Here is a 55,445-nt window from a genome sequence, read left to right on the forward strand (position 1 = left end):
GGCGGGTGAATCGCTGACCCGCATCCTGGAGGCCTCGCAGAAGGTCTCGACCACCATCGCCGACATCTCGACGGCGTCTGGCGAGCAGGCCAACGGCATCGACGAGATGAGCCAGGCTGTCGCCCATCTCGACGAGATGACCCAGCAGAACGCGGCGCTGGCCGAGCAGAGCGCCGCCTCCGCGGGCTCGCTGTCGGGCCGCATCGGCCAGCTCAACGACCTCGTCGCGACCTTCCGCACGAGGCGCGATGGCACGAGCGGACGCAGTGTCGCCGCGCCGATGGCGGCCTACGCCGCCCCGGCTCAGCGCTCGCCCGTCGCTCCCGCCCCGCGCGCATCGGCCGCTCCGGCATCCGCCCCGGCCCGGCCGCGGACCAGCACGCCGACCTGGCCGGCCGCCGGCAAGACCGCCGCTCCGGCTGCGGGCGCCTCCGAGCCCGAACGTCTGCGTCAGTTGGCCGAGGCCGCCTTCGTCCAGTCCAAGGCCGCCCCCGCTCCGCGCAAGGTCGCCAACGCCCGCGCCCATGACGCGGGCTGGGAAGAGTTCTGAGAACCAGGCCGGGAGCCACCCAGGCCCGGCGCTCTCCCTACCCCACGATACCGACGGCGCCCGAAAGGGCGCCGTTCTCGTCCCGAGATGGCCGAATAGACTGTGGGGCTCGCCTCCACTCGCGAGATAGTTTAGGCCTGATCCTTCACAAGCGAGGAAGCGCGATGTCCGCACCGAAGCCTGTGCCGCAAGCTCAGGCGGAGCCGGACCGGGTCTGGTTCCGCTTCATGCGGCTGCACCAGCGCATGCTGACGCAGATGTCGGCACGCATCCGCACGCTCGGCCTCTCCATCCCGCAATTCGACCTGCTCTCGACCCTGACGGAGCAGGAGGGCATCAGCCAGAGCGAGCTCGCTCAACGTCTCTACGTCACCAAGGGCAACGTCTCGGGCCTGGTCGACAGGCTGGTGCAGGCCGGGCTGGTCGAGCGCCGTGCTATCGCAGGAGACAGGCGCTCCTACGCCATGCACCTGACGCCCGAGGGCCGGCGGCTGGCCGAAGCCGGCATCGCCGCACAGCGCGACTTTGTCGCGAGCACGCTCGGCAAGCTGCAGCAGGAGGATCTCACCGAGCTCGACCGGCTCGTCGTGCTCTGGCGGGATTTGGCGCGGGCCGTCGATACCGAGTGAGGCCGACGCCGTCCAGCCCGCGATGGCGGCGGGTTCACCATGCTGGCCGGGGCGATCATCGGCCCTTCTGTCCCAAGGTAATCCCGGCCGGACATTGCCCGGCACGCCTATTGCCCGCAAGCGCCTCCAGAAACCGCCGTCAGCGGGCCGTCCTGCAGCAAACTATGCCGTACCCTGCGTGAAAATCGCTCAGAGCTTGCACGCAAGCCGGCTTATGCTGGCAGAACCGAATTCGAAAGCGCCGGGAGCCGCCACCATGTTGTCCAATCTTGCCGTCAGGGACGTCGAGACACTCGTCCATCCCTATACGAACCTCGCCACGCATCGGGAGACCGGTCCGCTGGTGCTGGAGAGCGGCAAAGGCGTCTTCGTCTACGACTCCACCGGCAAGGAATATATCGAGGGCATGGCGGGCCTCTGGTGTACCGCGCTCGGCTACTCCAACCAGGAGCTGATCGAGACCGCCTACGAGCAGATGAAGAAGCTGCCCTTCACCCACATCTTCGGCGGCCGCAGCCATGATCCGGCGATTGAACTTGCGGAGAAGCTCAAGGAAATCTCCCCGGTCCCGATCTCCAAGGTGTTCTATGGCGCCTCCGGCTCCGACGCCAACGACACCCAGGTCAAGATCGTCTGGTACATGAACAATGCGCTCGGCCGGCCGCAGAAGAAGAAGATCATCTCGCGGCTGAAGGGCTACCACGGCGTCACCGTAGCCTCCGCTTCGCTGACCGGCCTGCCGAACAATCATATCGACTTCGACCTGCCGCTGCCGGGCATCCTGCACACCTCCTGCCCGCATCACTACCGCTTCGCCGAGCCGGGCGAGACCGAGCAGGACTTCTCGACGCGCCTTGCCGCCGAACTGGAAGAGATGATCCTGCGCGAGGGGCCGGACACCGTCGCCGCCTTCATCGCCGAGCCGGTGATGGGCGCCGGCGGCGCGATCATCCCGCCGGAGGGCTATTTCGAGAAGGTCAACGCCGTCCTCGCCAAATACGACATCCTCTTCATCTCGGACGAGGTCATCACCGGCTTCGGCCGCACCGGCAAGATGTTCGGCACCGAGACCTACGGCCTGAACGCCGACTCGATCTCGCTCGCCAAGCAGATCACCTCGGCCTATTTCCCGCTCAGCGCCGTGTTGATGAACGACAAGATCTATGACGTGCTCGTCGACCAGAGCCGCAAGATCGGCGTCTTCGGCCACGGCAACACCTATGCCGGCCACCCCGTCGGCTGCGCCATCGCGGTGAAGACGCTGGAGATCTACCAGCGCGACAAGATCGTGGATCATGTCGCCAAGGTCGCGCCGACCTTCCTGCGTCGCCTCGACAAGCTCAACGAGCACCCGCTCGTCGGCGAAGCGCGCGGCATCGGCCTGATCGGCGGCGCCGAACTCGTCAAGGACAAGACGACCAAAGCCGCCTTCGAGGGCAAGAAGGGTGTCGGCGCCAAGGCCGTGGCCTTCTCCCTGCAGGAAGGCCTGATCACCCGCGCCATGGGCGACCGCCTCGCCTTCTGCCCGCCGCTCGTCATCACCGAGGCCGAGATCGAGGAGATGTTCAATCGCTTCGAGCGCGCCCTCGACAAGACTCTGAATTGGGCCAAGGGCGAAGGCCTCCTGGCTGCGTGATCTCGCAGTGGCGACTCCGGCTCCGATCTTCCGGGGCTGGAGTTGACCCGCGATCGCGCTGTAGCCGCCAGAGCCGTTCGGCCAGTCTCTTGAGGCGGCAGCAGCGCCCCCCTTTATCGAAGGCTGGAAAAGGTCATGAGAATTTCATGAACACGCCTCCGGCTCGGCCAGATCGGCTGCGATATTGCCTGGCGTCGAGGAACCTTCCGGCCGATGGCTGGTTGTCCTCGCGACGGTTTCGACGTTTGAAACCTCCCCTTCGAGACCCTTTTACTGACCGGCGCGGAGTTCCTCTCCCGCCGGTCTTTTTATTAGGGCTTGCGAAGCCGACGCTTGAACGCAAACGGGCGGCCCGAAGGCCGCCCGTTCATCCCTGCAAGACGCTAAGAGAAATCTCAGACGACGACGACCTTCGCGCCGGCCGGCACGCGATTGAAGAGGTCGATCACGTCGATGTTGCGCATCCGGATGCAGCCCGAGGAAGCGCCACGGCCGATCGTCTCCGGCTCGTTGGTGCCGTGGATGCGATAGAGCGTGTCCTGGCCGTTCTGGTAGAGATAGAGCGCACGCGCGCCGAGCGGATTTTCCGGGCCGCCATTCATGCCGCCGGCAACCGGCTTCAGATGCGGCCAGCGCTTGACCATCTCGGCCGGTGGCGTCCAGCGCGGCCACTCGGCCTTGCGCTGGACCACGGCCTCGCCTGTCCAGCCGAAGGCCTCGTCGCCGGTGGCGACGCCGTAGCGGATCGCCTTCTTGTTCGGCAGCACAAGGTAGAGAAACTTCTCCTTCGTATCGACATAGATCGTGCCGGGCGGTTGGCCCGTCGGATCGTTGATCTCATAGGGGAGATACGGAAGGTAGGTGTCGAACTTGGGGACGAGCGCGATATATTCGGCATCGCGGGCTGACAGCTCCGGTGCGTTCACGCTCTTGTATTGACAGGCTCCGAGAGACGCAGCGAGCGCCAGAGCAACGAAAACCTTCTTCTTCATAGCTTCCACCAGAGCGTCCCGCAGGCAGGCATTTATGATGAATCAAGAGTTAACGCTTCGTATCGCCTGGGCCTTGCCGATCTGGCGACGGACTGGCGAAGCACTAGGGTCCAAACCTGCAGTGCGCAATCAAGTTCCTGCCATCACGCGTGCAATGCAGCGAAGCGTGGCAAAGCAGCCACGCTTTGCCCTCCCGCGCCCTCCTTTCGCCAGGTAAGCGCCCCTTGACGACCCTGCTGATCACCCATCCGGCCGGCCTCGCCCATGCGATGCCACCAGGCCACCCCGAGCGGCCGGAGCGGCTGAAGGCCGTCGAACGGGTGCTCGAGGCCGAGCGATTCGCGGCACTGATTCGGGTCGAGGCGCCGCTCGGCACGCTCGAGCAGGTCGCGCTCTGTCACCCGCTTGCCCATGCGCAGGCGCTGATGGCCTCGGCGCCCGACGAAGGCTTCGTCCAGATCGATGGTGACACGCTGATGTCGCCGGGCACGATCGAGGCCGCGCTGCGCGCCGTCGGCGGCGCGACCTTCGCGGTCGACGAGGTGATGACGGCCACGGCCCGCAACGCTTTCGTTGCCATGCGCCCGCCCGGACACCATGCCGAACGCGAGCGTGCCATGGGCTTCTGCATCTTCAACCATGCCGCCATCGCGGCGCGCCATGCGCAGAAAGTTCACGGCATCGAGCGCGTCGCTATCGTCGACTGGGACGTGCATCACGGCAACGGCACGCAGGACATCTTCTGGGACGATGCCAGCGTGCTTTATGCATCAAGCCACGAGATGCCGCTCTATCCGGGCACCGGTTCAGCCTCCGAGCGCGGTATCCACGGCACCATCGTCAATGCCCCGCTACGCGCCGGAGACGGCTCCGACGAGTTCCGCGACGCCTTCGAGATCGCGATCCTGCCCCGGCTTGAGGATTTCCAGCCGGGCCTCGTCATCGTCTCGGCCGGCTTCGATGCGCATTGGCGAGACCCGCTCGCCGGCATCAATCTGCGTGAATCCGATTTCGCCTGGGTGACGCAGAAGGTCATGGAAGTGGCAGACCGGCATGCGGGAGGCCGCCTCGTCTCAATCCTGGAGGGCGGCTACGACCTCGAAGGACTAGCGAAATCGACGGCCGCCCATGTCGCGGCGCTGATGGAGGGCTGAAGCCCTCACTCCAGCGGCGCCGTCTCCACGATCTCGATGCCGAAGCCGCTGAGGCCCACGAAGGAGCGCGGCGAGGAGGCGAGGTTCACGATCGACGAGACGCCGAGATCGCGCAGGATTTGGGCGCCCAGCCCGACCTCGCGCCATTGCTGGCTGCGCAGGGCGTCGGCCCCCTCCTCCACGCTCTTGATCGGCACGCCGGCTGTGCCGTCGCGCAGATAGATCAGGACGCCGCGCCCCTCCTCCTGGAAGCGCCGCAGCGCGCACTGGATAGCGTTGGCGCCGCCAAGCACATCAGCGACGACATCGGCCCGATGCAGCCGCGCCGGCACCTTCTCGCCATCGCCGAGCTTGCCCATCACGAAGGCGAAGTGCTGTGTGTCCTCGAAGGGCGTAATGTAGACATGGCCGGTCATCTCGCCGAAGGCGGTCTTGACCGGGAAGCTGTGCACCCGCTCCACCAGCTTCTCGCGCAACTGGCGATAGGCGATCAGGTCTGCGACCGTGATCTGCTTCAGCCCGTGCTTCTCGGCGAAGGCCGTGATCTGCGCGCCCTTCATCACGGTGCCGTCGTCATTGGCGAGTTCGCAGATCACGCCCACCGGCGGCAGGCCCGCGAGCTTGCACAGGTCGACCGCCGCCTCCGTATGGCCGGAGCGCATCAGCACGCCGCCATCCTTGGCGATCAGCGGGAAGACATGGCCCGGCCGCACGAAATCCGCCGCGCCCATATTGCCGTTGGCGAGCGCTCGCACGGTATTGTTGCGTTGCTCGGCCGAGATGCCGGTGGTCAGCCCGTGTTTGACATCGACCGTGATGGTGAAGGCGGTGCCCAACGGTGCATCGTTGGACGACACCATCGGGTCGAGCCTGAGCCGTCGCGCCTCGCCCGACGTCAGCGGCGCGCAGACGATGCCGCAGGTATTGCGGATGATGAAGGCCATCTTCTCCGGCGTGCAGAGAGAGGCGGCAACGATCAGGTCGCCCTCGTTCTCGCGGTCGTCATCATCGGTGACGATGACGATCTCGCCGCGGGCGAACGCATCGATGGTCTCTGCGACTTTATTGGTCATGGTTGCCTCGCGCGGCCCTGACAGGCCGAGGAAATCATTGGGGGTGACCGAGCCATTGGTGGCGGCGGCGATGCGCTCGGCGCTCTCGCGGGAGATCCAGGCGGTCTGGTCGTTGCAGAGTGCCGTCACGCTCGCCGGCGACAGGCTGACCTGCCGTGCGAAGGCGCTGCGGGCGATCTTGTTCTGCTGGAGCCAGGCGTCGAGCTTCATGCCGGCAACTTAATACGCCGATCTTTCATTCGCAATGAAGCGGATCAAGAATTTCAGTGTCACTGAAATTCACTGATTGACGTTTGCCATGCTGCCTGTTGGCTCATTGACCCATGATCAGGTCGGAGAATTCCTTGTCCTCGGCAAAGACGCGCAGATCATCCTCACCGGCCTTCAGCTCTGCCGGCGAAGGATCGAACAAGGCCCTCAGGAGAACGCGCTCCGCAGCCAACGGCGATGGGAGCATCTGAACGAGCCTCCGAACGGACTCGAGCGCCTTCTCGCGGACCTCGTCAAGCTCCACTTGAGGGCTCTTCTGCCTCTTGAGCCAGCTGTAGTTCTGACCAAAAGCAGCCGCTCTCCACAGATAGACGGACGGCTCCGCGATTTTCACCTCGTTGAGGAGAGTATCGGACAGCTCGATGGCCTGCTGGAAACCGTCCGGTCGTGGCAGGTAAAGCGCCGTCAGGATCGCGCGGTGCAGAAGCTGCGCCTTGGCCTGAGCTGACCCGGCCTTGCCCACCCCCTCCTGGATGATCGCGACCGCACCAGCGTAATTGCGCTGCAGACGCCGGACATCCGCGATCCGCATGTAGATTTCGACATTGCCGGGATCTCCCTGCAGGGCGTCCCGGAGAGCGGCTTCCGCGACAGCGAAATTCCCAAGCCGGGCCTGAGCAGACGCCCAGCCTACGAGTTCCTTGGGGTCGGTAATCTCGGAGCGGCTGATCGCCGCGAGCTTTCGGTCGGCCTCCGTTGCCGGTGAAAGCTGCGGTTGGGCGCGCTGCTCTCTAGCATCGTCGCTCTCCGTGATCGACCGGCGCCCCGATTCCAGGAGCGCGCCCTGCTCTTCCGCACCGAACGTATTCTCGGCGCTGATGAAGATCAGCGTCAGCCGAACACGCGTTTCTAGATAGGAAAACAGGAACCCGCCAAGCACGCCGGTGACGATGAGCCCCATGAAGAAGGGCATGGGCGTCGTGCCGTCATAAATGTCAGGTGGAGATTTCGCCGCAACGAACGAGGCGGAATACACCGCAGAATCGCGAATATAATTCAAGACATTTTGAAATTGAACTAAGCTAATTCCAATGATGATCTTCGTAAGCCAATCCGAAATATCTTCCAGATTTGTATTTGTAATATAGCTCTGCGCAGACCTCTTGTGCGATGCGCCACCCTGCTGCGAGTCTGGCAATAGAGCGACACCGGCACCGCTCTGCATGCTCACCGTCGCAGCCCTCTGCACGGACCTCGGAATACCGAACAGAAACCCGAGAAAGAATCCAATCAGCATCGAGCAGATCAGGACAATCAGGCACACGCTCGACGTCAGGAGAAATGCGTGGAGATGAGATTCGGCAGAGCGATAAGAGATTGCCCAACTGAATCCGCCGACCACGAGGGTGAACACGACGCAAGCGGCCAGGAAACAATTTTCGATCGGCCGGATTCTCGAGATCAGTGTCTCCGCGTGAAACGGAGTTCTCCTAACCGAGCTATCCCCGCTAGCCATGATGCCCCCACATCACAGTGTGAAGGGCTCAGCCTAGAAACCCCAAGCGATAATTGCAACCACTGGTTGCAATTATCGGACTATCATTCCTGAAACGGCCAGCGCGCCTCGACCACTCCCACCTGCCCGCGATGGCGCAGGTATTGGTCAGCCAGCACACAGGCGACCATCGCCTCTCCCACCGGCACAGCCCGGATGCCGACGCAAGGATCGTGGCGGCCCTTGGTGAACATCTCGGCCTCGCCCCCGGTGCGAGTCACTGTCGCGCGCGTCGCCAGGATCGAGGAGGTCGGCTTCACCGCGAAACGCGCCACGATGGGCTGCCCCGTCGAGATGCCGCCGAGGATGCCGCCGGCGTGGTTCGACAGGAAAAGCGGGCGTCCGTCATTGCCGGCGCGCATCTCGTCGGCGTTTTCCTCGCCGGAAAGCTCGGCAGCGGCGAAGCCCTCGCCGATCTCGACGCCCTTCACCGCATTGATGCTCATCAGCGCCGCGGCGATCTCGGCGTCGAGCTTGCCGTAGATCGGCGCGCCCAACCCAGCCGGCACGCCCTCCGCGACGATCTCCAACACCGCGCCGATCGACGAACCGGATTTGCGCACCCCGTCGAGGTAGCCTTCGAAGAATTGTGCCGCCTTGGCGTCGGGGCAGAAGAACGGGTTGTTGCCAACCTCCTCCCAGTCCCAGTTGTTCCGATCGATCTTGTGCGGCCCCATCTGCACCAGTGCGCCGCGCACTGTCATGCCCGGCACGACCTTGCGGGCGATGGCGCCGGCGGCGACCCGCATTGCCGTCTCGCGCGCCGAGGAGCGCCCGCCCCCGCGATAGTCGCGGATGCCGTATTTCACGTCATAGGTGAAGTCGGCATGGCCCGGCCGGTACTTGTCCTTGATGTCCGAATAGTCCTTCGACCGCTGGTCGACATTGTCGATCAGGAGGCCGATCGAGGTGCCGGTCGTCACCTGCACGCCGTCGCTCTCTCGTGCGAAGACGCCGGAGACGATGCGGACCTCGTCCGGCTCCTGACGCTGAGTGGTGAAGCGCGACTGGCCCGGCCGGCGCCGGTCGAGATCGCCCTGGATATCGGCTTCCGTCAGCGGGATCAGCGGCGGGCAGCCATCCACGACGCAGCCAATGGCCGGCCCATGGCTCTCGCCGAAGGTGGTGACGCGGAAGAGATGGCCGAAGCTGTTATGCGACATGGGAGCCTGCGCGAAATCTGCGCAGGGTCTTAGTCCGTGGTGGGACCGGCGGTCAAACCGCCGCCAACCAGATCAATGGGTCGCAGCCTTCGCCGGCACCGCCGGAGCGCCCTCCCAGCGCGTATGCGCCGGCAGGTTCTCGCCCTTCATGATGACGGTCAGCAGGCCGATCTGGGCATAGTCGCCGACATGAGTGTCGTAGAGCACGGTCGCGCCCGCGCCTACGCAGACGCCCTTGCCGAGCCTGACACGGCCGACCTTCATCACCCGGTCCTCGTAAAGGTGGGTCTGCAGCGCCGAATGCGCGTTGACGGTGCAGAAATCGCCGACCCGGATGCAGTCGAACTCGGTGATGTCGGTCGAGTCGAGCCAGACGCCTTTGCCGTATTTCGCGCCGAACAGCATCAGGAACCAGGGCAGGAAAGGCGTGCCGCGCAGATAGTCGAACAGCACCTTGCCGCCGAGCCCCCAATACATCACGGCGACGGCCTCGGTGCGCATGGCCCACCAGGACCACATCGGCTTCATCACCGGCCTGTAGACGCCCATCATGATCCATTTGACGGCCGCGCAGATCAGCGCCTGCACCACGGCGATGGCGACGGCGACACCCATGAAGGCGAAGACGAGGCCGATCCAGTCGCCCTCGTTGATCTTCTGCTGCAGCACAAGATCGACGGCGAGCGTGCCGAAGGTGATGAACAACATCGCCGGGAAGGAAGTGTGCAGGGCCTCGAAGACACCCCGCCCGAACTGCTTGCCGAAGGAAGGCTTGTAGGTCCAGTCCGCGCCGAGATCGACCTTCTGCCGCGTCGGCAGCTGGATCGGCGGCGAGCCGAACCAGGTGTCGCCCGGCTGCATGCGGTCATTGGCCGGCGGCTTCGACTTGATGCCGATCAGCACCCGGTCGGGAATGGTCGCGCCCGGCGGCACCACAGCGTCGTTGCCGACGAAGACCTGCTCGCCCGTACGCGTCATGTCGAGACGCATATAGCCGCGGCGCATGTCCTCGTCGCCGAAGACCACCTCATCGGCGATGAAGTTGCCCGCGCCGATGCCGGTCAGGTCATAGCGGCCGGAGAGATTGGTCGAGATCTCGGCGCCCTTGCCGATGCTGGCGCCCATCAGCCGATACCAGAAGCGCATATAGATCGTCGCGAACAGCGAGGAGAGCGTCTCCAGCGTCACCTCGGTCGCCAGCGCTACGGTCCATTTGCGGGCATAGAACGCCGAGTGGATCGAGTAGGAGCCGGAGGTCACGCGCGGCAGGATCGCCCAGCGCAGGCCCGCCATCAGCAGCACGGTGAAGGCGATGAGGCCGATCGCGGTCGGCCAGGTCAGGATCGGCAGGAACCAGAGATAGCTGATCTCGGTCCATTCGGCGATGAAGTTGTCGATCTGGTCGAACAGCCAGAAGGCCGGGAAGATCGGCAGCAGGCTCACCGGCGGCAGCACGATCAGCATCAGGAGGTAGAAGAGCGTCATCGCCGCACGGCGCCCGGGGCTGGCTTGCGCCTGCTCCGGCAGGGAGGCGAGATCGACCATGCCGATCTTCCGGCCGGGCGTGCCGTCCCAGATCTCGCCCTCGCCAACCTGAAGGCCGGGTGGGATCGCGGTCAGGTCCCCGATCTCGGCATGATCGCCGATCACCGAGCCATGGCCGAGCACGACGGAGGCGCCGGCCGAGACGTCCTTGCCGATGGTGATGCGGCCGAGGATGAGCTTGTCACCGATCGCCTCGCCATTCGCGAAGGTGGTCTTGGAGCCGAAGCTCGTGCCCTCGCCGATCTCGATCAGGTCGATCGCGCCGGCCTCGTAGTCCGAGATGATGACGTCGCGCCCAACCTTCGCGCCGAGCAGGCGCCAGTAGAAGCGCATCACCGGCGTGCCCTGCAGCCATTTGATATGGACGAGCCCGGCGACGCGCGCCGCGAACCACCAGCGGAAATAATAGACGCCCCAGAGCGGGTAGACGCCGGGCCTGGTGCGCCCGAGCACCAGCCATTTCAGCGCGATTCCGATGAGCCCGGTGACGACGATGATCCCGACATAGACACCGAGCAGCGCAGCGATCTGGCCGAGAAGCGGCAGGTCCTCACCCGAGATAAGCATGTAGGTGACGAAGACGCCGAGCCACTGCGCCGTCGAGAGCCCGATGATGACCGGCAACGCAACGGCCTGCGCCAGTCCGCAGAGGAAGCGGCGCATGAAGGGCGGTGGCGTGAAGGAGAGGTCCTCGCTCACAGCTGCGCCGCGCGAGTCGAGCAGTTCCGCCATGGCGCGAAGCGTGCGGGCGCCATAGACGTCCTGCAGCGTGATACCGGCATGGGCCGGCGTCTCGCGCACAATCGAGATGAAGCGCGCCGCGAGCAGCGAATGCCCGCCGAGATCCATGAAGAAATCGGCTTCCAGCGGCAGGCTCGCCGCGCCGAGAACGCGCTTGGCCGCCTCCAGCAGCGCGGCCTCCGTGGCGTTGCGCGGCGGCTCCTGCTCGCCATCGGCGCTCGGCGCCGTCAGCGGCGCCGCCTTCAGCATCTTGCGGTCAACCTTGCCGGAGACCATGCGCGGCAGCGAGCCGACCGCCTCGAAATGTGCCGGGACCATGTAAGGCGGCAATTGATCGCGCAGCGAGGCCCGTAGCGCCGCCCCGTCCACTGCCACGCCGAGCTCAGCCACGACGAAGGCGACGAGCCGCTCGATGCCGTCGTCGCTGCGCAGCACGACCGCCGCCTGCGCCACACCCGGCTCATCCGTCAGCTTGGTTTCGATCTCACCGAGCTCGACGCGGAAGCCGCGGATCTTGATCTGGTCGTCGATGCGGCCGTGGAAGACGATGTTGCCATTAGCGTCGAGGCTGACCGCGTCGCCCGAGCGGTAGAGCACCGGGTCGTCACCGCCCGCGACCGCCGCGAAGGGGTTGGCGATGAACTTCTCGGCCGTGAGCTCCGGCCGGCCGTGATAGCCGCTGGCGACGCCCGGTCCGCCGATCAGCAATTCGCCCTGCTCGCCCGGCTGGACGAGATGAAGCTCCTCATTGACGACATAGGCCGTGTAGTTCGGGATCGGCCGGCCGATGGTGACCGTCTCGCCCGGAACCACCTCTGCGGCGGTGGCGACGACGGTGGCCTCAGTCGGCCCATAGGTGTTGAGGATGCGCCGGCCGGGCCGAGACCATTTCTGCACGATCGCAGGCGGCAAGGCCTCGCCGCCGAGCAGAATCAGCTTCAGCGAGGGCACGTCGGCCGGCAGGATGCCGAGCAGCGTCGGCACCGTGTCGATGACGGTGACGCCGGCTTCAGTCAGGATCTCCGGCAGCTTCTCGGCATCGCCCATCATCTCCGTCGAGGCGACGAACAGCGTCGCGCCGACGAGATAGGGCGTCCAAATCTCCTCCATCGACAGGTCAAAGGCGACGGAAGCGCCCTGGAACACGACATCGTCCGGCCCGATGCCGTAGAGCGCGTTACCCGAGCGCAGGAAATGGCAGATGTTACGATGGCTGATCACAATCGCCTTCGGCGTGCCCGTCGAGCCGGAGGTGTAGATCAGATAGGCCGGATGTCCCGTGGTCAGCCCGGCGGGACGAGCCGGCGGCTCGATCCCGTCCGCGCTCTCGGCGAGGGCCACCGGCGTCCAGACCGTCCGCTCGGTCGCCTCGGCCCGGCCGGTCCAGCAGGGGCAGGTGACGATGCCCTTGGCGGCGGCGTCGTCGAGGCAGGTCGCGATGCGCTCGACCGGCGCCTCGGCATCGAAGGGCACCCAGGCCGCGCCCGCGCGGGTGATCGCGATCTGCGCGATGAGGAGATCGACTCCCCGCGGCATCCACAGGCCGACCATGTCGCCAGGCCCGACACCTGCGAGCTGCAGTCCACGCGCCTGACGCCCGGCCGCGGCCCAGACCTCGGCATAGCTGAGCCGGCGCTCGCGATCGACGAGAGCAGCATGATCGGGGCGCGCGGAGACGCTCGCCGCGAAGAGTTCGGCCAGAACCTCGTCGCGGATCAGATCGGGCCGCTTCTCGCCCGCCAGCATGGCGAGCGGGTTGGCGGCCGATTCAGGCGCCGCCGACGGCTTCGTCATATCGTTCATCGCGCCCCGCTGCGCCCGGAAAGCCCGCCATCGCGGAGGTCATGGATGCCCCCGGCAACCGCGCGCTGTCTTACCGCGCACCTCATAAGAAAACTGGAATCGTCGCCTCTTCGTAGCGACTTTCACGTGAGCCCCCCGGCCGGGCAAGCCGCTGCTTCACGCCGTTTTGCTACCACATCCCTCCTGCAGAATCACGCGTGAACCCGCGATGAATGTCGGAAGCGTTCCAGCCTTCCATCCTCCATCCGCAGGAGACGCTCTTTGGCAGAAGACGCGCCGAAGGATTCCTCGGGCTCCGCCATAGCCCGGCAGACTCTCAGAGCCAGTCGGCCTTGCCGCCCGTGATGACGAGCAGCTTGCCCTGCCAGATGTCGACCATCGCGGCCTCGCGCGGAGAAACCGCCCCGATCAGTGCCAGCACGGCACGCGCCACACCGCCATGGCTAACGATCACGGTCTCGCCGTCCAGGTCTTCCAGGACCGGGCGCACCCGCTCGGCCAGCATGCGGTAGCTCTCGCCGCCCGGAGGCACGAAGCTCCATTTGTCGCGCTCACGCAGATTTGCCTGCTCACGCTCGGCCTTGCGGATGTCGCGCCAGGTGAAACCTTCCCATTCGCCAAAGGTCAGCTCCTTGAGCCGGTCCTCGACTCCGTAGCTGCCAGCCGGAAGGGCAAGTTCGGCACGCAGAATGTCCATCGTCTCGCGCGCCCGCTGCATCGGCGAGGCGATGTAGGCGAGCTCGGCATAGGTTGGCGCCAGCGCCTTGAGGCGCCCGGCCGCCTCTGCCGCCTGCCTGCGTCCGAGATCGTTGAGCGGGATGTCCTGCCCGCCCTGCAGCCTCCCTTCCCGATTCCAGTCGGTCTCGCCATGGCGAACGAGGATGAGCCGGTGCGGTAGCGAGAGCGGAAGCATGAAGGCGCTTCTGCACGCTGGCGCAGCCTCCGTCAAAAGCCCTGCGCAGCGAACCGCCATGCATCCCGACCATGGCGACAATCGGCCGCTTCCTGTGGCCCAAAATCCACGGCCTGTGTATAGCGGCCGCATGCCCTTCGCTCTCACCCTGCCGGACGGCCGCACGCTCACGCTCGACGCGCCGCTCGTCATGGGCATCGTCAACGTGACGCCGGACTCCTTCTCGGATGGCGGCCTGCTCGTCGACGCGGACTCCGCCCTGGCGCATGGCGAGCGCCTCGCGGCCGAGGGCGCGGCGATCCTCGACATCGGCGGGGAATCGACCCGCCCGGGCCACGCCACTGTCGATGCCGAAACAGAAAAGGCGCGCGTCGTCCCGGTCATCGCCGGGCTGAAGCGCCGGCTCGACACACCGATCTCGATCGACAGCTACAAGGCGGACGTCGCGGAGGCCGCGCTCGTGGCCGGCGCCTCCATCGTCAACGATGTCTGGGGCGCACAGCGCGAACCCCGCATCGCGGAAGTCGCAGCGCAGGCCGGCGCGCCGATCATCCTGATGCATAACCGCGACGGGGTGGATGCCTCGCTCGACATCTTCGACGAGGTCCTGCGCTTCCTGGAACGCTCCATCGCCACCGCAACGCGGGCCGGCGTGCCTCACAGCCAGATCGTCGTCGACCCCGGCATCGGCTTCGGCAAGACCCCGCGCCAGAACCTCGACCTCATCCGCCGTCTCGATCGGCTCGAAGCGCTCGGCTGCCCTGTGCTGCTCGGCGCCTCCCGCAAATCGACGCTGGGCCTCGTCACGGGCCGCAAGATTCCGGCGGAGAGGCTTGCCGCCAGCATCGCCGCCCATCTCTACGGTGCGAGCCGCGGCGCCGCCATCATCCGCGCCCATGACGTTGCACCCCATATCGATGCGCTCAAGACCTGGGCCGCCATCGAGGACAGCACGAAGGTGGATCCGTGAGCGAAACCGGCCGCATCCTGATCGAGAAGCTCGACATCTACGCCTATCACGGCGTCTTCACGGAGGAGGAACGGCTCGGCCAGCGCTTCATCCTCGACATGGTCCTGGACGTGGATTTGCGTCAGGCGGCGGAGAGCGACGCGCTCACCGACACGGTCGATTATGGCCGCGCCGTCGCCGTCGCGAGCGCGGCCTTCACAGCCCGCCGCTACCAGTTGCTCGAGGCCGCCGCACGTGCCGTGGCGCTTGCCCTGTTCGACGCCTTCCCGCCGATCGCCGGCATCGAGATCACCCTGCGCAAGCCGGGCCCGCCGATCCCGGCGGCGCTGGGTTCGGTCGGCATCCGGCTGGACTTCCAGCGTGAGGATTGAGGCTGCGCTCGCCTTAGGCGGGAATCTGGGAGACCCGGTCGCCGCCTTCGCCGCTGCGCTGCGCGGCCTTCGCGACCATCCCTCCATCATGCTGAGGGCGCTCTCCTCGGTCTACCGCACGCCACCTTGGGGCAAGACCGACCAGCCGGAATTCCTCAACATGGCGGCGCTGGTCGAGACGACGCTTGCGCCGGAGGACCTGCTCGCTCTCTGCCTGGAGCTGGAGCGCGCCGGTGGCCGGGAACGTGGCGAGCGCTGGGGCCCCCGCACGCTCGACATCGACATCCTGACCTATGGCGAGCAGGCCATAGACCGTCCCGGTCTCCAGCTCCCACACCCGCGCATCGCCGAGCGCGCCTTCGTGCTGGCCCCGCTGGCGGAGATCATGACCGAAAGGCTGATCGGCGGACGGGCAGTGAAGGATTTGCTCGAAGCGGTCCAGAACGAAACGATCCGCCGCGACAGCGCCGCGACGGATCGGTTGAAAGCCCTCGTCGCGAGCTAGCTCACTCGCCCTTGTCGAGCGAGATATCCGGCGCGGTCGGCACCTTCATGCCGACGACATGATAACCGGCGTCGACATGCATGATCTCGCCGGTGATGCCGCGCGACATGTCGGAAACGAGGAACACCGCCGTCTCACCGACTTCTTCGATGGTAACCGTGCGGCGCAGCGGCGAGTTGTATTCGTTCCAGCGCAGGATGTAGCGGAAATCGCCGATGCCCGAGGCCGCCAGCGTCTTGATCGGGCCGGCCGAGATCGCATTGACGCGGATCTTGGAGGGACCGAGATCGGCGGCGAGATACTGCACGCTCGACTCGAGCGCGGCCTTGGCGACACCCATGACGTTGTAGTGCGGCATCCATTTTTCGGCGCCGTAATAGGTCAGCGTCAGCATGGAGCCGCCATCGGTCATCAGCTTCTCTGCGCGCTGGGTGACGGCGGTGAAGGAGTAGCAGGAGATCAGCAGCGACTTGGTGAAGTTCGCCTCGCTGGTCTCGACATAGCGGCCGGTCAGCTCGTCCTTGTCGGAGAAGGCGATGCAGTGGACGACGAAGTCGAGCTTGCCCCAGAGCTTCTCGATCTCGGCGAAAACAGCGTCGATCGTGGCGCCGTCGGTGACGTCGCAATGTCCGACGACATGGCCGCCGAGTTCCTTCGCCAGCGGCTCCACCCGCTTCTTCAGCGCATCGCCCTGATAGGTGAAGGCCAGCTCAGCGCCGGCATCGGCAGCAGCCTTGGCGATGCCCCAGGCGATGGAGCGGTTGTTCGCGACGCCCATCACGAGCCCGCGCTTACCCTTGAGAAGGTTGGCGGTCGGCAAAACGGCGCTGGAATCAGGCATGGGGAACCCGCGGACTGAACGAGGAGGACGGTCTCTTAGGGCATCGGCCCGAAAAGGGGAACCCGGTTTTCGGGCAGCGTCCACCCCCGATCAACGCGCCATGGCGCGCAGGCGGCCTATTCCGTGCGGGCCTTCATCAGTGCCGTGAGCTCTGCGTCGCTTGCCGGCATCTCGATATCGATGGCGACGAAGAGATCGCCGACCACGCCCTTCTCGCCCTTCAGCCCCTTGCCGCGCAGGCGGAACTGCTTGGCCGTGCCGGTCATCGGCGGGATCGTCATCTCGACCGCGCCGGTCAGCGTCGGCACATGCAGCGGCCCGCCCAGCACCGCCTTCGACAGCGGCACGGAAACACGCGTGCGAAGATCGTTGCCATCCACGGTGAAACGCGGATCGGGCTTGATCTTGATGGTCATCAGCACGTCGCCGGTTTCGCCGGAGAACGGGTCCGTCTGGCCGAGCCCGCGCAGACGCATCACCTTGCCGTCGCCGACGCCCTCGGGAATCGTGATCTCGACCTCGCGCCCGTTCGGCAGCTTGACCCGCCGGGCGCCGCCGTTGACGACCTGCGCCAATGGCACCTCGATGATGAAGGCCTGCTCCGGCGGCTTCTGCGGCTCGGCCTTGCCGCGCGCGCGCCGGCTCGCCTCGCCGAAGAGCGAGGAAAAAATGTCGGAGGGATCAAAGCCCGCTTCGGCACTACCCCCGCCGCCCGCGCCCGCGCCGCCACGGCCGAAGGGCGAGCCGCCCTGGCCGAAATGGAACTCGAAGCCACCATTCCCGGCGCGCCCGCCACGGCCGCCGCCGCCCATGCCCTCGAAACCCTGGAAGCGCGGCTTGCCCTCGCCGTCGATCTCGCCACGGTCGAACTGCTTGCGCTTGGCCTCGTCGCCCAGAATCTCATAGGCGCCGTTCAACTCGGCGAAGCGGTCCTTTGCCTTGGGGTCGTCCTGGTTGCGGTCGGGATGCAGTTCCTTGGCGCGGCGGCGGAAAGCCTTCTTGATCTCCGCCTCGTTCGCCCCTCGGGCGACGCCCAGAATCTGATAGGGATCGCGCATCCAAAAACCTCGTTTCAACGCAAAGCCGGAAGGCCGCCCCCGCAGCGGGCGGCCGACCGCTTACGCCTTATCTGGTGACGCTGTGGCGCGAACGCAACACCGGCTGGACGTCCTTCTGCACCTGCCTTGGGACCATGGCAAGCTGGCCGTCAAAAGCCCTCAACCCGGCTCCTTCACCGGGCCCATATCTTTCCAGGGGCTCATGTCCTTGACCACCCATTCCCCTCCGGAGGGGCGACAGGCGGTGCCCTGCAACTTCACCGGCCGAACCTGGGTCTGGATGCTGGCAATGAACGCACGGCAGATCTCGTCCGAGCGCAGGAACGGCCCGCCGACCGGGATGAAGGCACCCTTGATGCCGCTCTGGGGGTTGTCCCAGGAGACGGCGGCGCCATTGCCCTGCGGATCGAGCGCGACGCCCATCGCCCCGTCGGCGCGGCGCAGATCCTCTGGGCCGAGTTCGCTCGCAAGGCCCGCGAGCGCAACCGTCCGGTCGCCGCCGCGAGCCGGCAGGATGGAGGATGTGGTCATCGATTTCGCGGCGATCTCGTCCTCACCCTTGCCGGACAGGCCGAGCATCGGAAACGAGACGGAGCAGCCGGCGCAGAGGAAGGCGAGAGCCGTCGCGGCAGCGAGCGCACGCATGGGCGCTACGCGAAGAGTAAGGCTTTGGAACGAACCCGCCCCTGCCCTATATAAACCAGCCGCCCCAGAACGGTTCACTATTGCGCTCGCCCAACGCCAGATAACGACCGAGGATTAGACTGTGGAACCGTTAACGAGCGGTGACTTCACCCAGGAAAATGAGCCCTTCATCCTGTTCCAGAATTGGCTGGACGAAGCCACGAAGTCCGAGCCGAACGACCCCAACGGCATGGCGCTCTCGACCGTCGATGCCGAAGGCCTGCCCAACAGCCGCATGGTTTTGCTGAAGGGCCATGGGCCGGACGGATTCGTCTTCTACACCAACACCGAGAGCCAGAAGGGCCAGGAACTGCTCGGCCAGCCCAAGGCGGCCGCCCTGTTCCACTGGAAGAGCCTGCGCCGGCAGGTCCGCATCCGTGGCACGGTCACGCTCGTGACCGATGCCGAATCGGATGACTATTACCAGTCCCGCCCGCGCGACAGCCGCATCGGAGCCTGGGCATCCCAACAGTCGCGCCCGCTGGAGAGCCGCTTCGCGCTCGAGAAGGCCGTGGCGAAATACGCCGCCAAATATGCGCTGGGCGAGATTCCGCGCCCGTCCTATTGGCGCGGCTTTCGCATTACGCCGGTTTCCATCGAGTTCTGGAAGGACGGCGCCTTCCGCCTGCATGACCGCATCGTCTTCCGCCGGCCCGCGCCCGGCGAGCCCTGGACGAAGACGCGCCTATACCCTTGAGGATACCAGCCCCCATGGCGATGCCTAAGTTCGACTTCCCCAAGACCGAGGCCGGCAAGCGCCCGGTCATGCTGCTGACGGGGGCGAGCCGCGGCATCGGCCACGCCACGGTGATGCAGTTCGCCATGTCCGGCTGGCGCATCCTGTCCTGCTCGCGCCAGGCCTTCTCGGACAAATGCCCCTGGCCCTCCGGCGCCGAGGATCATGTTCAGATCGATCTCGGCGACCCCGAGGACACGATGCGCGGCATCGCCGAGATCAAGAAGCGCCTCGCCGCCGAGGGCGGAAAGCTCAATGCGCTGGTCAACAATGCCGGCATCTCGCCGAAGGGGCCGAAAGGCGAGCGGCTGGGCGCCGCCACCACCTCCTTCAACGACTGGCACCAGGTCTTCCAGGTCAATTTCTTCGCGCCGATCATGCTGGCGCGCGGTCTGCTGGACGAACTGACAGCCGCGAAGGGCACCATCGTCAACGTCACCTCGATCGCCGGCTCCCGCGTGCACCCCTTCGCGGGCGCCGCCTACGCCACCTCGAAGGCCGCGCTCGCCAGCCTCACCCGCGAGATGGCGTCCGATTTCGGCCCTGCCGGCATCCGCGTCAATTCCATCTCGCCGGGCGAGATCGACACCTCGATCCTCTCGCCCGGCACGGAGAAGATCGTCGCTACCCTGCCGATGCAGCGCCTCGGCAAGCCCGACGAGGTCGCCAAGGCGATCTATTTCCTCTGCACGGAGGCATCGAGCTACGTCACCGGCTCGGAGCTGCACATCAATGGCGGGCAGCACGTTTGATGCGCGAGCATTTTCAAGCGAAGTGGATACCGGTTCGCGTGAAGAAAATGCGGCAAAACACGTTTGGGATAGCGCGCCATGACGGCCGATAGCGGCCAGGTCATCCGCTTCCCGGCCTCGGGCCGCGCGGCGGGCCGCCCGGTGCTGGCAGCGTCGGTTGCTGTCTTCCGCGACGGCAAGGTGCTGCTGGCGACGCGCACCAAGCCCCCCGCCGACCAGCTCTGGTCGCTGCCCGGCGGCAAGGTAGAGGCCGGCGAAACGCTGGAACAGGCGGCGCTGCGCGAGCTCGAGGAGGAGGTTGGGGTCACCGCTCGCATCCTCGGCTTCAACCGCCATGTCGAGATCTTCGGCCGCGACGCCAAAGGCGCCGTGACCCATCACTTCGTCGTCGCCTCTTTCGTCGGTGCGTGGCTTTCCGGCGAAGCGCGGACGGGTCCGGAGGCCGGCGCCGTGATGTGGGCCGATCCCCTGAAGCTCGGCGGCATCGCGACGACGCGCGAGCTAGGCGACGTGCTGCGCCGGGCACACAGCCTCATCACGGCAGGCGAGCCGGCATGACGCGCGCACGCGCCTTCCTCGCTGCGGCGACGGCCCTGCTCCTGCTCGCGCCGATGGCGACGCAGGCTCAGCAGCGCGCACAGCCTCCGGCGGCCAAGCCCGCGGAGAAGCCGCCCGAACCGCCGGCGCCGGAGCCGCCCGGCCCTCCCTACGAACCGCAGCTCCTGCAATTGGCGGAGATCATGGGCTCGCTCGCCTATCTGCGGACGCTCTGCGGCGGTAAGGAGGCGCAGGACTGGCGCAACCGCATGGCGGCACTGGTCGAGGCCGAGGGCCGCACCCCGCAGCGGCGCGATCGCCTGACCGCCGCCTTCAACCGGGGCTTCAAAGCCTATTCGCTGACGCACCGTGTCTGCACGGAGGTCAGCCAGGAAGCGTCCACCCGGCTCGCAACCGAAGGCGAGGCGCTGTCGCGGGCACTTGCCGGCCGCTATGGCGGATAGGCCACAGCTGTTGCCCGAATGCGATTTTGCGCCGAATTCTTCCTGTCGCGTTAACCTTTCCTAAACGCCGCGGTAGCGTCCCGCTCTGGCACGGCTTATGACAGGAGCATAAAGTAAACGTCGCGATCCGGAGCATAACCGGCGCGATTCGCATCAAGCAAAGGCCGCAGAGTCCCCTCGATGTCGATTCCGCACGACGATACGATGCTCGACCCGAACCTTGCCGAGGACCATGGCGACGCCCGACGCGTCGCCTACGGCTATGTCGAGGACGCCTTCGCCGAGGCGCAGCAGGACGGGCTCGACTCGGATGCGCTGGCCCATGCCGCGCTGTTCGCGGCGCTGCGCACGCTGGTCGAGACCTATGGCGAGGAGGCCACCGCCCTTTTCGCGGAAAACCTCCCCGAGAAGGTCCGCAACGGCGCCTTCACCTGCGGCACGCGGCACTAGTCTGCTGCCGCCCGGGCCGTCGCGGCCCTTTGCGCCATTAACGCCTGCTCCTTCAAATTGCCCGTCAACGCGACCGCCTGCTCGAAGGCTTCCGCCGCCTCGCGATGCCGGCCGAGCTTCGACAGCAGGTCGCCACGCACGCTCGGCAACAGATGGTAGCGCTTGAGCGCGGGCTCAGCCGCCAGCGCCTCGACCAGTTCCAGGCCCACTGCCGGACCTTCTGCCATCGACACGGCGACGGCCCGGTTCAGCTCGACGATCGGCGATGGTGTCACGCGGGCGAGGACGCCGTAGAGCGCTGCGATTCGCGCCCAGTCCGTCTCGTCGGCCGTGGGCGCGCGCGCATGGCACGCAGCGAGCGCCGCCTGCAGCAGATAGGGGCCGGGTGACGAACCGGCGAGCCTCTGCGCCCGCTCCAGCGCCTCGAGGCCGCGCCGGATCAGGAGCCTGTCCCAGCGCGCCCGGTTCTGGTCGAGCAGCAGGATCGGCTCGCCATCCGGCCCGATCCGGGCTCGCAGCCGGGAAGCCTGCAGCTCCATCAGCGCGATGAGGCCATGCACCTCCGGCTCCCCCGGCGCCCGCGCCGCCAGGATGCGCCCGAGCCGCAACGCTTCCTCGCACAGTTCGGGACGCACCCAATCCTCGCCGGATGTCGCCGCATAGCCCTCGTTGAAGATCAGGTAGACGACCTCGAGCACCGAGGCGAGGCGCGCGCCCAGCTCCGGGCCCGAGGGCACCTCATAAGGCACCTTGGCCTCGCTCAAGGTCTTCTTGGCGCGCACCAGGCGCTGCGCCATCGTCGGCTCCGGCACGAGGAAGGCACGCGCGATCTCCTCCGTCGTCAGCCCGCCGAGCAGCCTGAGCGTCAGAGCGAGGCGGGCCTCCTGCGACAGGACCGGATGGCAGGCGGTAAAGATCAGCCGGAGCAGGTCGTCACCGACCTCGTCGTCGAGTGCGGCATCGGGACCCGGCATCGAGCCTTCCCCGTCGATGTCGTGCCCGAGCTCCTCCTGCTTGCGTCGGACCATCGCCTCGTGGCGGACCGCATCGAGCGCACGATGCTTCGCCACCTGCATGAGCCAGGCGGCCGGATTGCGCGGCACGCCCTCTTCCGGCCACTGCTTCAGCGCCGCGACCAGCGCGTCCTGCGCCAGCTCCTCGGCCCGGCCGATATCGCGCGTCAGCCGCGCGAGCCCCGCGATCAGCTTCGGCGCCTCCATGCGCCAGACCGTCTCGACGGTGCGGTGTGCATCGCTTGCCGACATGGGAGGCGATACACACCATCAGCGGCCCTCGCTGGCAAGCGCAGCGGGTCGCAGTGCCGATCGCTCACCCCTGCCCGGACTCGGCCTTGAGACGATCCCACTGCGCCGCAGTCTCCGGCGTGACCACCTCGCCGAAATCGGCCAACTCGAACAGCGGACGAATCTCGATCTCGGACGGGCCGGGCATCGGGTTGGGGCAGCGCTTGACCCAGGCGATCGCCTCCTCCAGCGAAGCGCATTCCCAGAGCCAATAGCCCGCGACGAGTTCCTTCGTCTCGACGAAGGGTCCGTCGACCACGGAACGCTTCGTGCCGTCGAACTGCACGCGCACGCCCTTGGAGCTGGGATGCAGGCCGTCGCCGCCCTTCATGATGCCGGCTTTCACCAGCTCCTCGTTATAGGCCATCATCGCTTCCAATAGCTCCGCAGTCGGCGGCGCGCCGGCTTCGCTGTCCTTGGTCGCCTTGACCATCACCATGAAACGCATCGGTTCTCTCCTTGGAGCACGGGAGATTGAGGCGTTGCCTCGCATCTGCCCGCTTGATTGGGTTTCGGGGTTGTCTCTGGTTCAGCCGGCGCGGTTCGCTGTCTCGGCGCGCAGCCGCTCTTCCTGCTCGCGGAGCGCGGGCGTTATCGCCTCGCCGAAATCCTCCAGCTCGAAGATCGGGCGCAGCTCGATCTCGGTGCCGCCGTCGAAGGGCGCGCGCTTCAGCCACTCGACAGCCTCGTCGAAGGAGCGAACCTGCCAGATCCAGAAGCCGGCGAGCAGCTCCTTGGTCTCGGCGAAGGGACCGTCGGTGAGTGTCCGCTGCGAGCCCTGGAAGCGCATGCGCAGTCCTTTCGAGCTCGGATGGAGCCCATCCATCGCCAGCATCACGCCGGCCTTCACCAGCTCCTCGTTATAGGCTCCCATTTTGGTCAGCATGTCCGTGCTCGGCATGACGCCGGCTTCGCTGTCCTTGCTGGCCTTGACCAGAACCATCACGCGCATCCGCGTTCTCCTTGGGTTGGGAGAAACGGGCGTCCGGCAAAGCGCCGAGACCCGTTCTCTGCCTCGACGTCGAACGGGCGCGGCCGGAATCGACACGGCCGCGAATCTTTTTCGTTTTTTTGCGCGGAGCGTCGCGCGCCGTTCAGGAGGCGCGGGGCAGCGCCTCCAGGAACCGTGCCGGCTCGCCCCGCGACGGATTCGTCAGCTCGCCCTCCCACATCACCTTGGTGCCGCGCACATAGGTGCCGACCGGCCAGCCAGTGACGGTGACGCCGTCATAGGGCGTCCAGCCACATTTCGAGGCGATCCAGTCATTGGTGATCGTCTGCTTGCGCTTCATGTCGACGACAGTCAGGTCGGCGTCATAGCCGACAGCGATGCGGCCCTTGCCTTCCAGCCCGAAGATGCGCTGCGGGCCATGGCTGGTCAGGTCGACGAAGCGCTCCAGCGTCAGCCTGCCGGCATTCACATGGTCGAGCATGACCGGCACCAGCGTCTGCACGCCCGGCATGCCGGAATGGCTCGCCGGATAGGCATGGTGCTTCTCCTCATGGGTATGCGGCGCGTGATCGGAGCCGAGCACGTCGACGATGCCCTGCTCGACTCCCCACCAGATGCGTTGGCGGTGGCTGTCGTCGCGGATCGGCGGGTTCATCTGGGCATAGGTGCCGAGACGCTCGTAACAGTCGGGCGCGACCAGTGTCAGGTGGTTCGGCAGAACCTCGACGGTCGCGACGTCCTTGTGGTCCTTGAGGAAGACCATCTCCTCGCCCGTCGAGATGTGCAGGATATGGACGCGCGCCCCCGTCTCGCGCGCGATCCTGACCAGACGTTTTGTGCAGGTCAGCGCCACTTCCGGTGAGCGCCAGACCGGATGGCTCGACGGGTCGCCCTCGACGCGCAAGGGCATGCGCTCGCGCAGCATCATTTCGTCTTCGGAATGGAAGGCCGCGCGCCGGCGCGTGCGCTTCAGGATTTCGGCGACGCCCCTGTCGTCCTCCACGAGCAGGTCGCCGGTCGAGGAGCCCATGAACACCTTGATCCCGGCCGCGCCCGGCAGGCGCTCCAGCTCCGGCACCTCGGCGGCATTCTCGTGCGTGCCGCCGACCCAGAAGGCGAAGTCGCAATGCATGCGATGCCGACCGCGCTTCACCTTGTCGGCGAGCGCCTCGGGCGTGGTCGTCTGCGGAATGGTGTTCGGCATCTCGAAGACGCAGGTGACGCCACCCAGCGCCGCCGCGCGCGAGCCGGTCTCCAGATCCTCCTTATGGTCGAGCCCCGGCTCGCGGAAATGCACCTGGCTGTCGATGACGCCGGGCAGGACATGCAGGCCGGTGCAATCGACGACCTCGCCGGCCGAGGCTTGGCTGAGGTCGCCGATCGCCATGATCTTGCCGCCGGTGATGCCGAGATCGCGCCGGACCTGCCCGTCCTGGTTCACCACCGTGCCGCCCTTGAGGATGACGTCGTAGGTCTGGGGCATGGGGTTCTCCGGGCGGTTGAGTGAAAGACCGATGCAGCCTACCTATCGGCCAAAGCGCCGTCTCGGAAGCCCAAACAGTTTTCGGGTGTCGCCATCATCGCCATTCGGCTGACGAGCCTAGGCCCGACATCAGAACTGGAACGGCTGCCCATGTCCGCAACCCGATTGATCGACAGCGGCGTCATCCGCGTCAGCGGAGAGGACGCGCGGGATTTCCTGCAGAACCTCGTCACCAACGAGATGGACCTGGTAACGCCGGGCCATGCGGGCTACGGCGCGCTGCTGACACCGCAGGGCAAGATCATCTGCGACTTCTTCATCGTCGCCCTGCCTCCGGAGGACGGTGGCGGCTTCCTGCTCGACGTGCCGCTGCTGCAAACCGCCGATCTGATGAAACGACTGAAGCTCTATAAGCTGCGCGCCAAGGTGACGCTCGACGACCTGACCGAGGCCAGCGCCGTCATTGCATCCGCCGACGGCGCGCCGCTGCCGGCCGATGCCGGCATCGTCTATGACGATCCGCGCTTGGCCGAGCTGGGCCAGCGCGCCATCGCCGACGCCGCGGGCATCGATGCGCTCGTGACCGCCGAGCCGGAGAGCTATCACGCCCGCCGCGTCGCGCTCGGCATCCCCGCCGGAGGACGCGATTTCGCCTATGGCGACGCTTTCCCGCACGAGGCGCTGCTCGACCAGCTCGGCGGAGTCTCCTTCAAGAAGGGCTGCTATATCGGGCAGGAGGTCGTCTCCCGCATGCAGCATCGCGGCACCGCCCGCACCCGCATCGTCCCGGTGGTCTTCGACGGCGGCATAGCCGCCGAGACCGGTTCGGAAGCTGCCGCCGGCGGCAAGCCGCTCGGCACCATCGGCACCACCGCCAACGGCCGGGCACTCGCCGTGCTCAGGCTCGACCGGCTCGCCGATGCGCTCGCAGCCGGCGAGACGCCCATGGGCGGCGGGCTCGCCTTCCATCTTGCGGACAAGCCGGGCTTCATCCGCTTCCCCTTCCCCGGCGAACCGGGTTTCGGAGCCGCCGCATGAACGACGTCCCTGTCCTGACCGAAGAACGCGTTGCGATTCAGGGGCCGGACGGCAAGTTCCGCTGCCGCTGGCCGGGTACGGACCCGCTCTACCTCGCCTATCACGACACCGAATGGGGCGTGCCGGAATATGATTCCCGCGCGCTATGGGAAAAGCTGATCCTCGACGGCTTCCAGGCCGGCCTCTCCTGGATCACGATCCTGAGGAAGCGCGACGCCTTCCGCGCCGGCTTTGCCGGTTTCGAGCCGGAAGCGGTAGCGCGCTTCACCGAGGCCGATGTCGCGCGCCTGCTCGCCGACCCCGGCATCATCCGCCACCGCGGGAAGATCGAGGGCACGATCAAGAGCGCACAGGCCTATCTGAAGCTGAGCGAGCGCGAGCCCTTCGCCGATTTCCTCTGGAAGCATCTCGACGGACGCGTGCTGCAGAACAGCTTCCGCGCGCAGGGCGAGGTTCCGACCCAGACCAAGGTTTCCGAGGCGATCTCGAAGGAACTCAAGAAGGCCGGCTTCACCTTCTGCGGCCCGACCATCGTCTACGCCTTCATGGAGGCCTGCGGGCTGGTCAACGACCACCTGACCGGTTGCTTCCGCTACGCCGAGTGCGCGGCGCTGGCCCGCGACACGCGCCCCGCAGCCTGATGGCCCGCCAACCCGAACCGCCGCGCGCCTGGCAGCGCATGCTCTCCGGGCGACGGCTCGACCTGCTCGATCCTTCCCCGCTCGATGTCGAGATCGAGGACATCGCCCATGGGCTCGCCCGAGTCGCGCGCTGGAACGGCCAGACGCGCGGGGCTCACTCCTTTTCGGTGGCGCAGCACTGCCTGCTGGTCGAGGCCATCGCCGACCATCTCAATCCGGATTGGAGCGATGCCTGGCGGCTGATGGCGCTGCTGCACGATGCGCCCGAATACGTCATCGGTGACATGATCTCGCCCTTCAAGGTCGTAATGGGCGATGCCTACAAGAGCGTGGAGCTGCGCCTGCTGACCGCGATCCACCTGCGCTTCGGCCTGCCGGCCACCATGCCGGCCGTGCTCAAGCGCAAGACCAAGGAGGCCGACACCATCGCCGCCTTCTTCGAGGCGACGCAGCTTGCAGGATTCGGCCGCGAGGAGGCCCTGAAGTTCTTCGGACGGCCGCAGGCGCTGCCCGCCGCCGTCCTCGCCTGGCTCCAGCCGCTCGACACCGAAACGGCCCAGAGCCGCTTCCTTGCCCGCTTCGCGGAGCTTTCCTCGACGGCTTAGTGTGTCAGACGCACCGCGCTGATCTCGTTGGCGATCGCCTTGAAGACCGGGTCGAGCTGGGAAGCGTTCTGGACGTTGTAATACATCGCATCCGTGCTGGCGCATTTGCGCAGCAGGGTTTCGTTCCCGGCGATGACGCGGATGGTGTAGAGGCCGATGCCCGCATCCTTGATGTTCGTGCAAGCCAGCTCGGTGCGCTTGTCGATATTCGGATTCGACGTCGAGCCATCCCCTTCGAAGCGGTTCTGCGTATTGTCGCCGTCCGTCAGCAGGATCATGTACTTCTTCAGCCGCGGCTCGGTCGCGGGCTTCGCTTCGGTATAGGGGGCTCCTGGCGAAAGCGTCGCCGCCCCCCAAACCGCACCGATGGTAACGTTGGTTGCTCCCACGGGCGTCATGTCGTCGACACGACTTTCGAGGGCGGTCCAATTGGACGTGAGTGGCAGGATCTCCGCGAGCGTGGACTGGCCGCACCAGAAAGCCGGGTACTGCTGGGCGCTCGCCGCATAGGACCCGCCATCCATGGTGTCGTAGTTCTGGTCGCGATCCGCGATGCAGCCTTGCGCGCTGGTGGACCAGGTCGCCTTCGTCATCGTCTCGGTATCGCAGACTTGTTGCTTGCGCCCGTTGATCGTCACGTTTCGGCAATTGACCTGCCGGGTCATGCCGTAGCGCATCCACTCCGCGTCCTTGAAGCTGCGAGGGATACGGACCTGCGTATTGAACGGCACAATCGAAATACGGATCTGGTCCGGATCGATCGCAGCGTCCTTCATGATCTTGAGCAGGCTCTTCGACGCCGTCTTCAGCGCGGTCATCTTGCCGTTCTGAGCCATCGAGCCCGTGTTATCGAGAACGAGCGCCAATTCGATCGTGTTCGTTCCCCAGGTCGATTGGGCATTGGTGGCGACGGGGATATACTGGGTGCCGAGCACACGCGCGATCGTCGTCGGCATGTTCGCATTGGCCTCGATCTTGATCGTGCGCTGCGTGCGGTCGATCGTCACCACGGCGTTGGTGAAGGACTCCTTCGCATCGGGCGGGAGATTGTCGCGGATCCAGGAATCGATCCGGGTCCTGAGCTGCGCATCGGTCAGCTTCTGCGCATCGCGCGCCGCCATCAGCGATGCCGCGTCGATGGCCGAGCTCAGCGCCTGGCGCACATTGCTCGCCCGCGAGTAGTCCACCGAGACGCCGACGACGCCCGTCAACGGAACGATGGCGAGACCGGTCATCACCAGCACGTTGCCGCGCCGATCCCGGCCGAACCGCCGAACCATCTCCATGAGGGAAGCGATCTTGAACATGGCACCTGACCCCCTGATCGAATTGCCGCATTCGACCTGGGAACCCTGACGCCGGGGAACTTACGAATTACTGAAACCGATTTTAGGAACTCGGGCCTTTCCTCACATTTTAACGGCAGACGCCCTGCCGCAGCGTCATGACGCGCCTATGCGCCCAGGAATGCATCCACAAGTTGCAAGAAAGGTACTCTGCAGCTTTTGCCAATTATTTCCATATTTGCACAGGTGATCATCGTTTTTTCGGCATTTTGAAAAAGAGACTTTCGGAGGATCATTCGTCCGAACAGTCGGAGGAACACCATGTCGGACACCCCCACCATCACCTTGCCGGCCGGCGTCGTCATCAAGGGCGCCCTGCAGCCGCGCTTCGAGGAGGTCTTGACCACGGAGGCGCTCGCCTTCGTCGCCGACCTCCATCGACGCTTCAACGAGACCCGCAAGCGCCTGCTCTCCCTGCGCACCGAGCGGCAGAAGCGCTTCGATGCCGGCGAGACGCCCGACTTCCTGCCCGAGACCCGGCATATCCGCGAGGGCGACTGGACCGTCGCGCCGATCCCGGCCGACCTGCTCGACCGCCGCGTCGAGATCACCGGCCCCGTCGACCGGAAGATGATCGTCAACGCGCTGAACTCCGGCGCCAAGGTCTTCATGGCCGATTTCGAGGACGCGTCCTCACCGGTCTGGACCAACATGGTCGAGGGCCAGCTCAACCTGAAGGACCGCTGGGCGGGCAAGATCGACTTCACCGAGCCGACGACCGGCAAGGCCTACAAGCTGGGCGCCAAGCTCGCCGTGCTGATCATCCGCCCGCGCGGCTGGCACCTGCCCGAGCGCCACATCGAGATCGACGGCGAGATCGCCTCGGGCTCGCTGGTCGATTTCGGCCTCTATGTCTTCCACAACGCCAAGGCGGCGCTGGCGGCCGGCTCCGGCCCCTATTTCTACCTGCCGAAGCTGGAGAGCCATCTCGAGGCCCGGCTCTGGAACGACGTCTTCGTCGCGGCGCAGAGCGCGCTCGGATTGAAGAACGGTACGATCAAGGCCACCGTCCTGATCGAGACCCTGCCCGCCGCCTTCGAAATGGACGAGATCCTGTACGAGCTGCGCGAGCACATCGCCGGCCTCAATTGCGGCCGCTGGGACTACATCTTCTCCTTCATCAAGAAGCTCGCCCGCAACAAGGCCTTCGTCCTGCCGGACCGCTCGCAGGTGGTGATGTCGAAAGCGTTCCTGCGCGCCTATTCGCTGCTGCTGATCAAGACCTGCCACAAGCGCGGCGCCTTCGCGATGGGCGGCATGGCGGCGCAGATCCCGGTCAAGAACAATCCGGAAGCCAACGCCGCCGCCTTCGCTAAGGTCAAGGCCGACAAGGAGCGCGAGGCCGGCGACGGCCATGACGGCACCTGGGTCGCCCATCCCGATCTCGTCCCGGTCGCGATGGAGGTCTTCGACCGGCTGATGCCGCAGGCCAACCAGCTCGGCAAGAAGCGTGAGGATGTCAGCATCGCCGCGAAGGACCTGCTGGAAGTCCATCAGGGCACGCGCACCGAGGAAGGTTTCCGCGAGAACATCCGCGTCGGCGTGCAGTACATCGAGGCCTGGCTGCGCGGTCGCGGCGCCGTGCCGATCTACAACATGATGGAGGACGCCGCGACGGCCGAGATCAGCCGCGCCCAGATCTGGCAGTTCGTCCAGTACGGCGTGGCGCTCGAAGGCGGGATCAACGCCGACGCCGCCCTGTTCAAGCGCTGCCTGCCCGAGGAGATGGAGCGCGTGAAGAACGAGCTCGGCGCGGAGAACTATGCCAAGGGCCGCTTCCCCGAGGCGATCGCTCTGTTCGAGACGCTCTCGCTGGCGCCGAACTTCGAGGACTTCCTCACCGTCCCGGCCTACGGCAAGCTCGCCTGAGCAGGCTTCCGAGCCTTCAGGAATCGGACGCGAAGCGCCGCCGTAAGGCGGCGCTTCCGTTTCGGCGGGACTGCACATGGTTCCGCGCAAGATCGGCATGCGGTAGGAGGAGACCATGGATTTCCTGCCCCGCCTCGCCGCCACCGTCGACCACTATCGCAGGGAGGTCGCCGACCGGCGGGAGCACCTTTCCCTGTTGCGCTGGCAGATCGGACAGGGCCATCGGCTCGACAGCCGCGACACCTTTCCCGGCCACCTCACCACCAGCGCCTTCGTGCTGTCGCCGGACCATGCCCAGGTCCTGCTGATCGACCATATCGTCATCGGCCGCTGGCTCCAGCCGGGAGGGCACTGGGAAGAAGCCGAAGATTTCCACCAATCGGCCGCGCGCGAGGCCCTTGAGGAAACCGGGGTCCAAGGGATGAGCCTGCACCCCTGGCACAGCAGCGCCGACATTCCCTTCACCATCGACAGCCATGACGTTCCGGGCAAGCCCGCTCGCGGCGAGCCGGACCATGTCCATCACGATCTGCAATACCTCTTCCTGGCCGATGCCCGGCAGCCGCTCGTAGCCCAGGTCGAGGAGGTCCACGCTGCCGCCTGGAAGCCGCTAGGGCTGCTCGCCGAGATCGCGCCCCGTGCGCTGGCACGCATCGCAACATTAAAGCCGCCGGGATGATGTTGCGGCAACGCAACATGTAACATCATAACATCTCCGATCTCGGAATGACGCTCGCGTGCGGAATGCCCTTGCGGCAGAGTCGGCATTGGAAAGGCGATTCCACTATTGCAAATAATTTGCAATAGCATTATCGAGCTTTCACCTGACTGGAGCCCGTGATGTCGCCTCGCCTTGTCGTTCTCTCTCTGCTTGCCTTCACGACCGCGACCGCAGCTACCGCCGCTGACCTGCCGTCCCGAAAGAGCGCGCCGCCACCGGCGCCCGTGCTCTCCGCCTGCACCGAGAGCGAGGGCATCCCGACGGACGCCTTCGGCTTCACCACCGGCTCGGACGTCGCGGAGAAGGGCTCCTTCGGTCCGAGCCTGACCTATAACGGCGCCTTCGGCACCCGCACCGGCACATCGAACGGCCATGCCCTGACCCTGCAGGGCTCCTATGGCCTGTTCCCCTGCTTCGAGATTGGCCCCTATGCCCTCGGCTCCTTCACCAATGCCTCGGCCGGCGGCATCAGTGCTGACGAACGCAGCTACGGCGCCGGCGTCGAGATGAAGTACCGGCTGCTCGGGCGGGACCTGCATGGGTTCGGCCTGACCGTGGTGGTCGACCCCAGCGTCAATCGCATCGACCCGGAAGGCGCCGGCCGCTTCACCGTCTACAACACGGGCCTTCGGCTCTTCGCCGACAAGACACTGATCCCTGGCAAGCTCTACGCCGCCGTCAATCTCTCGCAGGACATGACCTGGACCGGCCCCTCGCCCTACGGCCGCTCATCGACCTTCACGGTCGGCGGCTCGCTCGCCTGGCAGGTGCAGGACGGGCTCTATCTCAGCGGCGAGGTCCGCCACCTGCGCGCCCATAACGATCTCGGCTTCAGCAACGAGGCCGGCTACGCCACCTTCGCCGGCCCCGGCGTCTTCTGGCAGGCAACGAAGCAGCTCGCCCTCTCCGCCGCCTACAACATTCAGGTCGCCGGCAAAGCCAAAGGCGAGCCCGGCAATCTCGACCTGACCAATTTCAGTCAGCACCTCGTCAAGGTAAAGCTCGGCTATAGCTTCTGAGATTTCGACCGTTCATTCTGGTCCGGAGGCGGCCGCGGCGACGCGGCCGCCGTTATGTTTTTGTATGGCCCGCCATCACGTTGACATACTCCGGGGCAGTATCATACGAGGAGTTCGATACAGATACTCCGCCCCAGTATGGTTACAGTATGCCTCACAGCCCCGAAGACAAGCGGCGGGCCGTCACCCGCCTGCGCCGGATCCGAGGCCAGACGGAGGCCTTGATCCTCGCGGTCGAGCGCGGCGAGGATTGTGGCGCGCTGCTGCAGCAACTCGCCGCCCTGCGTGGCGCCGCGACCGGGCTGATGGCGGAGGTGCTCGAAATGCATCTGCGCGAAACGGTTCACGCTCCAGCTCGGCCGGAGGAGGACAGCGCCGAAAGCCCTGACTCCATCACCGAGATCATGCGAGTCATCCGCCCCTATCTGAAATGAACGCCCGAACGGAAGGACACATCCGATGAAGACACGCGCCGCCGTAGCCTGGGAGGCCGGCAAGCCGCTCACCATCGAGACCATCGAGATCGGCGGGCCGAAGGCCGGCGAGGTCCTCGTCGAGGTGATGGCGACCGGCATCTGCCACACCGACGCCTACACGCTGTCGGGCCTGGATTCCGAAGGCAAGTTCCCGGCGATCCTCGGCCACGAAGGCGCGGGCATCGTCCGCGAGGTCGGCGCCGGCGTGACCACACTGAAGCCCGGCGACCACGTCATCCCGCTCTACACGCCGGAATGCCGCAGCTGTAAGTCCTGCCTGTCGCGCCGGACCAACCTCTGCACCTCGATCCGCGCCACCCAGGGGCAAGGGCTCATGCCCGATGGAACGTCTCGCTTCTCCTGCGACGGCGGTGAGGTCTTCCACTACATGGGCTGCTCGACCTTCGCGAACTTCACGGTGCTGCCCGAGATCGCACTCGCCAAGGTCCGCGAGGACGCGCCCTTCGACAAGATCTGCTACATCGGCTGCGGCGTGACGACCGGCATCGGCGCGGTGATCTACACCGCCAAGGTCTGGCCGGGCGCCAATGTCGTGGTCTTCGGCCTCGGCGGCATCGGCCTCAACGTCATCCAGGGCGCCCGCATGGTCGGCGCCGACAAGATCATCGGGGTCGACATCAACCCGAGCAAGCGCGCGATGGCCGAGAAGTTCGGCATGACCGACTTCGTCAACCCGGCAGAGATCGGCAACGACAAGGTGGTGCAGGCGATCGTCGACCTGACCGGCGGCGGCGCCGACTTCTCCTTCGACGCCACCGGCAACACCAATGTGATGCGCCAGGCTCTGGAGTGCTGCCATCGCGGCTGGGGCGAGTCGATCATCATCGGCGTGGCGGAGGCCGGCAAGGAGATCGCCACCCGGCCGTTCCAGCTCGTCACCGGCCGCGTCTGGAAGGGCACGGCCTTCGGCGGCGCCAGGGGCCGCACGGACGTGCCGAAGATCGTCGACTGGTACATGGAGGGCAAGATCAACATCGACGACCTGATCACCCACAAGCTCTCGCTGGACGAGATCAACCACGGCTTCGACCTGATGCATGAGGGCAAGTCGATCAGGAGCGTCGTGGTCTACTGAGGCGCCGCTTTCCGGCCTCATCCATGAGGCAGTGAAGCATTCTTCGTCATTCCGGGGCAGCGCGAAGCGCTGAACCCGGAACCCACGACTGGGTACCACCCTTGGATAAGCCGATCGGGCAAGGCTCGCCGGTCGTGGGTTCCTGTTCGATCCAGGCGGATCGCCACGGAATGACAAAGGCCGCGCCTCAACCAAGAAAGGACCCCGCATGGAACTCCTCTCCGCCTCCAAGGCCTTCGGCGGCTCGCAGCGCGTCTACCGTCACGACAGCGCTGCCTGCGCCTGCCCGATGACCTTCGCGATCTACCTGCCGCACCAGAGCGAGGACGGGCCGGTTCCGGTGCTGTGGTATCTCTCGGGCCTGACCTGCACCCATCAGAACGTCGTGGACAAGGGCGAATACCGCGCCGCCGCGGCGGCGAACGGCATCGCCATCATCTGCCCGGATACCAGCCCGCGCGGCGCGCATGTGCCCGACGAGCCTGAGAACTGGCAGTTCGGCTCCGGCGCCGGCTTCTATCTCGACGCAACGCAGGAGCCCTATGCGGAGAACTACCGCATGGAGAGCTACATCCGCGACGAGCTGCCGGAGCTGGTCGCACGGCATTTCTCGCTCGACATGGATCGCCAGGGCATCTTCGGCCATTCCATGGGCGGGCATGGCGCAATCACCCTCGCGCTCAAGAATCCAGGGCACTACCGCTCGGTTTCGGCCTTCGCGCCAATCACCCAGCCCTCGACCGCCGGCTGGTCCCGCCCCGCCCTGGAGAAATATCTCGGGCCCGACGAAAAGAATTGGCGAGCCTACGACTCCACCCTGCTGATCGCCGACGGCCACCGCATCCGCGACCTGCTGGTCGACCAGGGCATGGCGGACGGCTTCCTCGAGGAGGGGCTTCGTCCGCAACTCCTGGAGATCGCCTGCGCCACGGCCGGCATCCCGCTGCAATTGACGATGCGGGAGGGTTACGACCACTCCTACAACTTCGTCTCGACCTTTATGGCGCAGCACATCGCCTGGCACGCAGAACGCCTGATGGTTTAGCCCGGCCGGCGCGGAACGGCAGCCCCCGCCCCGCGTTGAAGCTTTCGGAGCCCAATCCGGGTTCCCACGAGCTGATGGCGAGGCCATGTCGCAGGGCAATCGTTCATTCTTCACGCGCCTGTCCCAGTTCGTCTCCCACTGGGCCGGCAAGCCGCAGATCTTCGTCGCCGCTGCGAGCCTGATCGTGCTCTGGGCGGCGTCCGGCCCCATCTTCGGCTTCAACGACACCTGGCAGCTCGTCATCAACACCTCGACGACCATCATCACCTTCCTGATGGTCTTCATCATCCAGAGCAGCCAGAACCGCGACACCGCGGCCATGCAGATCAAGCTCGACGAGTTGATCTCCAAGCTCGACGGCGCCCGAGAGGAACTGCTGGATCTGGAAGACCTCGACGAAGGCAGGATCGAGAAGATCCGCCAGGAATTCGAGAAGACCGCGGAGCGCGCCCGCGCCAAGGCACGTACAGAAGCGAATTAGCCGGGCGCCGAGGCTGTCAATCGCCACCTTTCACGGAAAATCAAGCTTAGCAGTTAACGTTAAGTCGGACTTAAGAAGTCCCTGTCATTGTCCTTTTCGTGAGTAACTAGCGCGGGCTGCGTTCTTTGCGCCGCGCAAACGCGAAGGACGCTGCCATGGGCAGTTTGAAAACACTTGCGCTGGCGGGCAGCCTTGCTCTCGGCGCTTCCGTCGCGGCGAACGCGGCCGATCTCGCTTACGCTCCGCAGCCTCAGCCCGAGCCGCTGGGCCTCAAAGGTACGATCTCCAGCGGTGTCTATCTCCGCGGAGATATCGGCGTCGGCGTCCAGTCCGTCAGCAAATACTATCAGCAGGATGTCGCGCAGTTCGGCGGCACCTTCTTCGGCAAGACCGACAACGCGGCCTTCTTCGCTGGCCTCGGCATCGGCTACCGCTTCAACAACTGGCTTCGCTTCGACGTCACCGGCGAATATCGCGGCGCTGGCCAGATCGGAGTCAGCGACTTCGTCTTCAACCCGTTCAACAACGGCTTCCAGAGCAACACCTACAAAGGCAACCTGTCCTCGCTGGTCACGCTCTTCAACGGCTACTTCGACCTCGGCACCTGGAACTGCCTGACGCCTTATATCGGCGGCGGTATCGGCTTCACCCAGAACCGCATCACCGGGCTGACCGACCAGGGCGCCCTGGTCGGCGACTTCACCGGTGCTACCCTGAACACCTCCGGCACCGGGACCAAGACCGGCCTGGCCTGGGCGCTCATGGCGGGCCTCGGCTACGAGGTGAACAAGAACCTCACCCTCGAGGTCGGCTATCGCTATCTGAACCTCGGCGACGCTCAGTCCGGCCGCCTGATCAACGCCTTCAACGGGCAGGTCCAGGCTCCGCTGCGCGCGAAGGATATCGACAGCCACGACTTCCGCATCGGTATGCGCTGGAACTTCAACGATCCGAGCTGCTGCGGCCCGGAGCCGGTGGCTTACGCTCCGCCGGTCGTGCGCAAGTACTGAGACGGCCTCCACAGCCCGAAACAGAAACGGCGCGGATCCTTCCGCGCCGTTTTTTTGCTTTTGCAGGCGTGCGCTTCAGCGCAGCAGCGAATGTCCGGTCATCTCGGCCGGCTGATCGAGTCCCATCAGGGCCAGCAGCGTCGGCGCGATATCGGCGAGGCGCCCCTCCGCCAGTGCACTGCCACCGCCACCGATCATCATCAGTGGCACCGGGTTGGTGGTGTGTGCCGTATGCGGCTTTCCCGTGACGGGATCGACCATCAGCTCGGCATTGCCGTGATCGGCCGTGACGAGAAGCGCTCCGCCCGCCCGCTCTACGGCGTCCGCGATGGCGCCCAGCCCCGCATCGACCGTCTCCACCGCCTTGATCGCCGCAGCGAGCACGCCGGTGTGGCCGACCATGTCGGGATTGGCGAAGTTCAGCACGACGAGGTCGTAGCGGCCTGAATCGATCGCCTCCACTGCCTTGGCGGTCAGTTCCGGCGCCGACATCTCCGGCTGGAGATCATAGGTCGCGACCTTGGGCGAAGGCACCATCACGCGGTTCTCGCCGGCGTAGGGCGTCTCCTCGCCGCCGTTGAAGAAATAGGTGACGTGCGGATATTTCTCCGTCTCGGCCATGCGGATCTGCGTCCGGCCGGCCTTGGCGACGGTCTCTCCGAGTCCGTTGGCGAGGGTCTGGGCTGCGAACAGCGCCGGCATGATCCTGTCGAGCTCGGCGCTGTAGGAGGTCATGCTGACCGCCTTGACGAGCCTCGGCACGCGCGTCCGGGCAAAGCCCGCGAAAGCCGGCTCCAGCACCGCGGCCAGGATTTCGCGGATGCGGTCGGAGCGGAAATTGAAGCTGAGCAGCCCGTCGCCGTCCTGCATCCCTTCATAACCGCCGATCGCGGCCGGCAGGATGAACTCGTCGGTGACGTTCCCGGCATAGGCGGCGGCGATCGCCGCGTCAGCCGTGGCGAAGGCCGCTCCCTCGCCCAGCACCATGGCACGCCAGGCCTTCTCCACCCGCTCCCAGCGATTGTCGCGATCCATCGCGTAGTAACGGCCCGAGAGGCTGGCGATGCTCGCGCCGGCCGGCAGCGCGGCAGCGAAGGCCTTCACATAATCGGCGGCCGATTGTGGCGGCGTATCGCGCCCGTCGGTGAAGACATGGACCTTCACCGCGATGCCCTGCCCGGTCAGGATACGCGCGAGCGCCACGGCATGGTCCTGATGGGCATGCACGCCGCCGGGCGAGACGAGCCCGAGGAGATGGCAGGCGCCGCCGCTCGCCTTCAGCGCCGCGACGAGACCGCTTGCTTCCAGCGCCTTTGCAATCGAGCCGTCGGCGATCGCCTGGTTGATACGCGGCAGGTCCTGCATCACCACCCGGCCGGCGCCGAGATTGAGATGGCCGACTTCGGAATTGCCCATCTGCCCCTCGGGGAGCCCGACATCGAGCCCGGAGGTCCGCAGGAAGCTGTGCGGACCGGCCTGCCAGAAGCGGTCGAAATTGGGCGTCTTCGCCAGCCGGACGGCGTTGTTCCCGCTCTCGTCGCGCCAGCCCCAGCCATCGAGGATCATCAGCATCACGGGGCGAGGCGGCATCGGCGGACCTTCGAAGAACGATGAAAGTGGTACCAGCGGATACCATGCGCCGCGCGGCGGAAGCGAGTGCTAAGAAGGTCGCGCTGCCCGCGACGGAGGAACGCGATGACGATCAAGGCGCTGGTGTTCGATGCTTACGGCACGCTGTTCGACGTGCAGTCCGTCGCCGGCGTCACCGACGCCGCCTTCCCCGGGCAGGGCACGACGATCACGCAGATCTGGCGCCTGAAGCAGCTCGAATACACCTGGCTGCGCGCGCTCATGGGGCGCTACGAGGATTTCTGGACCATCACGCAGGAGTCGCTCGACTTCACCCTGAGGACACTCGGCCTCTCCGCGACGCCGGAATTCATCGCGCAGATCGCCGAGGCCTACGACGCGCTCAGCCTCTATCCGGAGGCGCGCAGCGCGCTGGAAGGGCTCGCCTCCCACCGCCTCGCCATCTTCTCGAACGGCAGCCCCGCCATGCTGAAGCGGCTCGTCGCGCATGCCGGCATCGGCGCGCTCATTGAAACCGTGATCAGCGTCGACGAGATCGGCGTCTACAAGCCCGATCCGCGCGGCTATGCCCATGTCGAGAAGCGGCTGGGCCTCGCCCGTGAGGAGATCCTCTTCATCTCCTCGAACGGCTTCGATATCGCCGGTGCCAAGGCGCATGGCTTCCATGTGGCGCGTATCGATCGCGTGCCATCGCAGCAGTTGCGCTCTGAACTGGCGGCGGCAGCCCACATCGATCCCGCGCTGATGTTCAAGGCGTTGCGGATGCAGCCCGAACAGCTCGGCTTCCACGCCGATGCCAGCATTGCTGCCCTGACCGATCTCGTTTCCTATGTCGCCGGACTGGAACGGGCCTGAGCGCCACCGGAGGAAACCGCGATGATCAAGCTCTACTACCATCCCTCGCCGAACCCGGCGAAGGTCGCGCTGTTTCTGGAAGAGGCCGGCCTGCCCTATGAGATGGTGCCGGTCGACACCCGCAAGGGCCAGCAGTTCGCGCCCGAATTCCTCGCCATCAACCCCAATGCCAAGACCCCGGCCCTGACCGACGGCGATGTCACGGTCTTCGATTCGAACGCGATCCTGCTTTACCTCGCCGACAAGACCGGCAAGTACCTGCCGCAGGATACGCCGAAGGCGCGTGGCGAGATGCTGTCCTGGCTGATGTTCGTCGCCACCGGCATCGGCCCCTATTGCGGCCAGGCCGTGCATTTCAGCCGCTTCGCCCCGGAGAAGATCCCCTACGCCATCAACCGCTACGCCCGCGAGGCCGAGCGCCACTGGGGCATCATCGACGAGCGGCTGAAGAGCCGCCATTACATGCTGGGCGATGCCTACACGCTGGTCGACATGTCGGTCTGGGGCTGGGCGACGCGGCTTTCCTTCGCCGTTGGCGACAGCTGGGCGACACTGTTCCCGAACGTGAAGCGCCACACCGACGAAATCTCGGCCCGGCCTGCCGCCCAGCGCGCGATGGCGCTGAAGGACCAGTTCGCCTTCAAGACCGAGTTTGACGACGAGGCCCGCAAGTTCCTCTTCCCGCAGAACGCGCATCTGGCGGGCTGAGAGCTCCGCCCGTCATTCCGGAGCAGGCCGCAGGCCTGAGCCCGGAATGACGGCGAGGCCACTTGCATCTTCGCCACGCTGTGCATCGCGCGCAAAAACGCTGGCGGCGCCAAGGATTTCGCGCCAGTGTCGCCGCGGCACCGCCCAGGGAGGCGCGGGGCTCCAGCACAGTCTCCGAGAGGACGGATGCCTACCGATATCGAGATCGCGCGCGCCGCGACGCTTCAGCCCATTGCCGCCATCGCCGCAAAGGCGGGCATCCCCTCCGAAGCGCTTAACCCCTATGGCAAGTACATCGCCAAGGTCGACACCCACGCCGTCCCGGACTTCCAGGCCCGGCCGGACGGCAAGCTGATCCTAGTCACCGCGATCAGCCCGACACCCGCCGGCGAGGGCAAGACCACGACGACGGTCGGCCTCGGCGACGGCCTCTCCCGCATCGGCAAGCGCGCCATGATCGCGCTGCGCGAGCCCTCGCTCGGCCCGAGCTTCGGCATGAAGGGCGGCGCGGCCGGCGGCGGCTACGCCCAGGTGGTGCCGATGGAGCAGATCAACCTGCACTTCACCGGCGACTTCCACGCCATCACCAGCGCTCACAACCTGCTCGCGGCGATGGTCGACAACCATGTCTACTGGGGCAACGGGCTCGGGCTCGACACCCGCCATATCGCCTGGCGCCGCGTGATGGACATGAACGACCGGGCGCTGCGCTCCATCGTCTCCTCGCTCGGCGGGGCAGGCAACGGCTTCCCGCGTGAGGACGGCTTCGACATCACCGTGGCCTCCGAGGTCATGGCGATCTTCTGCCTCGCGCGCGATGCCGCCGATCTGGAGGCGCGGCTCGGCCGCATCGTCGTCGGCCGCACCCGGGAGAAGCGCCTGGTCACCGCTGCGGACGTCAAGGCGACCGGCTCGATGAGCGTGCTGCTCAAGGACGCGCTGATGCCGAACCTCGTGCAGACGCTGGAGGGTACGCCCGCCTTCGTCCATGGCGGCCCCTTCGCCAACATCGCCCATGGCTGCAACTCGGTCATCGCGACGAACGCGGCCCTGAAGCTCGCCGACTACGTCGTCACCGAGGCCGGCTTCGGCGCCGATCTCGGGGCCGAGAAGTTCTTCGACATCAAATGCCGCAAGGCCGGGCTGAAGCCTGCCGCGGCCGTCGTCGTTGCGACGGTGCGCGCACTGAAGATGCATGGCGGCCTCGCCAAGGATGCGCTGGCCCGCGAGGACATGAAGGCTCTGGAGGCGGGTCTTTCCAACCTCGCCCGCCATGTCGGCAATATCCGCAAGTTCGGCGTGCCGCCCATCGTCGCGATCAATCACTTCGCGACCGACACCGCCGCCGAGCACGAACTGATCCGCCACTACTGCCGCAACCATCTCGGCGTTGAGGCGGTGATTTGCCGGCACTGGGCCGAGGGCAGCGCCGGCACCGAGGAACTCGCCCGCAAGGTCGCGGCTATGGCGGATGAGGACGAGGCCGATTTCGCCCCGCTCTACCCGGACTCAATGCCGCTGCGGCACAAGCTGGAAATCATCGCGCGCGAGATTTACGGCGCCGAGGGCGTCAGCGTCGCGCCCAAGCTCGAGGCCCGTTTCGAGGAGCTGGAGGCCGCCGGCTTCGGCAGCCTGCCGGTCTGCGTCGCAAAGACCCAGTATTCCTTCTCGGCCGACCCGACGCTGCGCGGCGCGCCCTCCGGCCATATCGTGCCGTTGCGCGAACTGAGGCTCTCGGCCGGCGCGGGCTTCGTCGTCGCCATCTGCGGGGACATCATGACCATGCCTGGCCTGCCGCGCGAGCCCGCCGCCGAACGCATCCATATCGACGGTCAGGGGCGGATCGAAGGTCTGTTCTGACACCTCCGACGGCGGTGTCACGCCTCCGTCATACGAGTCGTCGATGCGCCCCGGTTCAGCATCGGCGAAGCGGGACGGGAACAGGACATGACGATGGAGATCACCGGCGCCCGCGTGCTTCTCGACGGGCTAGAGGCGACGAATGTCTCGCTCGAGGGTGACAGGATTGCGGCCGTCGGTGCGGCGGCGAAACCTGCTGGCCTGACGATCCACGCTGCCGGCTGCCTCGTCCTGCCTGGCATCGTCGACAGCCATGGCGACGCTTTCGAGCGCCACATCATGCCGCGCCCCGGCGTCTCCTTCGATCTCGACCTCGCGTTGCGCGATGCCGACCGCGCTCTATTGGCGAGCGGCATCACCACCGCCTTCCACGGCGTCACATGGTCCTGGGAGCCAGGCCTTCGTGGTGCCGAGAATGCGCGCCGCCTGGTCGAGCGCATTGCGGCCCTCCAGCCCGAACTCGGGGCCGACACCCGCTTCCACATGCGCCACGAGACCTTCAACCTCGACGCGGAAGAGGAGATCGCCCGTTGGCTGGAGCAGGGCCACATCGGCGTGCTCGCCTTCAACGACCATATGGAAGGCACGCTGAAATCGCAGAACCGGCCGGACAAGATCGGCAAGATGGTCGAGCGGACGGGTCTCAGCCATGCGGATTTTCTGGCGCTGGTCGAGCGCGTCTATGCCCGCAGCGGCGAGGTTCCCGGCTCCGTCGCGCGGCTGGCCGAGGCTGCACGCCGCGCCGGCGTGCCGATCATGTCACATGACGATGCGACCCCCGCGATGCGCCGGAGCTATCGCGAACTCGGCGTCACCCTGGCCGAATTCCCCATCAACGTTGAAACGGCGCAGGAAGCGGCCTCGGCAGGGGAAGCCATCGTCTTCGGCGCCCCCAACGTGGTCCGTGGCGGCTCGCACACCGGCTGGACCTCGGCCGAGGAGATGGTGCGGGCCGGTCTCTGCACCATCCTAGCCTCGGATTACTACTACCCGGCCCTGCCGCTCGCGCCCTTCCTGCTGGCGGATCGCGGCGCGGCAACCTTCCCAGCCGCCTGGAAGCTGGTTTCGGAGAATCCCGCAATGGCGCTCGGCCTCACCGACCGCGGCTGCATCGCGCCGGGCCTGCGCGCCGATCTCGTCATCGTCCGGCCGGAGCCGACACCCCGCGTGGTCGCGACCATCGCCGCAGGCCGGCTCGTCCATCTGGCCGATCCGAGCCTGCTGGGCGGCTGAAGCCCACCGTCATGCTCGGGCTTGACCCGAGCATCTCGTGAAGGAGAGGCGTCTCTTTCTGACAGAGATTCTCGGGTCTACGCGGAGTTTATCCTTGGGCCGACCAAGGTCAGACCCGAGGGCTCCGCCCGGAAGTGACGCCCTGGCCCGAGGGCTCACGCAAAATCGAGCTGCACCTTGATCGCCTTCGACTTGTCGGCGGCGAGGTCGAAGGCCTCGACCGCGCGGTCGACGGGAATCGTCGCCGTCAACAGCGGCGAGAGATCGATGCTCCCGGAGCCGATCATCGCCACGGCCCAGTCGAACTCCTCATGGAAGCGGAAGGAGCCGCGCAAGTCGAACTCCTTCGCCACCACGACATTCATCGGCAGCGTGAACTGGCCGCCGACGCCGATCTGCACGATGACGCCGCCGGAGCGCACCACGTCGAAGGCGCCCGTCAGAGCATGCTGGTTGCCGGAAGCCTCGAACATCACGTCGAAGGCGCCCTTCTCCGCCCCATACTCCTCCTTGAGCCGGTCAGGCTCAGACGCGACATTGACCGTAGCCGTCGCGCCCATCTTGCGCGCCACCGGCAGCGGCCCGTCGACCACGTCGGTCGCGACGATCTCGGCCGCGCCCGCCGCCTTCGCCGCGACGATGGTGAGCGCGCCGATCGGCCCCGCCCCTGTCACCAGCACGCGCTTGCCCAGCAGAGGCCCGGCCCGCTTCACCGCATGGAGGCAGACCGAGAGCGGCTCGGCGAAGGCAGCCTCGGCAGCGGTGACGCCGGTCGCCACCTTCACCGCCTGCCGCTCCTCGAGGACGAGCACGTCGCGGAACCCGCCCTGCACATGGGGAAAGCGCATCGCCGAGCCGTAGAACAGCATGTCGGTGCAGTGCTGCTGCTGCCCCATCTGGCAATAGCGGCAATGGCCGCAGGCGCGGCTGGGATTGACCGCGACTCGGTCGCCCGGCTTCACGCGGCTGACCTCCTCGCCGACGGCCTCGACCCGGCCGGCGATCTCATGGCCCAGGATCAGTGGCTCGCGCACCCGGATCGTGCCGAAGCCACCATGCAGGTAGTAATGCAGGTCCGAGCCGCAGATGCCGCCGGCCTCGATCCGCACCTTGACGTCGCGCGGCCCAAGCTGCGGGGCGCTGGTCTTCTCGACGCGCAGATCCTTCTCGGCATGGATGACGACAGCACGCATGGTCTTCTCCCTGACGGCGCCGGCAGATGGGCTGGACGCCATTGTCTAATCGTTTGAAAACTGCTTACCCAAGGAGGCGCCTCCGGCGCAAACCGAAAGAACCGTCACAGGTCGCTCACGAGGATACGCCATGTCTCTGTCCCTGTTCAGTCTGGAAGGCAAGGTCGCGCTGATCACCGGATCGGGCCAGGGCATCGGGCTTGCGCTGGCGGAAGGGCTCTCGGAAGCCGGCGCTCATGTCGTGCTCAACGGCCGCGACAAGGCCAAGCTGGAGCGGGCGCAGCAGACTCTGCTTTCGGCCGGCCGCAAGGCCTCGGTCGCCGCCTTCGACGTCACCGACCATAAGGCAGTCCAGGCGGGCGTTGCCGGGATCGAGGCCGAGATCGGCCCCATCGATATCCTCATCAACAATGCCGGCATGCAGAAGCGCGCACCGATCACCGAGTTCCCCGTCGAGGGCTGGCACGAGGTGATGAACACCAACCTGCATTCGGTGTTCTATGTCACGCAGGCGGTGACGCAGCGCATGCTGCCGCGCAAGCGTGGCAAGATCATCAGCATCGGCTCGGTGATGAGCGAGCTCGGCCGTGCAACCATCATCCCCTACACAGCCTCGAAGGGCGCGGTGAAGATGATGACGCGGGGGCTGGCCGCCGAGCTCGGCAAGCACAACATCCAGGCCAACGCGATCGGTCCCGGTTATTTCGCCACCGAGATCAACACCGCCCTGATCGCGGACGAGGCCTTCTCGAACTGGGTCTGCAGCCGCACGCCGGCCGGGCGCTGGGGCGAAACGAAGGAGCTCGTCGGCGCCGCCATCTTCCTGTCTTCGGCGGCGAGCGACTACGTCAACGGCCACCTGCTGATGGTCGACGGCGGGCTGACCGCGGTGGTGTGAAGACCCGCTCGCGGTCATTCTCGGGCGAAGCGAAGCGCAGACCCGAGAATCTCAGAACGAGAGGGCGCGCGAGCTTCTTCCGGCAAGAGATGCTCGGGTCGAGCCCGAGCATGACGCGTTCTGCAGATCAGGCCGCCGCCTTCGTCACCGCCTCGACGACATCGTCCACCGCGCGCTCGACGAGGTCTCGGTCGTCGCCCTCGGCCATCACGCGGATCACCGGCTCGGTGCCGGAGGGGCGGATGACGAGGCGGCCGCTCTCGCCGAGAAGCTGCTTGGCCGCCTCGATCGCCTTGACGACCGGCTGCTCCTCGAGCGGGCGCCCCTTCTTATAGCGCACGTTCTTGAGGATCTGCGGCAGCGGCTCGAAGCAGTGGCAGACCTCCGAGACCGGCTTGTCCATGCGCTTCACCACCGCGAGAAGCTGCAGCGCCGCGACAAGCCCGTCACCGGTCGTGCCGAAATCCGAGAGGATGATGTGGCCGGACTGCTCGCCGCCCAGATTGAAGCCGTGGCTGCGCATATGCTCCAGCACATAGCGGTCTCCGACCGCCGTGCGTGCGAGCGAGAGGCCAAGGCCCGCCAGATAGCGCTCCAGCCCCAGATTGGACATCACGGTCGCGACGATACCCGGCGCTGAGAGCCGGCCATCCTCCATCCAGGAGCGCGCGATAACGGCCATGAGCTGGTCGCCATCGACCATCTGCCCCTGCTCGTCGACGATCAGGACGCGGTCGGCATCGCCGTCGAGCGCGATGCCGACATCGGCCCGCAATTCCTTGACCTTCGCCACCAGCGTCGAAGGATGGGTCGAGCCGACATCGCGGTTGATGTTGAAGCCGTCCGGCTCGTCGCCGATGATGATGACCTCGGCGCCCAGTTCCCAGAGCGCCTCAGGCGCCACCTTGTAGCCCGCACCATTGGCGCAATCGAGCACGATGCGCAGGCCTTCGAGGCTCATGTTGCGCGGCATGGTGCGCTTGGCGAACTCGACATAGCGGGCGGCGGCGCTGTCGATGCGCTTGGCCCGGCCGAGCTTCTGCGAACTGGCAAGCCGTGGCCCGAGATCGGCATCGACCAGCGACTCGATCTCGCGCTCGACCTCGTCATTGAGCTTGTAGCCGTCCGGCCCGAACAGCTTGATGCCATTGTCCTCGTAAGGGTTGTGCGAAGCTGAGATCATCACGCCGAGATCGGCTCGCATCGAGCGGGTCAACATGGCGACGCCCGGCGTCGGAATCGGGCCGAGCAGCATCACGTCCATGCCGACCGAGGTGAAACCGGCGACCATGGCGTATTCGATCATGTAGCCCGAGAGCCGGGTGTCCTTGCCGATCACGACGCGGTGGCGATGCTCGCCGCGGCGGAAGGCGAGCCCGGTGGCCTGCCCGACCTTCAGGGCGAGGTCGGGCGTGATGACGCCGTTCGCCCGCCCGCGGATGCCGTCCGTTCCGAAGTATTTGCGTGTCATGAAATGTGTTTCCGAGAGGCGCGTCGCGCTCATTTTCACGGTTTCTATAACCAAAAAACCTTTCCGCCTTCTCACAAATTATGACGGAACGTGACATGGGACCGGCATCCCGTCTCGTGCGCGATGGAGGTATGTCACCCCGAGCGGCCCTAGAGAGACTCGGGACTGGCTCGCGGATAGGAAACGATCACGAACGGAAAAGGGCGGCCTCTCGGCCGCCCTTTCCTATTCCTTCGCCGAACCGCGAGATCAAACCTGCGGTTGCGGCTCCATGCCGGCATCCGGCTCGCCGCGCTTGCGGCCCTTGCCGGCGCTCGGCACGGCCGAGCCGCGCGGGGCATGCGGCGTGTCGTCGACATCGCGCGAGGGGCGCTTGCCGGCGATCAGGTCGCGGATTTCCTCGCCGGTCAGCGTCTCGAACTCGAGCAGCGCCTCTGCAACATTGACGAACTCGTCATGGTGCTCGGTGAGGATCGCCTTGGCGTCGGCATAGCCGGTGTCGACCAGCTTCTTCACCTCGGCGTCGATCTTCTGCGCGGTCGATTCCGAAATCGCCTGGCTGCGGCCCATCGACATGCCCAGGAAGACCTCGTCCTGATTGTCGCCGTAGGCGACCATGCCGAGTTCGTCCGAGTACCCCATCTGTGTGACCATGGCCTTGGCCATCTTGGTCGCCTGCTGGATGTCGCCGGTGGCGCCAGAGGTGATGTTTTCGCGGCCGAAGGTGATCTCCTCCGCCACGCGCCCGCCCATGGCGACAGCGAGCTGCGAGGTGAACTCCTTGTACTTCATCGAGTAGCGGTCGCCCTCCGGCAGGAACTTGACCATGCCAAGCGCGCGACCACGCGGGATAATCGTCGCCTTGTGCACCGGGATGCCGGCCGGGACATAGAGCCCGACGATGGCATGGCCGGCCTCGTGATAGGCGGTCAGCTTCTTCTCTTCCTCGGACATCGCCATCGATTTGCGCTCGGCGCCCATCATGACCTTGTCCTTGGCGTCCTCGAACTCGGCATGGGTGACCATGCGCTTGCCGCGACGGGCCGCGAGCAGGGCCGCCTCGTTGACGAGGTTCATCAGGTCTGCGCCGGAGAAGCCAGGCGTGCCACGGGCGAGGATCTTGAGGTCGACATCCGGCGCCATCGGCACCTTGCGGACATGGACGCGCAGGATCTTCTCACGGCCGGCAACATCCGGGTTCGGCACGACGATCTGGCGGTCGAAACGGCCCGGACGCAGCAGGGCGGGGTCCAGCACGTCGGGACGGTTGGTCGCGGCGATGATGATGACGCCCTCGTTCGGCTCGAAGCCGTCCATCTCCACGAGGAGCTGGTTCAACGTCTGCTCGCGTTCGTCATTGCCGCCGCCGAGGCCGGCGCCGCGATGGCGGCCGACCGCGTCGATCTCGTCGATGAAGATGATGCAGGGCGCGTTCTTCTTGGCCTGCTCGAACATGTCGCGGACGCGGCTGGCGCCGACGCCGACGAACATCTCGACGAAGTCAGAGCCGGAGATGGTGAAGAACGGCACATTAGCTTCGCCGGCGACGGCACGCGCCGTCAGCGTCTTGCCGGTGCCAGGAGGGCCGACCAGCAGCACGCCGCGCGGGATGCGTCCGCCCAGCCGCTGGAACTTCTGCGGATCGCGCAGGAACTCGACGATCTCCTGCAGGTCTTCCTTGGCCTCGTCGATGCCGGCGACATCCTCGAAGGTGACGCGGCCATGCGCTTCGGTCAGGAGCTTGGCCTTCGACTTGCCGAAGCCCATGGCCCGGCCGGCGCCGTTCTGCATCTGGCGGGACATGAAGATCCACAGGCCGATGAAGATGACGAAGGGCAGCGAGTTGACGAGCAGCGCCATGAACCAAGGCGTGCCCTCGGAGGGCGCGCGGGCGGAGACCTGGACGCCCTTCTGCGCCATGGTCTTCAGCAGGTTCGGGTCGCCATAGGGGGCATAGGTGACGAAGCTGCGGCCATCCGAGAAGGAGCCGGAAATCTCCTGCCCCGCCACGACAACGTTCGAGACGCGGCCGGCCTCGGCCTCGTTGATGAGCTGGCTGTAGGGGATCTCGTTGGTGCTCGACCGCTGGCTCGGGCTCTGGAACAGCGTCACCAGAGCCAGCACCAGCAGGAAGATCACGACCCAGAGGGCGAAATTGCGAAAATTCGGATTCATCACCAGTCCGATCGGGCCTGCCGGTTCAACCGGATAAGGCCAAGGGTTTCCTCGACTAATCTAGGAGCGACCTGCCTCCTTGCCAAGGGAAACAGATCACAGGCCCGCACTATGATGTCGCAGGGTGAACACCGCGTCGCCGCGGCCCTTCGGGCATCAACGTCAATATGCCGCCGCTCCGGAGCGCAACGATGCAGCCGGACAATGTCCGTCTCAAGGCGGCGCCGGTCCTCTGGGCCTCCAGCAGCGCCTGCGCGCAATCCTCCAGCCGCTCCAGCCGGCCATAGGCCTCGCCGCCGGGCGCGACCGCATCGAGCGCCGATGCCAGCACGCGCAGCACGATCTCCTCGGGCTCCCGCGCCAGCGCATCGAACCGCAAGCCCATGGCTTCTCCGGGCAGCCTCACCGCCGCAAGCACCTCCTCGGCACGCCGCGACGCCGCCTCGTCCAGCCGCGCCACGCGTTGCGCCAGCCGCCCGAAGCGCTCCGCCGTCAGCCCCTGCTCGGCCAGAAACGGCAGCGCCTCACGCCAGCGCACGCGTTCGAAGCGCTGGTCGGCATTGCTCGGGTCCCGGACGAAAGGCAGGTTGCGCGCCTCGGCCGTTGCGACGAGCCGCGCCTTCGGAATGGCGAGCAGCGGCCGCACGAGCGGCACGCCGTCCTTCTCGACGCGGGCGCGCATGCCAGTGAGGCCGGAGGGGCCGGAGCCATGGGCGAGCCGCATCAGCAGCGTCTCGGCCTGATCGTCGAGCGTATGGGCCGTCACCAGCACCGCGCCGCCGATCCGCCGCGCCTCCCGCACCAGCAGATCGTAACGCGCACTGCGCGCCGCGGCCTGCAGAGCGGTGGCGGGCTTCAGGCCCTCCCATCGCAGTGTTGCATGCGGCACTCCAAGCCTCTCGCAAAGCGTCGCGACGGCCGCGGCCTCCACGGCGGATTCCGGCCGCAGGCCGTGATCGACCGTTGCGGCATGGAGCCTCGGCCGGCCCGGCATGCGTGCCCACTCGACGAGAAGACCAAGCAAGGCGATGGAGTCGGGACCGCCCGAGACGGCGACCAGCAGCGCCGCCTCCTCCGCCAATTCCCGAAAAAGCACGCCGGCCTCGGAGACCGAGACCGGCGGAAACACCTGCTCGATTTGGGGCGCAGCGCTCAAGCGCAGCCGGAACGGCGCCGCTCGCGGGCGACGCCCTGCCGCACCGAGTCGGAAGCCGCGGGATAGTCGACGCCGACCTTGGCATAGGTCGCGCAGGCCTGCTCCTTGGCGCCGAGGCCGTTGAGGGACATGCCGAGCCTGAGCAGGCTGTCCGGCGCCTTGGCGGCACGCGGCGATTCCCGCGAGATCTTCAGGAACTGCTCGGCCGCCTCGCGATAGCGCTGGCGCTGCAGATAGCTCTCGCCCAGCCAGTAGGTCGCGTCCACCGCCATCCTGTCGCGCGGATAGCTCTGCAGGAACTGACGGAACCCCATCTCCGCCTGCTCGTATTCCTTGCGCTGGAGCGAAGCGAAGGCGAGGTCGTAAGCCTCCTTCGCCGTGGCCGGGCCGCTGGCAGCGGCAACGCTCTGGCCGCGCGGCATGGCCTGAGGCAGCGCGCCCTGCGGCACCGGCCGACCGACGCCCTGCAGATCGAGCGGCTGGCCTGTCGCCGGCCCACTCGGCTCTTCATCCTCGCCCTGGATGATGCTGGCGATGCTGCCAGTGCCACCGAGCTGCTGCGGCGCGCCGGCCGCGCCCTGCTGCATCGTGGGATCGAAGGCGTCGCTGCGCTTTTGCCGCTGCTGTGCAGGAGCGGCCCCGGCCGGCGGTTGAGCCGACGGAGCGGCCGAGCGCCCGCCACCCTTCTCGTTCAGGCGGAAATCGACATCTTCCTGGAACTTGCGGAGCTGGTCGCTGAGACGGCGGTTCTCGAACTGGAGCTGCTCGATCTGGCCGGACATCTGGCGAAGCTGGTTCTCCAGCCGCGTCGTGCGGACGAGCAGATCGGCCGCATCCTGCGCCGAAGCGGGGGCGGCGCCGAACAATGCCGCTGCAACGGCGAGAGCGGTCAGGCCCGGGCGGGCGAGATGGCGGGCAATGATGAAGCTAAGCATCGATGAAAGCCGATTCCGAATATGTCGCACAGTGTTATATCACCTGCTCACCGCGGCCAAAATATGAACATCTTCATAGCCCGATGCGCTCGCAGGGCTAAATCGCCTCTGGCGCTTTGCCGGCGCCTTGCCTACATTGCGGGAGCGGGGCTGCCTGGTGCGTGAGAGACAGCATTCCCCGGGCCCATACGACTCCCTAGGGAGCTGTCCCTGTCCGGATCCCTTGGAACCGGACACACGGCGCCCACCTACTTTAGTAGGTGTCCCGGGATTCAAAACTCCACGGCCAAGGTGGCTCCGCAGCCCTCATGACGACGCCTTCCCCCCTCAAAGCAGCCTTGCGCGAAGCCGCGCTCACGCGCCGCGACGCGCTCGAGATCGACGACCGGCTCGAATGGGACCCCGAGATTGCCGCAGGCGTACTCGCGCTGCCGATCTGGGATAACGCATCCGGACCGGTCTCGGCCTATTGGCCGATGCGCTCCGAGGCTGATCCCCGCCCCGTCCTCGAAGAGCTGCACCGGCGCGGCCTGCCGCTCTGCCTGCCGGCCATCGTCGAGAAGCACATGATCTTCCGGCGCTGGGCGCCCTATGAGCCGATCGTGCCGGGCGGCTTCGGCACGCTCGTCCCCTCCCCGGCCGAGCCCGTGGCGAAGCCCGCCATACTACTTGTCCCGCTCGCCGCCTTCGACCGGCGCGGCTATCGCATCGGCTACGGAAAGGGCTATTACGACCGCGCGCTGACGGAGCTCGGCCCGGTCATAAGCGTCGGCATCGGGTACGCGGTGCAGGAGATCGCTGCCGTACCCGACGAACCGCATGACCAGCGCCTGGACTGGATCGTGACCGAACGCGAAACCATCCGCTGCAGTTGATTCCGCCGCGCCTTCGCGCGAGGGAAGGAGCTTCGAGGCTCCCGGATCAGTTCCATGCGTTTTCTCTTCCTTGGTGACATCGTCGGCCGCCCCGGCCGGATCGCGGTGCAGGAGCGCCTGCCCGGCCTGCGCGAGGCCTGGAAGCTCGACTGTGTCGTCATCAATGGCGAGAACGCAGCCGGCGGCTTCGGCATCACCGAGGCGATCTGCGACGAAATCCTGGCGGCCGGCGCCGATGTCGTCACGCTCGGCAACCACTCCTGGGACCAGCGCGAGGCTCTCGTCTTCATCGAGAGGCAGGACCGGATGATCCGCCCCGCCAACTACCCGGCCGGAACGCCGGGCCGCGGTGCGGCCGTGATCGAGGCGCGCAACGGCGCTCGCGTCCTCATCGTCAGCGTCATGGGTCGGCTCTTCATGGACCCGCTCGACGATCCCTTCGCCGCGGTGGAGCGCGAGCTTTCCGCCTGCCCGCTCGGCGCCGTCGCCGATGCGGTGATCGTCGATGTCCATGCCGAGGCGACGAGCGAGAAGCAGGCCATGGCCTGCTTCCTCGACGGCCGCGCCAGCCTCGTCGTCGGCACGCACACCCATGTGCCGACCTCCGACACCCGCATCCTGCCCGGCGGCACCGCCTTCCAGTCCGATGCCGGCATGTGCGGCGACTACGATTCCGTGCTCGGCATGCAGAAGGACGAGCCGGTGCGCCGCTTCCTGCAGAAGACGCCGGGCGCGCGGCTGGAACCCGCGACCGGCGAAGGCACGCTGTCCGGCGTCGCCGTCGAGATCGACGACACGACGGGTCTGGCGAAGGCGGTCTGGGCCGTGCGCGTCGGTCCCAATCTGAGCGAGGCCCTACCTACAGCCTGGATCGACGGCTGAAGCTGCCGCGTCACAGCAGCTAGGCTGCCGCACTCCTCGCGAGCAGGCCCGCTCCCAGCATCGCGAGACGACACACGGTTCGAGCCCCGACACCACCGATGTCGTTCTCCGGCACGAACTCGACGACGTTGAAGCCGATGATCGGCGCGCGCTCGGCAATGCCATTGAGCAGTTCGACGACATCGGCATAGCTGAGGCCGCCCGGCGCGAAGCCCGTGACGCCCGGGACGGCGGACGGGTCCAGTCCGTCGACATCCAGGCAGATGACGACCGGCACCCCTTCCGGAACACAGCCGCTCGCATGAGCGAGGCCCTTCGCCCGCAGGGTCTGCATGTCGACGATCATGGCACCCCAGGCTCGGGCATCCTCCACGTCCGATGGGCGGGCGCTGCCGATGCCGCGGGCGCCGATCTGCACCATCGCCTTCACGCCCTCGAGCTCCGAGACGCGCCGCATCGTGCTGGACAGCCCGAAGCGCTCGCCCTGCACCTCGTCGCGCCAGTCGATATGCGCATCGATCTGTACCACCGTGATGTCGCGATGCGCCGCGAAGGCTCTCAGGGCGGGGATCTGGACGCTGTCGTCGCCTCCGAGCAGCAGGGGCGCGGCACCCCGCGTCAGTAGCGCTGAATAGGTCGCCTCGATCCGGGCCCGGTTGCCGGCGAAATCATCCGCGTCGAAGACGATGTCGCCAGAATCCACGAGTGTCTTTCCCGGAGGCAGCAAGGGGCCGCCTAGATCGAAATCGTAGTGCGCACGATTGGGCGCATGCCGCTTGCTGACTGCGCGGATCGCCGCCGGCGCTGCCCCGCAGAGCGGCGCGCCCGGCCCATAGGGCGTAGCGCCTGCTGCGCCGATCGCCACGACCGCTCCTTTCGGAACGGCATCGACCGCGACGTTGTCGCCACCCAGAAAGGTGTCTCCGCCAGCGGGAGGGCAAGGAATATCGAAACGCATGTGATACCCCGGACGCGGCAGATGGCGACTATGCGGCTCGGTCCAACGTTGGGGCAACGGGCCGGATCGGGAAAGTGGCGATTGCGCCGTGCCGGCTTGCCTGCCGGTGAAGGCGGCGCCTATAAGCCGACAATCCGCCGCATGCTCTTATCCGGGGCCGCGAGCGCCCGTTCGACCGTTGCAAGACCAGAGGCTGAATTCCCATGGCCGGCCATTCACAGTTCAAGAACATCATGCACCGCAAGGGCAAGCAGGACGCGGTGCGCGCCAAGCTGTTCTCGAAGCTGGGCCGCGAAATCACCGTAGCCGCCAAGATGGGCATGCCCGACCCGGCGATGAATCCGCGCCTGCGCATGGCCGTGCTCGCCGCACGCGCCGAGAACATGCCGAAGGACAACATCCAGCGCGCCATCAACAAGGCGGCAGGCGGCGAAGGCGACAACTACGATGAGGTTCGCTACGAAGGCTACGGCCCCGGCGGCGCTGCCGTCATCGTCGAGGCGCTGACCGACAACCGCAACCGCACGGCCTCGGCCGTCCGCTCCTACTTCACCAAGTCCGGCGGGGCGATGGGCGAGAGCAACTCCGTCTCCTTCATGTTCAACCGCGTCGGCGAGATCAGCTATCCGCCGGAGGCCGGCGACGCCGACAAGGTGATGGAGGCCGCGATCGAGGCCGGCGCCGACGACGTCATCTCCGACGAGAACGGCCACACCATCCTCTGCGCCTTCGACAGCCTGAACGAGGTCTCCAAGGCGCTCGAGGCCTCGCTCGGCGCGCCCGCCTCGGCCAAGCCCGTCTGGCGCCCGACCACGACGGCCCCGCTCGACGAGGAGAAGGCCGCCTCGATGATGCGGCTGATGGAAGCCCTCGACAACGACGACGACGTCCAGAACGTCTTCGCCAATTTCGAGATCGCCGACGACATCATGGCAAAGCTCAGCGCCTGATCGGATCACCCGTCATTCTCGGGCGCGCGAAGCGGCGACCCGAGAATCTCGGGCAGGAAAAACCTCCGCAGCCTCCTGGTCACGAGATGCTCGGGTAAAGCCCGAGCATCTCGGCTTTCAGTTCCGCCCGATCACGGCGTCCCACAGCGGCAGGCTGATCAGCGCGCTGAGGAAGATCACCAGGTAGGCGATGCGGCGGAAGGTGATCTCGTTCGCGAGCCGGAAGCCGTGCGTTCCCACCCACATGCCGGCGCCATAGACCGCCATCAGCGGCAGGGCCATCGTCAACGCCGCCATGGTCAGGATGCCGCTGCGCCAGAGGATGGCGCCGGAGATCAGCGTCGCGACGCCGAAGAAGGTCTGGAGATTGGCGCGGGTCTTGTGCCGGTCGTTGCGCTGCGCGCCGAGCCAGAACACCGCGAGCGGCATGCCGCCGATCGAGGCCATGCCGTTGAACAGGCCCGACAGCACGCCGACGCCCAGCGAGAGCGGAATGCCCGGCCGGCCGTGATAGCGCCAGCCCGAGGCCATCAGGGCGACCGCGGTCAGGATCAGCACGGCGAGAATCCAGCGCATCGTCTCGCGGTCGAGCCAGATCAGCAGCCAGATGCCGGCGGGCAAGGCCAGCGTCGCGGTCACGAGCAGCGGGGCTACCTCCCGCCATTCGGCCTGCCGGGCGTTGCGTGCAGCGATCGGCAGGGCGAAGGGCAGGTCGATGCACCAGATGAGCCCCAGCGCCGCCACCGGGCCCAGGATCATCGAAGCCAGCGGCATGAACACCATGGCGAAGCCGAAGCCGGTGAAACCGCGCACCAGCCCGCCGAGCAGCGTCGCCCCCAACAGCACGAACAGGCCGGATGCGGAAACGCCGGGAAAGAACGAGGCGAGGAATTCAGGCATGATCCGGCAGGTCGGGGAGCTTGTGGGGCGCGTGACGCTTCGCACCAACGACGAAGCGGCCGGGGCGGCAACCCCCGTCGATGTGATGTGACCGATGCGCGGCGTTCATCGATCGCCATCATCTGGAAGTGGATCGTTAGGAAGCGGCATGGAACAAAGCATGTCCAAGGTCTAGGCTGATCCACGCATGAACCCACCGATTCGCATTCTCGGCATCGACCCCGGCCTCCGGAAGACCGGCTGGGGCATCGTCGTCTCGGAAGGCAGCAAACTCTCCTTCGTCGCCTGCGGCTGCATCGAGAGCGACGGCAACCTTTCGCTGGGCGAGCGCCTGCGTCAGCTCCATGAGGGACTGCACAAGGTCATTTCCGCCCATCGCCCGCATGAG

At 66.4% G+C, this 55,445-nt stretch carries 53 protein-coding genes, 1 other RNA gene and 1 pseudogene (1 of these 55 running past the window's edge); 33 read left to right on the forward strand and 22 right to left on the reverse strand.

Features of this window, described 5'->3' with window-relative positions; all coding sequences use genetic code 11:
• The 3 genes and pseudogenes from BoBH3_RS00005 to BoBH3_RS00015 all read left to right on the forward strand — a co-directional run.
• A pseudogene (locus BoBH3_RS00005) lies at window positions 1-550 on the forward strand (hypothetical protein); the annotation flags it as partial.
• Window positions 551-714: 164 nt separating this feature from the next.
• Complete coding sequence (locus BoBH3_RS00010; protein WP_262328705.1) at window positions 715-1,179, forward strand: MarR family winged helix-turn-helix transcriptional regulator; 465 nt, start codon at window positions 715-717, stop codon at window positions 1,177-1,179.
• Between the two features lie 256 nt (window positions 1,180-1,435).
• Entirely contained in the window at window positions 1,436-2,815 is a 1,380-nt protein-coding gene (locus BoBH3_RS00015) for an aspartate aminotransferase family protein (protein WP_262328706.1), read from the forward strand.
• Window positions 2,816-3,210: 395 nt separating this feature from the next.
• Here BoBH3_RS00015 and BoBH3_RS00020 read toward each other — a convergent pair whose 3' ends face one another.
• Window positions 3,211-3,807: a L,D-transpeptidase gene (locus tag BoBH3_RS00020; protein WP_262328707.1), complete on the reverse strand. Its 597-nt coding sequence runs from the start codon at window positions 3,805-3,807 to the stop codon at window positions 3,211-3,213.
• 224 nt (window positions 3,808-4,031) lie between these two features.
• Between BoBH3_RS00020 and BoBH3_RS00025 the strand changes: the two genes are divergently transcribed.
• Window positions 4,032-4,961: a histone deacetylase family protein gene (locus BoBH3_RS00025; RefSeq protein WP_262328708.1), complete on the forward strand. Its 930-nt coding sequence runs from the start codon at window positions 4,032-4,034 to the stop codon at window positions 4,959-4,961.
• A gap of 5 nt (window positions 4,962-4,966) precedes the next feature.
• Here BoBH3_RS00025 and ribB read toward each other — a convergent pair whose 3' ends face one another.
• The 5 genes from ribB to BoBH3_RS00050 form a co-directional block, all read right to left on the reverse strand.
• Window positions 4,967-6,244 (reverse strand): 3,4-dihydroxy-2-butanone-4-phosphate synthase, encoded by a 1,278-nt coding sequence (gene ribB, locus BoBH3_RS00030; RefSeq protein ID WP_262328709.1) that lies wholly within the window; start codon window positions 6,242-6,244, stop codon window positions 4,967-4,969.
• Window positions 6,245-6,347: 103 nt separating this feature from the next.
• Entirely contained in the window at window positions 6,348-7,658 is a 1,311-nt protein-coding gene (locus BoBH3_RS00035; RefSeq protein WP_262328710.1) for a tetratricopeptide repeat protein, read from the reverse strand.
• 185 nt (window positions 7,659-7,843) lie between these two features.
• On the reverse strand, window positions 7,844-8,962 hold the full coding sequence (gene aroC / locus BoBH3_RS00040; protein WP_262328711.1) for a chorismate synthase: 1,119 nt from the start codon (window positions 8,960-8,962) through the stop codon (window positions 7,844-7,846).
• Window positions 8,963-9,034: 72 nt separating this feature from the next.
• The gene (locus tag BoBH3_RS00045; protein WP_262328712.1) at window positions 9,035-13,051 is read right to left on the reverse strand and encodes a Pls/PosA family non-ribosomal peptide synthetase; all 4,017 of its coding nucleotides are present in this window, start codon (window positions 13,049-13,051) and stop codon (window positions 9,035-9,037) included.
• 316 nt (window positions 13,052-13,367) lie between these two features.
• Window positions 13,368-13,964, reverse strand: a complete 597-nt coding sequence (locus BoBH3_RS00050) for a histidine phosphatase family protein (RefSeq protein WP_262328713.1) — start codon at window positions 13,962-13,964, stop codon at window positions 13,368-13,370.
• Between the two features lie 130 nt (window positions 13,965-14,094).
• On the opposite strand from BoBH3_RS00050, the gene folP reads away from it, so the two are divergent.
• Genes folP through folK form a run of 3 tightly spaced genes read left to right on the forward strand, consistent with a single transcriptional unit; the run spans window position 14,095 to window position 15,810 of the window.
• Entirely contained in the window at window positions 14,095-14,934 is an 840-nt protein-coding gene (gene folP, locus BoBH3_RS00055; RefSeq protein ID WP_262328714.1) for a dihydropteroate synthase, read from the forward strand.
• Complete coding sequence (gene folB / locus BoBH3_RS00060; RefSeq protein ID WP_262328715.1) at window positions 14,931-15,305, forward strand: dihydroneopterin aldolase; 375 nt, start codon at window positions 14,931-14,933, stop codon at window positions 15,303-15,305. The genes folP and folB overlap by 4 nt, the downstream gene beginning before the upstream one ends.
• Window positions 15,295-15,810, forward strand: coding sequence for a 2-amino-4-hydroxy-6-hydroxymethyldihydropteridine diphosphokinase (folK, locus tag BoBH3_RS00065; protein WP_262328716.1), 516 nt, complete (start codon window positions 15,295-15,297; stop codon window positions 15,808-15,810). Before folB ends, folK begins: the two co-directional genes overlap by 11 nt.
• A 1-nt stretch (window position 15,811) precedes the next feature.
• On the opposite strand, the gene fabI is transcribed toward folK, so the two are convergent.
• The 3 genes from fabI to BoBH3_RS00080 form a co-directional block, all read right to left on the reverse strand.
• A complete protein-coding gene (fabI, locus tag BoBH3_RS00070) occupies window positions 15,812-16,651 on the reverse strand; it encodes an enoyl-ACP reductase FabI (protein WP_262328717.1) in 840 nt (279 codons plus the stop codon).
• Between the two features lie 116 nt (window positions 16,652-16,767).
• Window positions 16,768-17,709: a DnaJ C-terminal domain-containing protein gene (locus BoBH3_RS00075; protein ID WP_262328718.1), complete on the reverse strand. Its 942-nt coding sequence runs from the start codon at window positions 17,707-17,709 to the stop codon at window positions 16,768-16,770.
• Between the two features lie 159 nt (window positions 17,710-17,868).
• Complete coding sequence (locus tag BoBH3_RS00080; protein WP_262328719.1) at window positions 17,869-18,354, reverse strand: RT0821/Lpp0805 family surface protein; 486 nt, start codon at window positions 18,352-18,354, stop codon at window positions 17,869-17,871.
• 121 nt (window positions 18,355-18,475) lie between these two features.
• On the opposite strand from BoBH3_RS00080, the gene pdxH reads away from it, so the two are divergent.
• The 5 genes from pdxH to BoBH3_RS00105 all read left to right on the forward strand — a co-directional run bounded on the left by pdxH (window position 18,476) and on the right by BoBH3_RS00105 (window position 21,332).
• Window positions 18,476-19,090: a pyridoxamine 5'-phosphate oxidase gene (gene pdxH / locus BoBH3_RS00085; RefSeq protein WP_262328720.1), complete on the forward strand. Its 615-nt coding sequence runs from the start codon at window positions 18,476-18,478 to the stop codon at window positions 19,088-19,090.
• Between the two features lie 68 nt (window positions 19,091-19,158).
• Window positions 19,159-19,881: an SDR family NAD(P)-dependent oxidoreductase gene (locus BoBH3_RS00090; protein WP_262329635.1), complete on the forward strand. Its 723-nt coding sequence runs from the start codon at window positions 19,159-19,161 to the stop codon at window positions 19,879-19,881.
• 78 nt (window positions 19,882-19,959) lie between these two features.
• The gene (locus BoBH3_RS00095) at window positions 19,960-20,439 is read left to right on the forward strand and encodes an NUDIX hydrolase (protein WP_262328721.1); all 480 of its coding nucleotides are present in this window, start codon (window positions 19,960-19,962) and stop codon (window positions 20,437-20,439) included.
• Entirely contained in the window at window positions 20,436-20,882 is a 447-nt protein-coding gene (locus tag BoBH3_RS00100; RefSeq protein ID WP_262328722.1) for a TIGR02301 family protein, read from the forward strand. Before BoBH3_RS00095 ends, BoBH3_RS00100 begins: the two co-directional genes overlap by 4 nt.
• 180 nt (window positions 20,883-21,062) lie before the next feature.
• Window positions 21,063-21,332, forward strand: coding sequence for a hypothetical protein (locus BoBH3_RS00105; RefSeq protein WP_262328723.1), 270 nt, complete (start codon window positions 21,063-21,065; stop codon window positions 21,330-21,332).
• Here the strand turns inward: BoBH3_RS00105 and BoBH3_RS00110 are convergent.
• The 4 genes from BoBH3_RS00110 to BoBH3_RS00125 all read right to left on the reverse strand — a co-directional run bounded on the left by BoBH3_RS00110 (window position 21,329) and on the right by BoBH3_RS00125 (window position 25,071).
• Window positions 21,329-22,597 carry an RNA polymerase sigma factor gene (locus tag BoBH3_RS00110; RefSeq protein ID WP_262328724.1) on the reverse strand — a complete coding sequence of 423 codons (1,269 nt, stop codon included), beginning with the start codon at window positions 22,595-22,597 and terminating at the stop codon, window positions 21,329-21,331. The two genes, BoBH3_RS00105 and BoBH3_RS00110, sit on opposite strands and share 4 nt — an antisense overlap.
• 64 nt (window positions 22,598-22,661) lie before the next feature.
• Window positions 22,662-23,084: a YciI family protein gene (locus tag BoBH3_RS00115; protein ID WP_262328725.1), complete on the reverse strand. Its 423-nt coding sequence runs from the start codon at window positions 23,082-23,084 to the stop codon at window positions 22,662-22,664.
• 81 nt (window positions 23,085-23,165) lie between these two features.
• A complete protein-coding gene (locus tag BoBH3_RS00120) occupies window positions 23,166-23,588 on the reverse strand; it encodes a YciI family protein (protein WP_262328726.1) in 423 nt (140 codons plus the stop codon).
• 142 nt (window positions 23,589-23,730) lie between these two features.
• Window positions 23,731-25,071, reverse strand: a complete 1,341-nt coding sequence (locus tag BoBH3_RS00125; protein WP_262328727.1) for a dihydroorotase — start codon at window positions 25,069-25,071, stop codon at window positions 23,731-23,733.
• Window positions 25,072-25,221: 150 nt separating this feature from the next.
• On the opposite strand from BoBH3_RS00125, the gene ygfZ reads away from it, so the two are divergent.
• The 3 genes from ygfZ to BoBH3_RS00140 are packed head-to-tail and all read left to right on the forward strand — an operon-like array spanning window position 25,222 to window position 27,355.
• Window positions 25,222-26,109: a CAF17-like 4Fe-4S cluster assembly/insertion protein YgfZ gene (gene ygfZ, locus BoBH3_RS00130; protein ID WP_262328728.1), complete on the forward strand. Its 888-nt coding sequence runs from the start codon at window positions 25,222-25,224 to the stop codon at window positions 26,107-26,109.
• The gene (locus BoBH3_RS00135; protein WP_262328729.1) at window positions 26,106-26,750 is read left to right on the forward strand and encodes a DNA-3-methyladenine glycosylase I; all 645 of its coding nucleotides are present in this window, start codon (window positions 26,106-26,108) and stop codon (window positions 26,748-26,750) included. The genes ygfZ and BoBH3_RS00135 overlap by 4 nt, the downstream gene beginning before the upstream one ends.
• Window positions 26,750-27,355: an HD family hydrolase gene (locus BoBH3_RS00140; RefSeq protein WP_262328730.1), complete on the forward strand. Its 606-nt coding sequence runs from the start codon at window positions 26,750-26,752 to the stop codon at window positions 27,353-27,355. The genes BoBH3_RS00135 and BoBH3_RS00140 overlap by 1 nt, the downstream gene beginning before the upstream one ends.
• Here the strand turns inward: BoBH3_RS00140 and BoBH3_RS00145 are convergent.
• Window positions 27,352-28,662, reverse strand: a complete 1,311-nt coding sequence (locus BoBH3_RS00145; RefSeq protein WP_262328731.1) for a TadE/TadG family type IV pilus assembly protein — start codon at window positions 28,660-28,662, stop codon at window positions 27,352-27,354. The two genes, BoBH3_RS00140 and BoBH3_RS00145, sit on opposite strands and share 4 nt — an antisense overlap.
• A gap of 300 nt (window positions 28,663-28,962) precedes the next feature.
• Between BoBH3_RS00145 and aceB the strand changes: the two genes are divergently transcribed.
• The 8 genes from aceB (at window position 28,963) to BoBH3_RS00185 (ending at window position 36,418) form a co-directional block, all read left to right on the forward strand.
• The gene (gene aceB, locus BoBH3_RS00150) at window positions 28,963-30,570 is read left to right on the forward strand and encodes a malate synthase A (protein ID WP_262328732.1); all 1,608 of its coding nucleotides are present in this window, start codon (window positions 28,963-28,965) and stop codon (window positions 30,568-30,570) included.
• A gap of 115 nt (window positions 30,571-30,685) precedes the next feature.
• Window positions 30,686-31,249, forward strand: coding sequence for an NUDIX hydrolase (locus BoBH3_RS00155; protein WP_262328733.1), 564 nt, complete (start codon window positions 30,686-30,688; stop codon window positions 31,247-31,249).
• Window positions 31,250-31,410: 161 nt separating this feature from the next.
• Window positions 31,411-32,310: a hypothetical protein gene (locus BoBH3_RS00160; RefSeq protein WP_262328734.1), complete on the forward strand. Its 900-nt coding sequence runs from the start codon at window positions 31,411-31,413 to the stop codon at window positions 32,308-32,310.
• 149 nt (window positions 32,311-32,459) lie between these two features.
• Window positions 32,460-32,744, forward strand: a complete 285-nt coding sequence (locus BoBH3_RS00165) for a metal/formaldehyde-sensitive transcriptional repressor (protein ID WP_262328735.1) — start codon at window positions 32,460-32,462, stop codon at window positions 32,742-32,744.
• Window positions 32,745-32,769: 25 nt separating this feature from the next.
• Window positions 32,770-33,882, forward strand: coding sequence for an S-(hydroxymethyl)glutathione dehydrogenase/class III alcohol dehydrogenase (locus tag BoBH3_RS00170; RefSeq protein ID WP_262328736.1), 1,113 nt, complete (start codon window positions 32,770-32,772; stop codon window positions 33,880-33,882).
• Window positions 33,883-34,090: 208 nt separating this feature from the next.
• Complete coding sequence (gene fghA / locus BoBH3_RS00175) at window positions 34,091-34,927, forward strand: S-formylglutathione hydrolase (RefSeq protein WP_262328737.1); 837 nt, start codon at window positions 34,091-34,093, stop codon at window positions 34,925-34,927.
• Between the two features lie 85 nt (window positions 34,928-35,012).
• Window positions 35,013-35,408: a low affinity iron permease family protein gene (locus BoBH3_RS00180; RefSeq protein ID WP_262328738.1), complete on the forward strand. Its 396-nt coding sequence runs from the start codon at window positions 35,013-35,015 to the stop codon at window positions 35,406-35,408.
• A gap of 155 nt (window positions 35,409-35,563) precedes the next feature.
• Entirely contained in the window at window positions 35,564-36,418 is an 855-nt protein-coding gene (locus tag BoBH3_RS00185) for an outer membrane protein (RefSeq protein ID WP_262328739.1), read from the forward strand.
• A 75-nt stretch (window positions 36,419-36,493) separates the two neighbouring features.
• On the opposite strand, the gene gpmI is transcribed toward BoBH3_RS00185, so the two are convergent.
• Window positions 36,494-38,008 carry a 2,3-bisphosphoglycerate-independent phosphoglycerate mutase gene (gpmI, locus tag BoBH3_RS00190; protein ID WP_262328740.1) on the reverse strand — a complete coding sequence of 505 codons (1,515 nt, stop codon included), beginning with the start codon at window positions 38,006-38,008 and terminating at the stop codon, window positions 36,494-36,496.
• Window positions 38,009-38,113: 105 nt separating this feature from the next.
• Here gpmI and BoBH3_RS00195 point away from each other — a divergent pair, with 105 nt between their 5' ends.
• From BoBH3_RS00195 to BoBH3_RS00210, 4 genes are all read left to right on the forward strand, one after another.
• Window positions 38,114-38,863, forward strand: coding sequence for a haloacid dehalogenase type II (locus BoBH3_RS00195; RefSeq protein ID WP_262328741.1), 750 nt, complete (start codon window positions 38,114-38,116; stop codon window positions 38,861-38,863).
• A gap of 21 nt (window positions 38,864-38,884) precedes the next feature.
• The gene (locus BoBH3_RS00200) at window positions 38,885-39,571 is read left to right on the forward strand and encodes a glutathione S-transferase family protein (RefSeq protein WP_262328742.1); all 687 of its coding nucleotides are present in this window, start codon (window positions 38,885-38,887) and stop codon (window positions 39,569-39,571) included.
• A gap of 186 nt (window positions 39,572-39,757) precedes the next feature.
• Window positions 39,758-41,431, forward strand: coding sequence for a formate--tetrahydrofolate ligase (locus tag BoBH3_RS00205; protein WP_262328743.1), 1,674 nt, complete (start codon window positions 39,758-39,760; stop codon window positions 41,429-41,431).
• 87 nt (window positions 41,432-41,518) lie between these two features.
• Window positions 41,519-42,664 carry an alpha-D-ribose 1-methylphosphonate 5-triphosphate diphosphatase gene (locus BoBH3_RS00210; protein ID WP_262328744.1) on the forward strand — a complete coding sequence of 382 codons (1,146 nt, stop codon included), beginning with the start codon at window positions 41,519-41,521 and terminating at the stop codon, window positions 42,662-42,664.
• A gap of 155 nt (window positions 42,665-42,819) precedes the next feature.
• On the opposite strand, the gene BoBH3_RS00215 is transcribed toward BoBH3_RS00210, so the two are convergent.
• Entirely contained in the window at window positions 42,820-43,857 is a 1,038-nt protein-coding gene (locus BoBH3_RS00215; RefSeq protein WP_262328745.1) for an L-idonate 5-dehydrogenase, read from the reverse strand.
• A gap of 130 nt (window positions 43,858-43,987) precedes the next feature.
• Here BoBH3_RS00215 and BoBH3_RS00220 point away from each other — a divergent pair, with 130 nt between their 5' ends.
• Window positions 43,988-44,755 (forward strand): SDR family NAD(P)-dependent oxidoreductase, encoded by a 768-nt coding sequence (locus BoBH3_RS00220; protein ID WP_262328746.1) that lies wholly within the window; start codon window positions 43,988-43,990, stop codon window positions 44,753-44,755.
• 127 nt (window positions 44,756-44,882) lie between these two features.
• Here BoBH3_RS00220 and glmM read toward each other — a convergent pair whose 3' ends face one another.
• The 4 genes from glmM to ybgF all read right to left on the reverse strand — a co-directional run bounded on the left by glmM (window position 44,883) and on the right by ybgF (window position 50,492).
• The gene (gene glmM / locus BoBH3_RS00225; protein WP_262328747.1) at window positions 44,883-46,226 is read right to left on the reverse strand and encodes a phosphoglucosamine mutase; all 1,344 of its coding nucleotides are present in this window, start codon (window positions 46,224-46,226) and stop codon (window positions 44,883-44,885) included.
• A 249-nt stretch (window positions 46,227-46,475) separates the two neighbouring features.
• The gene (gene ftsH / locus BoBH3_RS00230; RefSeq protein ID WP_262328748.1) at window positions 46,476-48,401 is read right to left on the reverse strand and encodes an ATP-dependent zinc metalloprotease FtsH; all 1,926 of its coding nucleotides are present in this window, start codon (window positions 48,399-48,401) and stop codon (window positions 46,476-46,478) included.
• 109 nt (window positions 48,402-48,510) lie between these two features.
• Entirely contained in the window at window positions 48,511-49,557 is a 1,047-nt protein-coding gene (tilS, locus tag BoBH3_RS00235; RefSeq protein ID WP_262328749.1) for a tRNA lysidine(34) synthetase TilS, read from the reverse strand.
• Complete coding sequence (ybgF, locus tag BoBH3_RS00240) at window positions 49,554-50,492, reverse strand: tol-pal system protein YbgF (RefSeq protein ID WP_262328750.1); 939 nt, start codon at window positions 50,490-50,492, stop codon at window positions 49,554-49,556. Before ybgF ends, tilS begins: the two co-directional genes overlap by 4 nt.
• A gap of 144 nt (window positions 50,493-50,636) precedes the next feature.
• Here ybgF and ssrS point away from each other — a divergent pair.
• From ssrS to BoBH3_RS00255, 3 genes are all read left to right on the forward strand, one after another.
• Window positions 50,637-50,794, forward strand: a non-coding RNA gene (gene ssrS, locus BoBH3_RS00245) — 6S RNA.
• 6 nt (window positions 50,795-50,800) lie between these two features.
• Window positions 50,801-51,367: a 5-formyltetrahydrofolate cyclo-ligase gene (locus BoBH3_RS00250; RefSeq protein ID WP_262328751.1), complete on the forward strand. Its 567-nt coding sequence runs from the start codon at window positions 50,801-50,803 to the stop codon at window positions 51,365-51,367.
• Between the two features lie 54 nt (window positions 51,368-51,421).
• Window positions 51,422-52,249 carry a TIGR00282 family metallophosphoesterase gene (locus BoBH3_RS00255; RefSeq protein ID WP_262328752.1) on the forward strand — a complete coding sequence of 276 codons (828 nt, stop codon included), beginning with the start codon at window positions 51,422-51,424 and terminating at the stop codon, window positions 52,247-52,249.
• Between the two features lie 19 nt (window positions 52,250-52,268).
• On the opposite strand, the gene BoBH3_RS00260 is transcribed toward BoBH3_RS00255, so the two are convergent.
• A complete protein-coding gene (locus BoBH3_RS00260; RefSeq protein ID WP_262328753.1) occupies window positions 52,269-53,207 on the reverse strand; it encodes an arginase family protein in 939 nt (312 codons plus the stop codon).
• Between the two features lie 203 nt (window positions 53,208-53,410).
• On the opposite strand from BoBH3_RS00260, the gene BoBH3_RS00265 reads away from it, so the two are divergent.
• Entirely contained in the window at window positions 53,411-54,157 is a 747-nt protein-coding gene (locus BoBH3_RS00265; RefSeq protein WP_262328754.1) for a YebC/PmpR family DNA-binding transcriptional regulator, read from the forward strand.
• A 117-nt stretch (window positions 54,158-54,274) separates the two neighbouring features.
• Here BoBH3_RS00265 and BoBH3_RS00270 read toward each other — a convergent pair whose 3' ends face one another.
• A complete protein-coding gene (locus tag BoBH3_RS00270) occupies window positions 54,275-55,057 on the reverse strand; it encodes a sulfite exporter TauE/SafE family protein (RefSeq protein ID WP_262328755.1) in 783 nt (260 codons plus the stop codon).
• Between the two features lie 187 nt (window positions 55,058-55,244).
• Here BoBH3_RS00270 and ruvC point away from each other — a divergent pair, with 187 nt between their 5' ends.
• Window positions 55,245-55,445, forward strand: partial view of a crossover junction endodeoxyribonuclease RuvC gene (gene ruvC / locus BoBH3_RS00275; protein WP_262328756.1) — the beginning only. It continues 312 nt past the right edge of the window; only the first 201 of its 513 coding nucleotides appear in the window; the start codon lies at window positions 55,245-55,247; the stop codon falls past the right edge of the window.

Source organism: Allobosea sp. BH3 (genome assembly GCF_025499465.1).
In the GTDB taxonomy this organism is placed as follows: Bacteria; Pseudomonadota; Alphaproteobacteria; order Rhizobiales; family Beijerinckiaceae; genus Allobosea.

What these genes read in the sequence shown, in the direction of transcription:
- BoBH3_RS00080 (WP_262328719.1), bottom strand. Translation starts at nt 18,354, where the DNA reads ATGCGTGCGCTCGCTGCCGCGACGGCTCTCGCCTTCCTCTGCGCCGGC.
- aroC (WP_262328711.1), bottom strand. Translation starts at nt 8,962, where the DNA reads ATGTCGCATAACAGCTTCGGCCATCTCTTCCGCGTCACCACCTTCGGC.
- ftsH (WP_262328748.1), bottom strand. Translation starts at nt 48,401, where the DNA reads ATGAATCCGAATTTTCGCAATTTCGCCCTCTGGGTCGTGATCTTCCTG.
- BoBH3_RS00250 (WP_262328751.1), top strand. Translation starts at nt 50,801, where the DNA reads ATGACGACGCCTTCCCCCCTCAAAGCAGCCTTGCGCGAAGCCGCGCTC.
- BoBH3_RS00100 (WP_262328722.1), top strand. Translation starts at nt 20,436, where the DNA reads ATGACGCGCGCACGCGCCTTCCTCGCTGCGGCGACGGCCCTGCTCCTG.
- BoBH3_RS00200 (WP_262328742.1), top strand. Translation starts at nt 38,885, where the DNA reads ATGATCAAGCTCTACTACCATCCCTCGCCGAACCCGGCGAAGGTCGCG.
- BoBH3_RS00210 (WP_262328744.1), top strand. Translation starts at nt 41,519, where the DNA reads ATGACGATGGAGATCACCGGCGCCCGCGTGCTTCTCGACGGGCTAGAG.
- BoBH3_RS00050 (WP_262328713.1), bottom strand. Translation starts at nt 13,964, where the DNA reads ATGCTTCCGCTCTCGCTACCGCACCGGCTCATCCTCGTTCGCCATGGC.
- BoBH3_RS00105 (WP_262328723.1), top strand. Translation starts at nt 21,063, where the DNA reads ATGTCGATTCCGCACGACGATACGATGCTCGACCCGAACCTTGCCGAG.
- BoBH3_RS00170 (WP_262328736.1), top strand. Translation starts at nt 32,770, where the DNA reads ATGAAGACACGCGCCGCCGTAGCCTGGGAGGCCGGCAAGCCGCTCACC.
- BoBH3_RS00075 (WP_262328718.1), bottom strand. Translation starts at nt 17,709, where the DNA reads ATGCGCGATCCCTATCAGATTCTGGGCGTCGCCCGAGGGGCGAACGAG.
- fabI (WP_262328717.1), bottom strand. Translation starts at nt 16,651, where the DNA reads ATGCCTGATTCCAGCGCCGTTTTGCCGACCGCCAACCTTCTCAAGGGT.
- fghA (WP_262328737.1), top strand. Translation starts at nt 34,091, where the DNA reads ATGGAACTCCTCTCCGCCTCCAAGGCCTTCGGCGGCTCGCAGCGCGTC.
- BoBH3_RS00265 (WP_262328754.1), top strand. Translation starts at nt 53,411, where the DNA reads ATGGCCGGCCATTCACAGTTCAAGAACATCATGCACCGCAAGGGCAAG.
- ribB (WP_262328709.1), bottom strand. Translation starts at nt 6,244, where the DNA reads ATGAAGCTCGACGCCTGGCTCCAGCAGAACAAGATCGCCCGCAGCGCC.
- BoBH3_RS00160 (WP_262328734.1), top strand. Translation starts at nt 31,411, where the DNA reads ATGTCGCCTCGCCTTGTCGTTCTCTCTCTGCTTGCCTTCACGACCGCG.
- BoBH3_RS00045 (WP_262328712.1), bottom strand. Translation starts at nt 13,051, where the DNA reads ATGAACGATATGACGAAGCCGTCGGCGGCGCCTGAATCGGCCGCCAAC.
- BoBH3_RS00115 (WP_262328725.1), bottom strand. Translation starts at nt 23,084, where the DNA reads ATGCGTTTCATGGTGATGGTCAAGGCGACCAAGGACAGCGAAGCCGGC.
- BoBH3_RS00155 (WP_262328733.1), top strand. Translation starts at nt 30,686, where the DNA reads ATGGATTTCCTGCCCCGCCTCGCCGCCACCGTCGACCACTATCGCAGG.
- BoBH3_RS00140 (WP_262328730.1), top strand. Translation starts at nt 26,750, where the DNA reads ATGGCCCGCCAACCCGAACCGCCGCGCGCCTGGCAGCGCATGCTCTCC.
- BoBH3_RS00015 (WP_262328706.1), top strand. Translation starts at nt 1,436, where the DNA reads ATGTTGTCCAATCTTGCCGTCAGGGACGTCGAGACACTCGTCCATCCC.
- BoBH3_RS00270 (WP_262328755.1), bottom strand. Translation starts at nt 55,057, where the DNA reads ATGCCTGAATTCCTCGCCTCGTTCTTTCCCGGCGTTTCCGCATCCGGC.
- BoBH3_RS00145 (WP_262328731.1), bottom strand. Translation starts at nt 28,662, where the DNA reads ATGTTCAAGATCGCTTCCCTCATGGAGATGGTTCGGCGGTTCGGCCGG.
- BoBH3_RS00020 (WP_262328707.1), bottom strand. Translation starts at nt 3,807, where the DNA reads ATGAAGAAGAAGGTTTTCGTTGCTCTGGCGCTCGCTGCGTCTCTCGGA.
- BoBH3_RS00195 (WP_262328741.1), top strand. Translation starts at nt 38,114, where the DNA reads ATGACGATCAAGGCGCTGGTGTTCGATGCTTACGGCACGCTGTTCGAC.
- BoBH3_RS00180 (WP_262328738.1), top strand. Translation starts at nt 35,013, where the DNA reads ATGTCGCAGGGCAATCGTTCATTCTTCACGCGCCTGTCCCAGTTCGTC.
- BoBH3_RS00255 (WP_262328752.1), top strand. Translation starts at nt 51,422, where the DNA reads ATGCGTTTTCTCTTCCTTGGTGACATCGTCGGCCGCCCCGGCCGGATC.
- BoBH3_RS00120 (WP_262328726.1), bottom strand. Translation starts at nt 23,588, where the DNA reads ATGCGCGTGATGGTTCTGGTCAAGGCCAGCAAGGACAGCGAAGCCGGC.
- BoBH3_RS00010 (WP_262328705.1), top strand. Translation starts at nt 715, where the DNA reads ATGTCCGCACCGAAGCCTGTGCCGCAAGCTCAGGCGGAGCCGGACCGG.
- BoBH3_RS00090 (WP_262329635.1), top strand. Translation starts at nt 19,159, where the DNA reads ATGCTGCTGACGGGGGCGAGCCGCGGCATCGGCCACGCCACGGTGATG.
- BoBH3_RS00220 (WP_262328746.1), top strand. Translation starts at nt 43,988, where the DNA reads ATGTCTCTGTCCCTGTTCAGTCTGGAAGGCAAGGTCGCGCTGATCACC.
- aceB (WP_262328732.1), top strand. Translation starts at nt 28,963, where the DNA reads ATGTCGGACACCCCCACCATCACCTTGCCGGCCGGCGTCGTCATCAAG.
- BoBH3_RS00095 (WP_262328721.1), top strand. Translation starts at nt 19,960, where the DNA reads ATGACGGCCGATAGCGGCCAGGTCATCCGCTTCCCGGCCTCGGGCCGC.
- ybgF (WP_262328750.1), bottom strand. Translation starts at nt 50,492, where the DNA reads ATGCTTAGCTTCATCATTGCCCGCCATCTCGCCCGCCCGGGCCTGACC.
- ygfZ (WP_262328728.1), top strand. Translation starts at nt 25,222, where the DNA reads ATGTCCGCAACCCGATTGATCGACAGCGGCGTCATCCGCGTCAGCGGA.
- BoBH3_RS00185 (WP_262328739.1), top strand. Translation starts at nt 35,564, where the DNA reads ATGGGCAGTTTGAAAACACTTGCGCTGGCGGGCAGCCTTGCTCTCGGC.
- folP (WP_262328714.1), top strand. Translation starts at nt 14,095, where the DNA reads ATGCCCTTCGCTCTCACCCTGCCGGACGGCCGCACGCTCACGCTCGAC.
- gpmI (WP_262328740.1), bottom strand. Translation starts at nt 38,008, where the DNA reads ATGCCGCCTCGCCCCGTGATGCTGATGATCCTCGATGGCTGGGGCTGG.
- BoBH3_RS00215 (WP_262328745.1), bottom strand. Translation starts at nt 43,857, where the DNA reads ATGCGTGCTGTCGTCATCCATGCCGAGAAGGATCTGCGCGTCGAGAAG.
- BoBH3_RS00125 (WP_262328727.1), bottom strand. Translation starts at nt 25,071, where the DNA reads ATGCCCCAGACCTACGACGTCATCCTCAAGGGCGGCACGGTGGTGAAC.
- glmM (WP_262328747.1), bottom strand. Translation starts at nt 46,226, where the DNA reads ATGACACGCAAATACTTCGGAACGGACGGCATCCGCGGGCGGGCGAAC.
- BoBH3_RS00110 (WP_262328724.1), bottom strand. Translation starts at nt 22,597, where the DNA reads ATGTCGGCAAGCGATGCACACCGCACCGTCGAGACGGTCTGGCGCATG.
- BoBH3_RS00165 (WP_262328735.1), top strand. Translation starts at nt 32,460, where the DNA reads ATGCCTCACAGCCCCGAAGACAAGCGGCGGGCCGTCACCCGCCTGCGC.
- BoBH3_RS00260 (WP_262328753.1), bottom strand. Translation starts at nt 53,207, where the DNA reads ATGCGTTTCGATATTCCTTGCCCTCCCGCTGGCGGAGACACCTTTCTG.
- BoBH3_RS00205 (WP_262328743.1), top strand. Translation starts at nt 39,758, where the DNA reads ATGCCTACCGATATCGAGATCGCGCGCGCCGCGACGCTTCAGCCCATT.
- BoBH3_RS00135 (WP_262328729.1), top strand. Translation starts at nt 26,106, where the DNA reads ATGAACGACGTCCCTGTCCTGACCGAAGAACGCGTTGCGATTCAGGGG.